The 57,671-nt window shown below is 45.1% G+C and carries 39 protein-coding genes, 1 tRNA gene and 4 pseudogenes (2 of these 44 running past the window's edge); 22 read left to right on the top strand and 22 right to left on the bottom strand.

Features of this window, described 5'->3' with window-relative positions:
• Together DX073_RS01735 and DX073_RS01730 are read left to right on the top strand one after the other, a co-directional pair.
• Positions 1-2,002, top strand: partial view of an autotransporter assembly complex protein TamA gene (locus tag DX073_RS01735; RefSeq protein WP_258556849.1) — the 3' portion only. The gene continues 956 nt to the left of window position 1, outside the view; the window shows 2,002 of its 2,958 coding nt (coding positions 957-2,958); the start codon falls outside the window, past its left edge; it ends in the stop codon at positions 2,000-2,002.
• A 272-nt stretch (positions 2,003-2,274) separates the two neighbouring features.
• A complete protein-coding gene (locus DX073_RS01730) occupies positions 2,275-7,356 on the top strand; it encodes a translocation/assembly module TamB domain-containing protein (RefSeq protein WP_115004959.1) in 5,082 nt (1,693 codons plus the stop codon).
• Between the two features lie 107 nt (positions 7,357-7,463).
• Here the strand turns inward: DX073_RS01730 and hemP are convergent, their stop codons facing one another.
• Complete coding sequence (gene hemP / locus DX073_RS01725) at positions 7,464-7,625, bottom strand: hemin uptake protein HemP (protein WP_227514671.1); 162 nt, start codon at positions 7,623-7,625, stop codon at positions 7,464-7,466.
• A 224-nt stretch (positions 7,626-7,849) separates the two neighbouring features.
• Between hemP and DX073_RS01720 the strand changes: the two genes are divergently transcribed.
• The 7 genes from DX073_RS01720 to DX073_RS01690 all read left to right on the top strand — a co-directional run bounded on the left by DX073_RS01720 (position 7,850) and on the right by DX073_RS01690 (position 11,706).
• A complete protein-coding gene (locus DX073_RS01720; protein ID WP_115004957.1) occupies positions 7,850-8,293 on the top strand; it encodes an NUDIX domain-containing protein in 444 nt (147 codons plus the stop codon).
• A gap of 114 nt (positions 8,294-8,407) precedes the next feature.
• The gene (locus tag DX073_RS01715) at positions 8,408-9,742 is read left to right on the top strand and encodes a glyceraldehyde-3-phosphate dehydrogenase (protein WP_115004955.1); all 1,335 of its coding nucleotides are present in this window, start codon (positions 8,408-8,410) and stop codon (positions 9,740-9,742) included.
• Positions 9,743-9,874: 132 nt separating this feature from the next.
• Positions 9,875-10,171: an SH3 domain-containing protein gene (locus DX073_RS01710; protein WP_115004953.1), complete on the top strand. Its 297-nt coding sequence runs from the start codon at positions 9,875-9,877 to the stop codon at positions 10,169-10,171.
• A gap of 90 nt (positions 10,172-10,261) precedes the next feature.
• Positions 10,262-10,337, top strand: a tRNA-Gly gene (locus DX073_RS01705).
• 140 nt (positions 10,338-10,477) lie between these two features.
• Positions 10,478-10,645, top strand: coding sequence for an IS630 transposase-related protein (locus DX073_RS14885; protein WP_115004951.1), 168 nt, complete (start codon positions 10,478-10,480; stop codon positions 10,643-10,645).
• Positions 10,642-11,016 (top strand): transposase, encoded by a 375-nt coding sequence (locus DX073_RS14450; protein WP_115004949.1) that lies wholly within the window; start codon positions 10,642-10,644, stop codon positions 11,014-11,016. The genes DX073_RS14885 and DX073_RS14450 overlap by 4 nt, the downstream gene beginning before the upstream one ends.
• 246 nt (positions 11,017-11,262) lie before the next feature.
• Positions 11,263-11,706, top strand: coding sequence for a hypothetical protein (locus tag DX073_RS01690; RefSeq protein ID WP_147279667.1), 444 nt, complete (start codon positions 11,263-11,265; stop codon positions 11,704-11,706).
• Between the two features lie 652 nt (positions 11,707-12,358).
• On the opposite strand, the gene DX073_RS01680 is transcribed toward DX073_RS01690, so the two are convergent.
• Entirely contained in the window at positions 12,359-13,942 is a 1,584-nt protein-coding gene (locus DX073_RS01680; protein ID WP_115004943.1) for a Fic family protein, read from the bottom strand.
• Between the two features lie 210 nt (positions 13,943-14,152).
• On the opposite strand from DX073_RS01680, the pseudogene DX073_RS15135 reads away from it, so the two are divergent.
• Positions 14,153-14,490: pseudogene (locus tag DX073_RS15135) on the top strand (transposase-like zinc-binding domain-containing protein); the annotation flags it as partial.
• Between the two features lie 2 nt (positions 14,491-14,492).
• Here the strand turns inward: DX073_RS15135 and aroC are convergent.
• A complete protein-coding gene (gene aroC / locus DX073_RS01670) occupies positions 14,493-15,581 on the bottom strand; it encodes a chorismate synthase (protein WP_115004939.1) in 1,089 nt (362 codons plus the stop codon).
• Between the two features lie 337 nt (positions 15,582-15,918).
• On the bottom strand, positions 15,919-16,749 hold the full coding sequence (locus DX073_RS01665) for a glycosyltransferase family 25 protein (protein WP_115004937.1): 831 nt from the start codon (positions 16,747-16,749) through the stop codon (positions 15,919-15,921).
• Between the two features lie 76 nt (positions 16,750-16,825).
• Here DX073_RS01665 and DX073_RS01660 point away from each other — a divergent pair, with 76 nt between their 5' ends.
• Positions 16,826-17,824 carry a glycosyltransferase family 4 protein gene (locus DX073_RS01660; protein WP_115004935.1) on the top strand — a complete coding sequence of 333 codons (999 nt, stop codon included), beginning with the start codon at positions 16,826-16,828 and terminating at the stop codon, positions 17,822-17,824.
• A gap of 2 nt (positions 17,825-17,826) precedes the next feature.
• Entirely contained in the window at positions 17,827-18,807 is a 981-nt protein-coding gene (locus tag DX073_RS01655; protein ID WP_115004933.1) for a glycosyltransferase family 4 protein, read from the top strand.
• Here DX073_RS01655 and DX073_RS01650 read toward each other — a convergent pair.
• From DX073_RS01650 to aspS, 5 genes are read right to left on the bottom strand one after another with little or no spacing between them, the layout of a single operon-like run.
• Positions 18,804-19,562 (bottom strand): glycosyltransferase family 25 protein, encoded by a 759-nt coding sequence (locus tag DX073_RS01650; protein ID WP_228144483.1) that lies wholly within the window; start codon positions 19,560-19,562, stop codon positions 18,804-18,806. The two genes, DX073_RS01655 and DX073_RS01650, sit on opposite strands and share 4 nt — an antisense overlap.
• The gene (locus tag DX073_RS01645) at positions 19,559-21,151 is read right to left on the bottom strand and encodes a glycosyltransferase family 2 protein (protein WP_115004930.1); all 1,593 of its coding nucleotides are present in this window, start codon (positions 21,149-21,151) and stop codon (positions 19,559-19,561) included. The genes DX073_RS01650 and DX073_RS01645 overlap by 4 nt, the downstream gene beginning before the upstream one ends.
• Complete coding sequence (locus DX073_RS01640; RefSeq protein WP_115004928.1) at positions 21,148-21,894, bottom strand: glycosyltransferase; 747 nt, start codon at positions 21,892-21,894, stop codon at positions 21,148-21,150. The genes DX073_RS01645 and DX073_RS01640 overlap by 4 nt, the downstream gene beginning before the upstream one ends.
• Positions 21,891-22,808, bottom strand: a complete 918-nt coding sequence (locus DX073_RS01635; RefSeq protein ID WP_115004926.1) for a lysophospholipid acyltransferase family protein — start codon at positions 22,806-22,808, stop codon at positions 21,891-21,893. The genes DX073_RS01640 and DX073_RS01635 overlap by 4 nt, the downstream gene beginning before the upstream one ends.
• 17 nt (positions 22,809-22,825) lie before the next feature.
• Entirely contained in the window at positions 22,826-24,625 is a 1,800-nt protein-coding gene (gene aspS / locus DX073_RS01630; RefSeq protein ID WP_115004924.1) for an aspartate--tRNA ligase, read from the bottom strand.
• A 281-nt stretch (positions 24,626-24,906) separates the two neighbouring features.
• Between aspS and DX073_RS01620 the strand changes: the two genes are divergently transcribed.
• The 5 genes from DX073_RS01620 to DX073_RS01600 all read left to right on the top strand — a co-directional run bounded on the left by DX073_RS01620 (position 24,907) and on the right by DX073_RS01600 (position 30,990).
• The gene (locus DX073_RS01620; protein WP_115004920.1) at positions 24,907-26,769 is read left to right on the top strand and encodes a potassium/proton antiporter; all 1,863 of its coding nucleotides are present in this window, start codon (positions 24,907-24,909) and stop codon (positions 26,767-26,769) included.
• Between the two features lie 63 nt (positions 26,770-26,832).
• Positions 26,833-27,810 carry a protease SohB gene (sohB, locus tag DX073_RS01615; RefSeq protein ID WP_115004918.1) on the top strand — a complete coding sequence of 326 codons (978 nt, stop codon included), beginning with the start codon at positions 26,833-26,835 and terminating at the stop codon, positions 27,808-27,810.
• A gap of 239 nt (positions 27,811-28,049) precedes the next feature.
• A complete protein-coding gene (locus DX073_RS01610) occupies positions 28,050-28,916 on the top strand; it encodes an SDR family oxidoreductase (protein ID WP_115004916.1) in 867 nt (288 codons plus the stop codon).
• 19 nt (positions 28,917-28,935) lie between these two features.
• A complete protein-coding gene (tpx, locus tag DX073_RS01605) occupies positions 28,936-29,439 on the top strand; it encodes a thiol peroxidase (RefSeq protein WP_115004914.1) in 504 nt (167 codons plus the stop codon).
• 255 nt (positions 29,440-29,694) lie between these two features.
• Entirely contained in the window at positions 29,695-30,990 is a 1,296-nt protein-coding gene (locus tag DX073_RS01600) for a transglycosylase SLT domain-containing protein (RefSeq protein ID WP_115004912.1), read from the top strand.
• 76 nt (positions 30,991-31,066) lie between these two features.
• Here DX073_RS01600 and DX073_RS01595 read toward each other — a convergent pair whose 3' ends face one another.
• The 5 genes and pseudogenes from DX073_RS01595 to DX073_RS14650 all read right to left on the bottom strand — a co-directional run bounded on the left by DX073_RS01595 (position 31,067) and on the right by DX073_RS14650 (position 37,214).
• Positions 31,067-31,621, bottom strand: a complete 555-nt coding sequence (locus DX073_RS01595) for a GDYXXLXY domain-containing protein (RefSeq protein WP_115004910.1) — start codon at positions 31,619-31,621, stop codon at positions 31,067-31,069.
• Positions 31,622-31,663: 42 nt separating this feature from the next.
• A complete protein-coding gene (locus tag DX073_RS01590; RefSeq protein WP_147279666.1) occupies positions 31,664-33,460 on the bottom strand; it encodes a DUF2157 domain-containing protein in 1,797 nt (598 codons plus the stop codon).
• Positions 33,461-33,574: 114 nt separating this feature from the next.
• Positions 33,575-35,137: pseudogene (locus DX073_RS01585) on the bottom strand (phosphoenolpyruvate carboxykinase (GTP)); the annotation flags it as partial.
• Positions 35,138-35,250: 113 nt separating this feature from the next.
• Positions 35,251-35,553: pseudogene (locus tag DX073_RS01580) on the bottom strand (phosphoenolpyruvate carboxykinase (GTP)); the annotation flags it as partial.
• Positions 35,554-35,744: 191 nt separating this feature from the next.
• Positions 35,745-37,214 (bottom strand): annotated as a pseudogene (locus DX073_RS14650) (SLC13 family permease).
• A 534-nt stretch (positions 37,215-37,748) separates the two neighbouring features.
• On the opposite strand from DX073_RS14650, the gene xseB reads away from it, so the two are divergent.
• Together xseB and DX073_RS01560 are read left to right on the top strand one after the other, a co-directional pair.
• Complete coding sequence (xseB, locus tag DX073_RS01565) at positions 37,749-37,976, top strand: exodeoxyribonuclease VII small subunit (protein WP_078274228.1); 228 nt, start codon at positions 37,749-37,751, stop codon at positions 37,974-37,976.
• A 16-nt stretch (positions 37,977-37,992) separates the two neighbouring features.
• The gene (locus DX073_RS01560; RefSeq protein WP_115004901.1) at positions 37,993-38,670 is read left to right on the top strand and encodes a TerD family protein; all 678 of its coding nucleotides are present in this window, start codon (positions 37,993-37,995) and stop codon (positions 38,668-38,670) included.
• 484 nt (positions 38,671-39,154) lie between these two features.
• Here the strand turns inward: DX073_RS01560 and DX073_RS01555 are convergent, their stop codons facing one another.
• From DX073_RS01555 to DX073_RS14195, 7 genes are all read right to left on the bottom strand, one after another.
• Positions 39,155-39,802, bottom strand: a complete 648-nt coding sequence (locus tag DX073_RS01555) for an ATP-binding cassette domain-containing protein (RefSeq protein WP_115004899.1) — start codon at positions 39,800-39,802, stop codon at positions 39,155-39,157.
• Between the two features lie 2 nt (positions 39,803-39,804).
• Complete coding sequence (gene modB / locus DX073_RS01550) at positions 39,805-40,491, bottom strand: molybdate ABC transporter permease subunit (RefSeq protein WP_115006309.1); 687 nt, start codon at positions 40,489-40,491, stop codon at positions 39,805-39,807.
• An 89-nt stretch (positions 40,492-40,580) separates the two neighbouring features.
• Positions 40,581-41,330, bottom strand: a complete 750-nt coding sequence (gene modA / locus DX073_RS01545) for a molybdate ABC transporter substrate-binding protein (protein ID WP_258556848.1) — start codon at positions 41,328-41,330, stop codon at positions 40,581-40,583.
• Positions 41,331-41,448: 118 nt separating this feature from the next.
• Positions 41,449-41,928, bottom strand: coding sequence for a TrmH family RNA methyltransferase (locus DX073_RS14645; protein ID WP_258556847.1), 480 nt, complete (start codon positions 41,926-41,928; stop codon positions 41,449-41,451).
• Positions 41,868-42,248 carry an RNA methyltransferase gene (locus DX073_RS14640; RefSeq protein WP_258556846.1) on the bottom strand — a complete coding sequence of 127 codons (381 nt, stop codon included), beginning with the start codon at positions 42,246-42,248 and terminating at the stop codon, positions 41,868-41,870. The genes DX073_RS14645 and DX073_RS14640 overlap by 61 nt, the downstream gene beginning before the upstream one ends.
• Before the next feature lie 22 nt (positions 42,249-42,270).
• Positions 42,271-46,065 carry a DNA polymerase III subunit alpha gene (gene dnaE / locus DX073_RS01535; protein ID WP_115004897.1) on the bottom strand — a complete coding sequence of 1,265 codons (3,795 nt, stop codon included), beginning with the start codon at positions 46,063-46,065 and terminating at the stop codon, positions 42,271-42,273.
• 295 nt (positions 46,066-46,360) lie between these two features.
• A complete protein-coding gene (locus DX073_RS14195; protein ID WP_181814345.1) occupies positions 46,361-46,525 on the bottom strand; it encodes a hypothetical protein in 165 nt (54 codons plus the stop codon).
• 261 nt (positions 46,526-46,786) lie between these two features.
• Here DX073_RS14195 and DX073_RS01530 point away from each other — a divergent pair, with 261 nt between their 5' ends.
• From DX073_RS01530 to recD, 3 genes are all read left to right on the top strand, one after another.
• Positions 46,787-51,055, top strand: coding sequence for an exodeoxyribonuclease V subunit gamma (locus DX073_RS01530; protein ID WP_181814344.1), 4,269 nt, complete (start codon positions 46,787-46,789; stop codon positions 51,053-51,055).
• A gap of 12 nt (positions 51,056-51,067) precedes the next feature.
• Positions 51,068-54,949 (top strand): UvrD-helicase domain-containing protein, encoded by a 3,882-nt coding sequence (locus DX073_RS01525; RefSeq protein WP_115004893.1) that lies wholly within the window; start codon positions 51,068-51,070, stop codon positions 54,947-54,949.
• 117 nt (positions 54,950-55,066) lie between these two features.
• Complete coding sequence (gene recD, locus DX073_RS01520) at positions 55,067-57,181, top strand: exodeoxyribonuclease V subunit alpha (RefSeq protein WP_115004891.1); 2,115 nt, start codon at positions 55,067-55,069, stop codon at positions 57,179-57,181.
• A 133-nt stretch (positions 57,182-57,314) separates the two neighbouring features.
• Here the strand turns inward: recD and DX073_RS01515 are convergent, their stop codons facing one another.
• Positions 57,315-57,671 carry the 3' portion of a hypothetical protein gene (locus DX073_RS01515; protein ID WP_115004889.1) on the bottom strand. It continues 9 nt past the right edge of the window, so only the last 357 of its 366 coding nucleotides appear in the window; its start codon lies beyond the right edge, outside the window; it ends in the stop codon at positions 57,315-57,317.

The following is a 57,671-nucleotide window of genomic DNA, read 5'->3' as shown; positions in this document are numbered from 1 at the left end:
GGTGGGCTATTATGATTTGAGTTTTAGCATAGAGCGGGCAGGGGCAGGCGAGATAAATCTGGTCATGCATGATTTGGGCGAGCCTGTCGTCGTGGATAATGCGGTGCTGGATGTGCGTGGCTTGGGGGCGGATGACCCTGCTTATGTCCAAGCCCAAGACAACGCTCCACTCAAACAAGGCGATGTCTTTCATCATGGCAACTATGAAGCCAATAAGGCGGTCATCGATGAAGTCAGTGGCGAGCATGGTTATTTTGATGGCAGATGGCTTAGCAATTCAGTGGATGTGATACTGCCTGACAATGTGGCGGACGTGAACTTGGTCTATGACACAGGCGAGCAATACCGCTTTGATGATGTGGTGTTCTTTACCGTGGATAAGGACACAGGTCAGCTGACGACCGACCCTGACAAACTACCTGTCAAGCCCGAAGTGCTACGCAAGCTGGTCACCTTTGAGATGGGTGATGCCTATAATCGCACCGCCACACGCAATCTAAGCAATAACTTACTTGCCACGGGTTATTTTAATGCGGTCAATACCGAGATAGTCCTGCCCAGTCAGACCCCAGAGGTGGGAATTGATTTTGAAAATACCACTGCCCGAGCCGAGACGGATGATGGCAGTCAGACGGTGGATTTGGGCGATGGCGTGACGGCAACCATTGACCCGATTGACTTTACCACAAGTGAGATTATCAGCGACAAACTGGCGTTGGTCAAACAAAAAGCCGAGCAACTCTATAACGCCCCTGACGACCGCCTACTTGTCACCGACAGCAGTAAGCAGTCACGCAGTATCCTAGGGCGTATCTCGGATGCGGTCAGTAGCGTGGCTAAGATGATACTGCCCGATGAATCCAGCGATGTCCTGCCAGAGCTACCCGAAGGCGTAGAGTCGCCTGTATTGGCAGGGCGAAAAGGTGGGCAGGATGTCTATGAAGACAAAAAAGTGCCACTATATATCTTTGTGATGTCAGACAAACCCCGAGATGCCCAAATCGGTGTGGGTTGGGGGTCGGATAGTGGGGCAAGACTCATTACCAAGATTGAGCATAATCTCTTAAACCGAGATGGCATGCAAGCAGGGGCGGACGTGCGAGTCTCACAAAACAAAAAGGGCGTGGAGATGTACATCACCCGTCCCATGAGTCATCCTTTAAACGATAAAGTCAAAGCGTCACTGGGTTATGATGAAGAGAAAATCGACCAAGGTGTGGGGCATTTTGACTTATCAAGTAAGACTTTGGAGACGGGGCTAAGCCGTAATATCATCAAGGAAAATGGCTGGAATCGCACCTATTCGCTACGATATCGCCTAGATGAGCTTGAAACCAACGCTCCAAGAGAGACGTGGCAGGATTTGCCGGTGCAGTTTGAAGGTGGCAAGCCCACCCAAGAAGCCCTGCTACTGGGCTATGCCATGAATAAGATGGTGGCGGACAATCTGGCAAATCCCATGCGGGGCTATCGTCAGTACTATTCGTTAGAGCTGGGCAAAGAAGGACTGCTCGCCGATACCGACATGGCGATACTGCGAGCAGGGCTTAGCGGTGTGTATAGCTTTGGTGATAACAGCTACGGCACAGACCGTCAGCACCAACTCATCGGCAGTCTCAACCTAGGCTATCTGTGGGCGGATGATTTTAATGCCGTGCCGTACAAACTCCGCTTTTTTGCAGGGGGCGACCAAAGCATTCGTGGCTATAACTATGAAAGCCTGTCACCTTTGTCTGATAAAGGCTATCTGACGGGCGGTCAAGCCCTAGCCGTGGCAAGTGGCGAGTATAACTACGAAATCTTAGAAGGCTTGCGACTGGGCGTATTTGCCGATGTGGGTAATGCTTATGATAAGGACTTTAAAAATGACACCAAAGTCGGGGCAGGTGTGGGCGTGCGTTATGCGTCCCCTGTGGGGCAAGTGCGACTGGACGTAGCAACAGGCGTGGGCGAAAAAGACAAATCGGTGAAATTGCACTTTTTTATCGGGGCACCTTTTTAAGAGAATATAAATCATAAGCCCGTTCAAAATTGTGAGTGGATGATGTCTTTGGATGGATTTGTAAGGGAAAATTGCAATTTGCCCTATATAAAGCTGTAAAGCATTGATTTTTAAGTGAGTAATTTTTTATCTTATGTTCAAATTTGGCATATATTCTTATTTGTCATGATGATTGATTTTACATTGATTTGACATTGAAAAATTGCTCAAATTATGGTTTAATGCACCATTTTTTATGATAATTTTTTATTGCCTAACGACCGCTGTTTGCCATGACTGACCACAAGCCCACCGACCCTAAAAATGCCACGCCTGATGATAAGGCAGGGGCGGATTTGTCCCATCAGTCAGGCACAGACCCATCACACACACCGCCAAAACCCAAATGGCAGGTGTATCTCATTCGGCTGTTTGTCGCCATCATTATCGTGCTGGTGCTGATTTTTGCATTGCTGTTTTATGCCATTAGCACCGAGACCGGCACCAAATTTGTTTTAGAAAAAATCGCAACCGAGACTGGCACCAAGCTGTCCTATGGCAAAGGCAGTTTGCGTGGGGGCGTGTGGGTGAATGATGTCATCATCGCCCAAGGCGAAGACATGGAGATAAAGGTCAATCAAGCCTATGTCAAATTGGGCTGGCGAGCGGTCTTTGCCCGTCAAGTACATTTGGCAGAAGCAAGCATTGATAAGCTTGACATCATCAATCACAAACCGCCCACAGGCGAGCCGTTTGACTATGCGACCATTGATTTGCCTGTCAGCCTACGCCTACAAAACACGACCGCAAGCACGGTCAGCTACACCCAAAAAGACAGCACAGGCGGTTATAAAGACGCCATTTATCTGTATGACATCGCCTTGGTAGATGGCAAATGGGCAGGGACGGATGTGCATATCAAAGGCGGGAGCCTTGATTTTAACCATGACGTGAGCGTGAGTAATGTCAATGGCGAGATTCTTCTGACAGGCGACTATCCGCTCTCTGCCACGGCGGATGTTAAGGTGTCCGCTTTGGATAAAGCGTATTTTGACATGCTACACGCCACCGCCAAAGGCACGCTCAAACGCACGCACGGCAAGGTTACCAGTAAATATAACAAACACGATGTTCATGGCGAGTTCGTCGCCCAAGGGCTAGATGACGGCTCGCCATTTAGTGCCAAACTGTACATCAATCATGCCGTTCTGCCCTATGCCGAAGAGCAGAACATCACGATAAAAGATGGGATAATTACCGCTGATGGCGTGGTTGAACGCATTGAGTTACGCATGAATGCCGACTTGACAGGCAGAGACATACCAGCCGGTCGGTATTATGGTCGGGGCGTGGTGCGTGATGGTGGCATGGACATCGAGACATTAACGGCAGACACCCCAAGCGGACAGCTCCATGCCGATGGCAACATGGCGTGGTCAGATGAGTTCATGATGGATGTGACGGTGCGTGGCGATGGTGTGCGAGTGCGTGAGTTCATGCCTGTTGAATACACCGATTATCAGGCGTATCTGCCGACGGTGCTAGATGGGGCTTTAGGTTTTCAATATTTTTATCTGGACAAGGCGACCAATGAGACTCGCTTGGCATTTGACCTAGCCCAAAAAGATGGCGAGCGAGTACAGGCGACGCTCGCCCAAAGCCAAGACAGTCCTAACGCTCCGTGGCGGATTCATGCCGATTGGCAAAACTTGGTGCGGGCAGGCGTGCCAAACATCGATAACATCAATAGTCCACACGGCACGGCAAGCATTCGTCTAGAAGAGGGGCGAACCTACATCGAGGGCAAGGCGAACATCAAGGCGTTATCGGTTGCCCCTGTGGGGGATTATGACATTCGTGCCAATATCGAAAAGGGCGAGCGGATTCATCTGACCGACTTTCATTATCAAGGCGAGCTTGGGGACTTGACGGGGGTGGGGCGGATTGACCTTGCCACGACCAGCACGCCGTTGGCTTGGCAGTTTGATTTGGCGACCGATGGCTTTATGCCTAATGCGTATTTTGACACCCCTGATAAGACCCCATTTTCACTCATCAAAGGCACCATCCTAGCCACAGGACGAATGCGTGAAGATAGGCAAAATACCAAGGCAAGGGCGAATACCACAAGCTCGCCAAAAGAGCCAAATCATACAAGACAGTCGCATGAGATTAACATCATTCGCTCGGACTTGACAGCGACCCTTGCCGATGACAGTACCATGACCCTGTCAGGCGAGGGCAAGGCGTTGGTGCAAATAGCAGGTTCGGACGTTAGTCATTTTACCGCTGACTTTAAAGGTAAATTCGGTCAGAGCCTACTGCCTAAGATTGGCACGGGCGATATTTTGCTTGGGGTTCATGGCGACCTAGATAAGATGAACATCAGCACCCTAGATTATCGTACGTCCAAGGGCAGGCTGTCAGGGTCGGGGGTGCTGACACTCGCCCAAGGCATTGGTTGGGACATCAAGGCTCGCCTTGATGAGATAGATATGTCTGCCGTGGCGGATAATACGAGCTTGCTTGCTGTCATCACAGGCGACATGAGTAGCACAGGCAGTTATCAAGATGGCAAGCTGGGCAAACTCACTGCCAAATTTGACGGTCAAGTCGCCCATGATGACATGCCAGATGGTCAGCTTGCAGTGGATGTCAGCGGAGAGGATAACCGCTTTGTGGTACATCGCTTGGAGCATACAGGGGAGGCAGGCGAGCTGTCAGCGTCAGGGACGGTGGATGTCGGACAGATGGCGTGGGACTTGACGGCAAAAATGAATGCCTTGAACATCGGTCGCTTTGTGCGTGACATGGACAGCGAGCTGACAGGGGGCTTTACCACGACAGGGCGATGGGGTAGGGACATTCAGCATATCGCCATTGATGGCTTGGCTCTGACAGGTGTCATGCGAGGACAGGATGTGACTGCCACGGGGTCGCTGTCGGGGGAGTTTGATTTGCCTGATGATTTGGGTGGATATATCAGCAGTCTAAAAACCAGTCCTGACAGTTTTGATTTACAAAGCATTACCGATTTTCAGCGTCAGTTAGAACAAAACACCAAACAAACCCGCCAAATCATCCGTAAGTTAAACGCCAATAAAGTCCAAGTTCGCATGGGCGATAACGTCGCAAGCATGCATGGCAATGAGCAAAATCTCACCACAGCACTTAATCTTACCGACCTAAGTCAGCTCATCCCGAGTGCTCGGGGGGCGATAAAAGGCGGTGTGATTTTGGTGGATAATCGCACCGAGCTACCGACCATTTATGTGGATTTAAATGCCAATGACGTGCGTACGGCGGATGTCATCGTCCAAAAGGCGAGCGTGGTGGGTAAGATTGTCAATCTAGGCAACGCCCCCAGCCAGCTATTGGCTGAGGTCTCAGACATCATCGCCATGGGACGAGTGGTAAAGTCGGCACGGCTTGATTTTAAAGGTACGCAGGATAAGCACGAGCTGGCACTGATGACCAAAAATGCTCAGGTGGAGGCACGTGCCAAAGTGGTGGGTGGTTTTAATAGCCAGACCAAGACTTATCAAGGCGTACTGGGTGAGGGACGGATGGAGACTCGCTTTGGGCTGTTGTCACAAAGACAGCCGACAGAGTTTAAGATAGGGCTAGATAAGAGCTTACAAATCGCTCCGCACTGTTGGCAGACCAGTAAAACCCGTGCAGGCGGTACAGGGTCTTTGTGCCTACAAGACACGCTGGTCTATACCCCCAATGAAATCAAAGCGGATTTGGTCGTCCAAGACCTTGATACGTCCGTACTCTCGCCTGCCATGCCCAGTGACATTTTTTGGCATTCTAAGTTAAATGGCAAAGCCAAAATCAGCCACAAAAAAGGCAATGCCAGTCCCCAAATCAATGCCGTGCTATATTCGGATAATGGGCGACTGGGACTGTATGGCGATGATACAGGCTATGTGGAAATGCCCTATGAGCGTATCTCGGTCATCGCCCAAAGTACGCCCACGGGGCTAAAACTACGCACCGATGTGGCAGGGACAATAGGCGAGGGCTATGCTGATGTGCTGATGAATCCATTCACCGATGACAAGCCCATCTCGGGAGCGGTGGTGATTAATGACATTGATTTGGCGGTGGTGCGTCCATTTTTGCCAAGTCTAAAAACCTTATCGGGCAATATTACACTCCAAGGTGGTGTGGGCGGTACGCTGTCTCGCCCCTTGTTTTATGGTAATGCTGAGCTGACAGGTGGGCATTTGGCGGTCATGGATGTCCCTTTGGATTTGACAAACATCAACCTATCAGCCCAAGTGTCAGGCACGCAAGCGACACTGGTAGGTGATTTTTTTGGTGGGCAGGGGCAGGGCGTACTGACAGGGCAGGTGGATTGGCAACAGGAACTCCAAGCCAAGGTAAACATCTCTGCCGATGATTTGACCGTTAGTTCGCCCCCCATGGTCGTGGCACAGGTTAGTCCCGTCCTTGAAGTGGTGGTCAAGCCCTTATCTCGCTATGTGGATATCAAAGGCGTGGTGGTCATACCATCAGCGACCATTCGCCCACCCGAAGCACAGGGTGATGTCGTGGTTCAGTCGCCTGATGTGTCGGTGCTTGACCGTCGTCTGTCGGGTAATGTTGCACAGGTGCTGGCAGTGTCTGCTCCGTGGGATATTAATGCCGATATCGGATTGGATTTGGGTGATGATGTGACATTCCGTGGTTTTGGTGCCAGATTGCCACTGGCAGGGGCGTTGCACCTGACCCAGAGCGGACAGGGCAAAACCCAAGCTCGGGGCGTGATACAGGTGTCTGAACGCACCAAGATTGACGGCATTGGACAAAATCTTGAGCTTAACTACGCCCAAATCCGTTTTAATGGCGACATGCTAAACCCACGCTTATCCATTGAAGCCGAAAAAGAAATTGAAGGACAAACAGTGGGCGTGCGTATTAAAGGTACAGCAAATGCCCCAGATATTAGCGTGTTCAATAACGCAGGGCTATCCGAACAACAAGCGATGAACGCCATCATTACAGGGCGACTGTCGCCATCGGCAGACAGTCAAATCTCTGAACAAGGTTTTCGCTCACAGGTCACCAATAACCTAGCGGCCGCAGGGCTGAGTCTTGGCTTATCAGGCACACGTGGACTTACCAACCAAATCGGCAGTGCATTAGGCTTTGAGAGCTTGACGGTGGACGCATCGGGCAATTCAAGCGATACGCATGTTAATGTCACAGGCTACATCACGCCTGACTTATATATCCGCTATGGCGTGGGCGTGTTCAATGCTGAGACCGAGCTGTCCATGCGATATCAGCTGACTCGTCGTGTCTATGTGCAGGCGACATCTGCCGCTGAGAACATGGTTGATGTGATTTATCGTTGGAAGTTTTAGGTTGGATTATAGGTAAATTTGTCCTTATCCATTTGCCAAAAACCAAAAAGCACACCACAGATTAGGGGCGTGCTTTTTGGTTTGGAGTTTATGAAGATTTTTATAAATTATTTTGTTAAAATCAAGCGGTTATTGCGTGTCAAACGTAAGCGATATTCTTCGCCCTGATGTTCAATCCGCACTTCCTTGGTGAGAGCGAACAGGTTCTGTGAATGTAGGGTGGGCAAGCGAGTGGATTCACGGTTGCTAAAATAACGAGCGATAGTCATGGTCATGACAAGTTTCCTTATGTTTGGACGGGTTGCGGATATTTTTCCGAGCCGTCTAGCTGATAATAACTATTGGCTTAAAATGATAATTTTATCTAAACACTAAATTTTTACAAACAGTAAAAATTATCATTTGTAGATATCATACCAAATTTTTCTAAGATTGCAAATACAAATTGCAAAATTTGGTAAAATTGACCATTTTTCTGATAAAAGGTATAAATATGACTACCAAAGGCGAAAAAGACTCCAAAATCACCCCTGTGGCGGTAGCGGTATTACGATACCATGATGAGTTTTTATTGGCAATTCGTCAGGCTCATCAACATCAAGGCGGTAAATTGGAATTTGTTGGCGGTAAGATTGAGCCAAATGAGACGCTCCAAACCGCCCTAATCCGTGAAGTGAGTGAAGAGTTGGGACTGGATATCTCTGCCAATACCATGCACGAGCTTGGACAGATTTGTCATGATTATGGCGATAAAGTGGTTGGACTGTATGTGTATGAAATCATTCTAACTGATAGCCAGTATCTTGATTTTAAAGACAAAAAATTTGGCTTGGATAATCAAGCTTTGTTGTGGCTTGATAAAACGGCTTTACTGCAAAGTGGTGAAAGGTTTCCGCAAGCGAATCAGCAAATTTTGGTGTGGTTAGATAATAAATAATAAAAATAACCCTATTTTTAAAACAAATAATCCTTGTCAAAACACCCAAATTCCTTTAAAATTTGGGTGTTTTGTTATATTATCCATTCCATTCATTCATAAAAAGGTATTACCATGAGCATTTATCAAGACCACCTAACCAAACGCCAAACCCAAGAAACCCAAGCGACTGAACTGCTTGTCGCTCTTGCCAAACTTGCTAGCCAAAATGTAAACATTCTGTTTTTTGGTGAACGTGTGGCGTTGTCGGTATCGGACATTCTAGCCAAGCACGCCAAAGCAGGACTTGATGTGGCGGACACCCTTGCCCTTGCCAAAGAGATTACAGTAGCCAACACCACCGTTGATTTGGGTCAAGCGGTCAAAGCAGGTAAAAAAGCCAGCGATTTTGCAAACGGTACAGAAGTGCCTGCCACTGATGTGGTACTCTATGGCTTTGGGCGTATCGGGCGTATTTTGGCACGCCTACTCATGAGCCGTCCTGCTTCTGATAAGGGCTTGCAATTAAAAGCCATCGTGGTACGCCCCGCAGGAGACGGCGACCTTGATAAGCGTGGCTCACTATTGGAGCGTGATAGCGTGCATGGTTGGTTTGACGGCTCGGTGGAGATTGACAACGCCAATAGCGGTATCATCGTGAACGGTCGCTTTATCAAATTCATCTACGCATCTGACCCCAGCGAGATTGACTACACCGCTCACGGCATCGATAACGCCATCGTGATTGACAATACAGGCAAGTGGAAAGACGAAGCAGGGCTTGGCAAACATCTAGCAAGCAAAGGCGTAAAAAAAGTGCTACTCACCGCCCCTGCCAAAGGCGACATCAAAAACGTGGTCTATGGCGTAAACCATGACACCATCGGGGGCGACACCATCGTATCGGCAGCGTCTTGCACCACCAACGCCATCACGCCAACGCTCAAAGTGCTACACGACACTTACGGCATCGTAAACGGACATATGGAAACCGTCCACGCCTTTACCAATGACCAGAACCTTGTGGACAACCACCACAAATCCGACCGCCGTGGTCGTGCCGCTCCACTAAACATGGTAATGACTTCAACGGGAGCTGCGTCTGCTGTTTCCAAAGCCATTCCTGAGCTAAAAGGCAAACTCACAGGCAACGCCATTCGTGTGCCAACGCCAAACGTTTCTCTTGCGATTTTAAACCTTAACTTTGAAAAAGCAGTCGGTTCTGCTGATGAACTAAACGCCTTTATTAAAGAAAAATCACAAAGTGAGCAGTGGCAAGAGCAAATTGACTACTCAGACAGCCCAGAAGCAGTTTCTACTGACTTTGTCGGCTCTGAAAAAGTGGCGATTTTTGATGCCAAAGCCACCATCGCAAGCGACAACCGTGCAACCTTGTATGTGTGGTATGACAACGAAATGGGATACAGCACGCAGGTTATCCGTGTGGCGGAAGTTATGGCAGGTAATTAATCGGTTGTTTATTTGCTAAATTAGTTGTTAATGACAGGGTATTTGTGTTATGCTAATAAATACCCTGTTTTGTTATACACCCACAAGATTGATAAACGTCTTTTTGAGTGTTGTTATTTTTTGAGCATTGTTATGAAAATCAAATCTCTACTAGCCCCCACTCTAACTGCCATTGGGCTTAGTATGGCACTTGCCATGCCAGCCACTGCATCTGCCCAAACTTGCAAAGTTACCGACCCAACAGGCACCCCACTAAACGCCCGTGCCACGCCCAATGGTAAAGTTGTCGGACAAGTCAAAAACGGCACCACCGTCTATGTCTCAGAGTATGATTATGATGACAAAGGACGTCCGTGGGCATTGGTGTTTAACGCCAAAACCGACCGATACATCGGTTGGGTGTTTCGTGAGTTTATCAGTTGTTACTAATTTGGGTGTCTTTTAAAAAATTTCTAAAAAAATGCTTGACGTATGACAAGAACCTTGTATAATACGCACCCATACAGCGAATGCTGACACGCGGGAATAGCTCAGTTGGTAGAGCACAACCTTGCCAAGGTTGGGGTCGCGAGTTCGAATCTCGTTTCCCGCTCCAAATTTTAAAAAGTCCAAATCATACGATTTGGACTTTTTTGTTGTTTGAAATCAAGGGCTTGATGTTTTATAACCAACAAACCTTGAAACAACACCAATCATCCCCACATCTCCATCACCATTCACTAATCACTACTTCAAATGGCTTATTCACTAGAAATCAGACAAAAAGCCTTGGCTTATTATGACAAATGCAAGAACATTGACCTTGTTATGGAAGCTTTTGGTGTATCAAGACACACCGTGTTTCGTTGGAGACGACAACTTAAAGAAACAGGCAATTTGTCTTGTAAAAAACCAAAAACTTGATTGCTCCACTCATCTACAACAATACAATGACAAGTGCTTTGTTTGAAACGTGGTTTGAACAAATGCTACTGCCTTGTCTTAACAATCACACCAAACAAACAGGCAAGCCTTGTATCATCATCTTAGACAATGCAAGATTTCACAGAATGAAACACTTGCAAGAGCTTATCAATAACACAACATACAAACACATCATCTTACCATTACCACCTTACTCATCCAAGCTAAACCCAATAGAGCAAACTTGGGCAACGATTAAAAGATGGCTTAGAAGTCATTTGTCAGAGCTTGATACAATCGAAGAAGGTTTGAAGTGTTATTTTGGGGTTTGGTGGGTACACAAAACAAATTTATTTCGTCAAAAATACTAGATAAACGCAATATTGATCCAAAAAAACTCTATTTTTTTGCATAATGTTCGTAATGGTATTGATTTGGATTTAGAAAAGCTAGGAATGCTGGAACAAAAAATAAAACACATCAAGCAATCCCTACCCCATCAGAATATCAATCACGATAAAACTGCTGAATCTCCTATTCAATAAAGCTGTCGCATTTTTATTATTTATGGGTATTTTGATAATCCTGATAATATTGATTATAATCAAATATCAGATATGACAGATATAGAATTTTATCAATTAATGGATGTCGGTTATCATTTTATCAGCCCTTTTTGTAGTAACGATAAATCAGATGACGGCTTAAAATGGATAAATCCAGATGATTTTATGGCAGACGTTAAACTGCCAAAATCTCTGCTTATCTGTAAGTGTTATGGATTATACAACCAAGCAAAACTATTTTTAGACAAGATTGCCGACTCAAAACAATATGCAAAAAATACCTATGACAAAATTCATCAAGTTCAAGCTGAATATGATAAGAATTTTGCCCATATTGTACTGCACGAAAATAAAGAGTTAGCGTGCCAACCTATCTTTGAAAAATTTTACAAGCAAAACAGGCAATTACACCTAGACAGTAAAGCCAAGAAACTGTATATGGCATACACCGATGCCATCAATGCCTTTTATTTTTTTGGTGGAAAATATGCTTAAATATCGCCTAATATTTGAGCAAAGCATCCATCACAATATCATCAGTTCCAATCGCATCAATTTGATATTATCTCAAATCAATAATGCTCTAAAAAAATGCCTTATTATTTAATTCTTCCTTAGAAGAAATCACAAATCTGACAAAGCAGGGCATTTCGGTAAATTTTGAGTTACTACCAGTCAGTGTTTTAAATAATAATACTGATATTTTAGAGTATCTAAAAGATATTCTAATATCATTAAACCATCTTATTAACAATCACACACCAAAATTTATTGCTAATTTCTTTTGCTTTTTATTAAATTTGGTAGAGAATTACCTCCTGTCTTTTTGGTGTCTTTATCTGCCTATCTGCTACGATTTGCAAAGCTCATCAAATCATCATTACCTACTGCCTAGACCGACTGGTAAAATGAATAAATTTTCAAAAATCTATTGACAATCATCAGTATATCGGTTAGTATACGATCAGTACTTTGATAAGTGGATTGAATTGTAATTTTGGATACCTTACTTAGTTTAAGGTCACTCCCAACTCCATAGATGAGTTTAAGCAAGCCCAGCCTTTTCAATTGCCCAAACCTCATTGTACTCTTACTGTTGACAGACACTGCATTTTGACCTAAACCATCAGGTGCGGTGTTTTTATTTTTAAACACCAAGCATTCCATTAACCACCCCGACCAACCGCTCCCACAGCTCATCATCGCCCAAAAGTTCGTATTCTTTGACCAATTTATTACTTCTAATGCCTTTATTATCAATGATACTTCTGATGATACGGTCGGCATCTTGGTTGCTCATATCGATGACTTCTTTAATCGCTTGGCGTGTCTTATCATAGGCTCTAAGATAAGCGGATTCTTCTGCCATATCTACACTAATGACCTGTCTTATAAGCTCTGATAAATACAATACGTGGGCAGTCAAGTCCATATACCGCCACAGACTTTGTGTGTTTTTGTCCGTCTGTACCACAAGATTACTTTTGATGCCATCTGGATAAGTGGTTGGATGGCTGGTAAAGTGGTAATTATCGTCTAAACTTTGCATTAAGGGCTTGGAGATGGTGTCCAAGATGGCATCATAGGCACGCTTGGTGGCAGGACTGTCAATGATGGCTTTGGAAATGGGTAAAATCACAGGGTCATCAGTCTGCCCATCTCGCCTTAATACATCATTCATCAAAAAACGATGAATGCGTCCGTTGCCGTCTGCTAAGGGGTGTATATAGACAAAACCAAAGGCAATGACCGCGCTTCTCATCAAGGCAGATTGCCCCTTTGTACTTTCAAAAAATGCGTTAAGCCCTTCTAGCTTTGATGGCACTTCTTGGCAGGGTGGAGCGATATAATGCACAATCTCTTTGGCGTGGCGATAATTGCTCTCGCCCACAAATACAGGCGACTGTCTTAGCCCAAAATGTTTAATACTAAGGCTTTTGCCAATAATTTCCTGTTGAAGTGCAGCCAGCCTCTCACCTGACAAAACAATTTCGCCTTGTCCGATTTGTTCTGCCATCACTCTGGCAAATCGCTCAATGCGACTTTCTTGACCACCCTCTCCCTCAATGGTAAAGCTGGCACGACTTTCACGCAAAGTAATCCATACCGAAGCACGCACCAATAAGTCCTCGCCAAACTCCTGTCTAAGCTGTGCCAAATGCTCCTTAATATCAAAGGCGGTGGCGGATAATAACATTGGTGTTTTTATCACCATCGGAGCAAAGTCCTTGGTACCTGCGATATTATTGTTCACTCGCCAGCGACTGTCTTTAATGGGGATATTTGCCACCACCACTTTATCGCCATCTAAGACATCGACATAGCCACCGCCAATGTCAGATGGTATCTCTAAACGTTCATCTATCAGCCATTCATACAAAAAAGCCACTCTTCTGGCGTAGCGACCTGTTGGCTCGGCATTGACCCATTCTTGGATTAGTCTGCCATCCATCTTATCAAACAGTCTTGTCAAAAATTCTAGGCTGGGTATTTCATTTTTTAGATAAAAGGTAAGATGAGCTGCCACATCATCACCCAAACGGGTGCGAGCAGGGTAAATTTCTTGGGTATAATGCCCCTCTGTAAGCGTGCGACGGCTTTTGCCAATTTGACTCATCACATAAGGTCTTGTCCATAAAGGTATGTCAAACCGATGCGACAGCCACAGCACACCCAGCATATCTTGTGGGTCTGTGGTTTGGGTGATGATTTGTGGGTGTATTGAAGTCATTAATAATTACTTAGCTATCATTTTGACGATTTGTGGCAAATTTTAGCACAAAATGTTTTTGTATGATACAAAATGATAATATTTTGGGATATTTTGTGCATTTTGATAATATGGACTGATAAGTCGCTTGAATTTTGGGCACTCGTCCAAAAAGTATGCTGTAACAAAAACTAAAAAGACAACTTGAACAAAAGTTGGTAATTTACAGTTATGAAGACACAAATTACCATTACTTGCCCAAGTTGCCTATCGGTTAGTATAAAGAAAAATGGCATAAAAAGCTAGGCAAACAAAACTATTTTTGTAAACACTGCCACAGACAGTTTGTTCATCATTTACAGCTTACTTACAAAGGTTGTCAAGCTCACATAGATGGCAAAATACGCTTAATGTTAGCTCGCGGTTGTGGTATTGCTGACATTGTGATACTTGAACAAGTGAGTAAGGGTAAAAAAGTGCTTAGCGTGCTTGCAAACAACAACCACCAAATCAAACCAAGACAAAAGCATTACAATACCTTAGAGATAGATGAGTTTTGGACTACTATCAATTACTCAATCGGCTTTAATGGCTGAACCACATCAGAATTTTGCCCCCGATGGCGTAAATAGTGGTCAAGCAGGACAATGGCAAGCATCGCCTCGGCAATCGGTGTGGCTCGCACGCCCACACAAGGGTCATGGCGACCTTTGGTAATCACGTCTGTCGCCTCACCATCTAGGTTAATCGTCTTGCCTGCAGTGGTGATGCTGGCGGTGGGTTTTAGGGCAATGGCTACACGAATGGTCTGCCCGCTACTAATCCCACCCAAAATCCCACCTGCGTGATTGGCACAAAAGCCGTCAGGGGTCAGCTCGTCTCGGCTTTCATGCCCAAACTGCTCGGCAACCGCAAAGCCATCGCCAATCTCCACGCCTTTGACAGCATTGATAGACATCATCGCATGGGCAATGTCCGCATCTAGGCGGTCAAAAATCGGCTCGCCCAAACCCACAGGGACATTTTCAGCAAAAATCTCTAATTTCGCCCCACAGCTTGTACCTTGTTCACGCAAAGACGTAACCAAGGCTTCAAAGCGTGGTATAGCGTCAATATCCCCACAAAAAAATGGGTTTTGGTTTACAATATCCCAATCTAGTTTGTCTGTCTTTTCGGTGCCGATTTGGGTAACGTGTCCACGAATGATAACGCCCAAGCGTTCTTTTAGGTATTTTTTGGCAATCGCTCCTGCTGCCACACGCATGGCAGTCTCACGAGCAGACGAACGCCCACCGCCACGATAATCTCGAAAGCCATACTTCATCGTATAGGTATAATCGGCATGATTGGGGCGAAAAGTCGTGGCGATATTGCCATAATCTTTGGATTTTTGGTCGGTGTTGCGAATGAGTAGCCCAATCGGTGTGCCTGTGGTACGCCCCTCAAACACCCCAGAGATAATCTCCACCACGTCATCTTCTTTACGCTGAGTGGCGAATTTGGAAGTGCCGGGTTTACGGCGGTCAAGCTCAGCTTGCAAATCCGCCTCGCACAGTGCCAAATTGGGCGGTACACCGTCCACAATCGCCATAAGCCCCACGCCATGCGACTCGCCACAGGTGGTTACGGTAAAAAGTTGTCCTATTGTGTTGCCTGACATGGGTTGCTCTCTTTGATTGTTTTATGTTTGGATGAAGTATAATTAATTAGGGCGTGTCTACCATTGACAACATTTTAGATAAAATAATGGTAAAATTTAACAATTTTATCAATTTTTGCATGAAAAATAGCTATCCAACCACTTAATTTAAAAAGTTAAGTAAAATTCTTAAAATTTACCCAGTTAAGTGGTCGGATTGTTTTTCATCGTCAAAAACTTGTCTGATAGAATAACTATCAGCCTATGTTTTTCATGCAAAAACGGTTGGTTTGTTTCTAAAATATGCCTATATTGTAAATGGTGTTATAAAGGTTTAGCACGCCCTATATCAAGTGTATTAATCAAGTGTCAAGTAAACAGTTTTTTTCTTTCTATCTATATAGGTGATAATTTTTTTTATCCACCTATAAAATTGTAAGAATGGTCTTTTTATCTCTCTCCAAATTTTTTTATACAAATTTTGATTGATTTTTTCACGCTTAATTCTAAGTACGTTTTCAAATCTATTTCGACGATCTTGTTCTAATTGACTTGAAATAACAGTTTGATTGGTCTGTCTGTCACTTTGTATGCATAGACAGGGGTTTAATTGATATGAGTGATACTTACCATGTTTTATGTAATGTTCAAATACAATGTGATCGACAGCAATAATGCCGTTATATTTAGTATAATCTTTATGAAAGTCCACAAGATTGATAGCGGCATCTTTGGATAATATATATCCTGCACATCCAAGATGAATATCAATAAGAGGGATTAAAAACCTGTCTTTTGTAGAAATCTTAGTACCTTTTGACAAAATGATTTTGTCAAACAACTCTATTTTGATAATGTGGCAATCTTTGGGAATCCAGTCGATACTGTTTAGGAATGACTGACTTGAATTGGCTAAGTATACATCATCCTCAAAGATTCCAATATATTCCAAATCATCATCAATGGCTTTTTGCCATAAACTAATATGACTAAATAAGCATGCCAACTCTCCTTTGGTTAGATTGGCATTGGTGATATCTAGCCCAAATTTAGCCGCTAACTCATCAATTTGGTCTGGTGTAACAGCATCAAAAAATTCAAAATTAATCTCTTTTTGTCCAAATTCTTGTATAATATGCAGACGTCTTTCTTGTGCATTGGCAAGACTGATGACATAATTTTTGAGCATGATGATTGGCGAATGAAAAAATTTATGGTATATTGCCTAAATTTCGTCATTTTGTCAAGCTACGATTGGGAGCTACATGAAAATATTACACGTTTTATTGACTCGCATGCCCATTCCGCCCTTAAAATATGGCGGGACGGAGCGGGTATTATGGGCATTATATCAAGGACAAAAAGAGCTTGGGCATGACGTTAAATTTTTAACCAAATACGACAATAAACACCCTGACGCTATTTTATATAATCCCAATCAATCCTTAGAAAGCCAAATAGAAGGCTGGGCGGATATTATTCATTTTCATTTTTTGTATCGGGGCGAATTAAAAACACCATTTGTTTGTACCACACACAATCAACAAATCACGCCTGCCACTTTTCCAAAAAACACCATTTTTTTGGGCGAATTACATGCCAAACGTAGTGGCGGAAGTGCATATGTTTATAATGGATTGCATTGGGCGGATTATGGCAAGCCTAATTTAAATAAACCAAAATCCAAATATGTGCATTTTTTGGCAAATGCCAAATACAAAGACAAAAATTTAAAAGACAGTATCGCCATCGCTCGCCATGCCAATACACCACTTCATGCCATCGGTAGCAAACGCTATTCATTAAAGTACAAAAAGGGCAAGTATGAACCATACTTTTATTGGGGGAGTGATTTGACTTTTTATGGAATGCTAGGTGGTGAACAAAAAAATCAAGTGATAAAAAACTCATCGGCATTATTATTTCCTGTGTTAAATTATGAAGCCTTTGGGCTTGCCATGATTGAAAGTTTGTATTTGGGTTGTCCTGTGATTGGTAGTCATTGCGGTTCTGTGCCAGAATTGATTATCTCTGATGTGGGTATTAGCACCCAAAGCAAAAACGAAATGATAAATGCCATAAAAAATATCGAAGTCTTTAATCGCAAAACCTGCCATGAATACGCCCAAGAGACATTTAACCATCTTGTCATGAGTAAAAAATATTTGCAATATTATGACATGGTACTAAATGGTCAAAACTTGCATGATAAAGAACCGAGTGTGAATGAATATTTACCCACTGACTTTTATTTGACGGACTGATGATGAAAATATTGCACGTTTTATTGACTTGTTTACCCATTCCGCCCAATGATTATGGCGGTACAGAGAGAGTATTGTGGGCATTATATCAAGGACAAAAAGAGCTTGGGCATGATGTTAGGTTTTTAACCAAATACGACAATAAAAATCCCGATGGTTTGATATATGACGAAAATAAATCATTGGAGAGTCAAATAGAAGGCTGGGCGGATATTATTCATTTTCATTTTCCCTATGATGGCGAGATAAATACGCCATTTGTATGTACCGAACATAGCAATAGCGATGTTGAAAAAGAATTTAATATTAATACCATTTATTTATCGTCCAAACACGCCGAGAATTACAATGCCAGTTGTTATGTGCATAATGGGCTGTATTGGGCGGATTATGGCGAGCCAAATTTGGACAATCCACAAAATTATGTACATTATTTGGCAAAGGCAACATGGCGAATCAAAAACGTACAAGGAGCGATAAAAATCGCCCAAAATGCCAATATGCCCATGCATATTTTGGGTGGTAAGCGTTTTAATCTAAAACGTAACCCGTATTTTTATTTGTCATCGGATTTGACTTTTCATGGTATGGTGGGTGGCAAGGCGAAAAATGACCTTGTGAGAAATTCAAAAGGGCTGATTTTTCCTGTGTTGTGGCATGAACCGTTTGGTCTTGCCATGATTGAAAGTTTGTATTTGGGTTGCCCTGTATTTGCCACGCCATTTGGAGCAATGCCTGATATCGTCAGCGATGACGTGGGAGTGTTGTCGGACAGTTATGCGGTGCTGACCGAAGCGGTCAAAGACGTTGATAAATTTGACAGACGGGCGTGTCATGAGCGAGCCAAAACGCATTTTAGTCATTTGTCCATGTCAAAGGCGTATGTGGAGTGCTATGAAAGGGTGTTGGCAGGCGAGAATTTAAACGCACAACGTCCAAAATCCAAGGCGAATATCAAAGGGCGGTTGGCGATGGTGGATTAGCAAAAAGGCACTTTCATATAAAAAAACCGTTTGCCAAAACTTCTATATAAGCGTTTGAAAAATTTATGAATTTTTGTGCTTAGGGTGTCATTTGGTTGATAGATAAAGGTGTTATTTTTGCGTTCTTGCTCTAACTGACTGACAAGATGTGTATCAGAATCAGGTTGCTTGCATAGGGCAGGGTTTAGTTGATAAACCGTGCCTTGTGTTAAAAATGCCCCAAATAACACATGGTCAATCGCATAGCGTTCTTGTTCATCTAACTGGCGGATAAAGTCAAGGAGTTTGGTCGCTCCTAAACGGTGTAAAACATAGCCACAAGCCCCAACGTGGGTGCTTTTTAGGGGGTGTAATGTTCTGCCTTGATGATAAATGGCGGGTTTGCTCAAATGTACCAACTCATGCCATGTTTCTAGTTTGATAATATCAAAAGGGAAGCTCAACCAGTCATCTTTTAAGAAGGCAATGGCATTTTCGCCCAAATACACGTCATCTTCAAAAATGGCGACATACTCCAAGTCATCATCTATCATTTTTTGCCATAAACAGACATGGCTTAAAAAACACGCTTTCTCGCCCAATGATAAGCGTTGATTATTTACCAAAGGAATGTTTAATTGTGTGGAAATATGCTCTATGTCGTTTGGTGTAACTGCATCAAAAAATTCAAAATGAATGTTCTGTTTGCCAAATTCTGTCTTGATATGCTCTCGGCGGTCGGTAGCGGTACTTAGGCTGATGACGTAGTTTTTCATGATTTGTCCTTGTTCATCTGCCACAGCATGATGTATTTATCCAGCGTATAACCTAAAGATGCTACCGCCAAGATATAGCCATACGCTCCGCCCATAAAGTCGGCACGGATAATATACTCACGCACAAATGAAAACCACGAGCGAGCAAGCAGTCCTGCCATGCTTACGGTTTTGCCTTTGGTGTGCTTTTCTTTTGCCCAATCGTGGCTATATCGGATGTTTTTTACCAAAAAATGGTGTAAATTATCGTTGGTGATGTGCGGCAAATGGCCCTTTAATACCACACTTGGCACGTCTTTTTGGTCAAGCGATTCATGCACTTCCAAATCTGAATATTTAAAATGCGTACGAGCATAGAGCCGAGCGAGCTTGTCGGTGTACCATGAGCGTGGCTGAACTTCCACGCCGCAAAAGGTATTGACCCGAGCAATGGCAAACACCTTATCCGTCTGCACAGGCTGTCTTAATACATCGGCGATAGACTGCCTTAGGTCTTGGTCAAGACGCTCATCAGCGTCCAATACCAGCACATAATCGCTCGTGGCATAAGACTGAGCAAGCTGGCGTTGTTTGCCAAAGCCTTGCCAGTCGGTATTGACGTACCATTTTGCCCCAAAAGATTCGGCAATCTTGCGGGTATCATCGGTGCTACCGCTATCTAAGACAATAATCTCATCTACCAAGTCATGCACCGTATCAAGGCACGCTTTTAGGTGCTTGGATTCGTTTTTGCAAATCATGACAAGCGACAGCGTGCTTTTTTTGTCGGTCAAATCAATGGGCGTGAGATTTTTGGCAAATTCTACCGATTTTAAAAACGCTTGTTCGGCTTGGTTGTGGGTCAAATCGTACAAAATGGCGTATTTATTAAAGGTATATTGGGTAAACATGAGCGAGTAAATCAGCCCATATCTGCCCTGCAAAAATCGCCCGTCCACAAAATATTGCTTAAAAAACGCCCAAAATGGGTTTAAAATCACCTTGCTAAATTTGCCTTTTTTGCCCTGCCTGTGTCTATCGTCCGCCCATGCTTTGGCGTATTCTAGGCGTTTGGTGAGCCAAAATAGGGGCGTGTCTGCCGTATGATGTCGCATAAAGCCATCAAGCGTGGCAGTAGTCGCTCCATTTAGCACGACCGATTCGTGTACTAAGTTGTTGTCATAGTTGTATTTTTTGGGATATAGTCGCCAATGAGCCTTGACCGCCCACAGTCTGTTGTCAATCTCATGCCCAAAAATACAATCTATGCGTTTGATGCCATATACTGTATCGCTTGGTGGATTTTTGATGACTGTCAAAATACTCTGTTTTAGCTCATCGGTAATCTCTTCGTCAGCATCTAGTGCTAATATCCACTCACCTGTGGCATAAGACTGGGCGATTTGTCGCTGCCTGCCAAAGCCTTGCCAATCGGTATTGACAAACCATTTTGCCCCATATTGTTCGGCAATTTCACGGCTGTTGTCGGTGCTACCGCTATCTAAAATGATAATCTCGTCCGCCAAGCCGTCTAAGGCAGGCAAGCTGATTGCCAAATTTTTGGCTTCATTTTTGACAATCATGACGACCGATAGGGGGTATTGATTCATCGCCAAGCATCCTTAATCCACTCACTTGGCAAAACGTGGCGATACCATTTACCGCCCCCGCCTGTGATGGCATCTGGTGGGTTAATCTCGCCATGAAAGATAACGATTTTTGCCCCGATTGGTTTTTTGGGTGGGACAAAATACGCCATGGGGATTTTTTGTAGGCAATGATATTTAAAACTCACACACCATGAACTGTCCCAATATTCCAAATGATGATGTTCACGCAGATAATTGGACAAAAACGCCTGTTCGTGGCGAACCTCCGAGCGGATTTTTTCAAAATTTTGTTCAAAATAACTAAGTAAGTTTGGATAAGTATTTTGCCCCACTTTAAAGCGATATACCGAGCTGTTGCCGACCATTCGCCACGGCTTTTTCCAATCACGGATAATCATTACGCTGTCGTCATGTTCCGCTTGGTGGGTAAAAAAGCAGTCAATATTATCCACGATGACAATGTCAATATCCAAAAACAACGCCGTGCCTTTTAAATCATACAATTCTGGCTTAAAGGTCGTAAGCTTTTTCCAGCCACGTTCGGGCAGATTGGCAGGCAGATTTAATTCGGGAATGGGATAGCATTTGACATTGTCATCAATGCCCGTGGGGTCGTCCGTCAAGCACACCATTTGAAAATCAAGGGTCAAATGGCGTTTTACCATATTATACAGGCGATTGACGTACTCGGCTCCGTATTTGGTTCCCCATTTCATGCAAATCACATAGCGGTTGTCGGTCATGGATTTTCCTTGTTTTTGTCTATTTTATAAGATTTTATTTGGGCGTGCAAATCATCAAAAGGCAACAGATAGGGATTTTCGCCAAAAGGCGTGGTCTTAAATCGCCGATAACCCCACATATAATGAGCAAAATGCTTATTTATCATCATCTCCATACTATTATTTAGGGCGGTGGTGGCGATGATATCGTTTTTTTTGTACAAATTGGGGTCGGTCAAATCATAACAGAATATCTCAAATCCGTCCTTGCCCTTGATGCACGCCAAGCCAACCAACGCACAGCCTGTTTTTTGAGCAAGCTTGGTGGTAAGCGTGCCTGTCATGGTGGGAATGCCAAAAAACGGGGCAATCTCTCCGCCATTTTTATCAGGGACATGGTCGGGCAAAATCACAGTAAATCCGCCTGATTTTAGTGTTTTAAAAATCGCCTTAACGCCTGTGCTGTCGGTGGGGACAAGCGTGGCGGAAAGTCGTTCACGACCGCTTAGGATAAATCGGTCAAGGCTAGGGTTGCCAGACGGCTTGTACATAATCGTCAAATCGCCAAAACCGCACAGCCATGCATTCATCATCTCCCAAGTGCCGATGTGTGGCACCACCAAAATCAGCCCCTTAGGATTGGCAAACCCACGCTCCAAAATTTCACGATTATGCACCGTTTTGATTTGGGCGATAGACCACTTTGGGGGCATTGCCCAGCTTTTGGCACTGTCTAGGGTGCTGGCAAGCTGATTTTGCAAGGCAATAAAGGCAAGCCTGTCTCGCTCGTCCTTATCCATAAAAGGGTGGACTAGCATGAGATTGGTGCAAATACTGCGATAAATACTGGCATTTGACCATTTGGCAAGATAAGATGCAAAACGAGCCAATGCCTCCAATAAGGACATTGGCACGAATTTGATAAGATTAAGCATAAATCACAAGTCTATGATTATTCAGCTTTTTCTTTTTCACGCACACGAATGCCAAGCTCACGCAGTTGCTTGTTATCCACGCCAGCAGGAGCTTCGGTAAGCGGACATTCTGCCGTTTTGGTTTTTGGGAAGGCAATAACGTCCCGAATAGAGCTTGCCCCTGTCATCAGCATAACCAGACGGTCAAGACCAAACGCCAATCCGCCATGCGGTGGCGCACCGTATTTTAGGGCGTTTAATAGGAAGCTAAATTTCTCTTCGGCTTCGGCTTCATCAATGCCTAATGCTTCAAAGACTGCCTTTTGCATATCTAGGGTATTGATACGCAGTGAGCCACCACCAATTTCAGTACCGTTTAGCACCATGTCATAAGCAATAGATAGGGCGGTCTCTGGGCTGTTTTTCATCTCTTCTACCGTGCCTTTTGGGCGGGTAAATGGGTGGTGAACTGATGTCCACTTGCCGTCATCGGTCTCTTCAAACATCGGGAAATCTACAACCCATAGCGGAGCCCACTCACAGGTCAAAAGATTTAAATCATGACCGATTTTGACACGCAACGCACCCATGGCATCATTAACTACTTTGGCTTTGTCGGCACCAAAGAAAATGATGTCGCCATTTTCGGCACCTGTACGGCGGATAAGTTCGACAAGCACGTCATCAGTCATATTTTTGATGATGGGCGATTGTAATCCGCTTTCTTTATCCACGCCGTTGTTGATGTTGGACACATCATTTACCTTGATGTAGGCTAGACCTTTTGCCCCATAAATGCCGACAAATTTGGTGTAGTCGTCAATCTGCTTACGACTAATCTCAGAGCCTTTTGGAATGCGTAGAGCAACCACACGACCTTTGGGGTCTTGGGCGGGAGCGGAGAATACTTTAAACTCCACGTTTTGCATGATGTCCGCCACGTCCACGAGCTTCAATGGAATACGCAAATCAGGCTTGTCGGAGGCATAATCACGCATGGCTTCTGAGTACGGCATACGCTGGAATTTGTCAAATTTTACGCCCAACAGTTCATCAAATAGCTTGACAGTCATGCCTTCCATTAAGTCCATGATGTCGTTGTCATCAAGGAACGATGTCTCAATGTCAATTTGGGTAAATTCAGGCTGGCGGTCGGCACGCAAATCTTCATCACGGAAGCACTTGGCGATTTGATAATAACGGTCAATACCACCCACCATAAGAAGCTGTTTGAATAGCTGTGGCGACTGTGGCAGAGCATAAAACTCACCATTAGACACACGGCTTGGCACAAGGTAATCCCTTGCCCCTTCTGGGGTGGCACGAGTTAGGATGGGCGTTTCAACGTCCAAAAAGCCATGCTCGTCTAGGTAGTTGCGGATAAGGCTCGTTACCTTTGAGCGAAAACGCAAGCGGTCAAGCATTTCAGGACGGCGAATGTCAAGGAAGCGGTATTTTAGGCGTAGCTCTTCTGAGACGTTGCTAAAATCATCGTTTAGTGGGAATGGTGGCGTTTCGCTCGTGGCAAGGGTTTCAATCTCTTTGGCAAGAAGTTCGATTTGACCGCTTTTCATGTTGGGGTTTTGGGTGCCTTCGTATCTGGCACGCACACGCCCTGTGATTTTTAGGATAAATTCAGAACGTGCCTTATCAGCGGTGGCAAAGGCTTCTGGCGTGTCGGGGTCGATGACGACTTGCAACAGTCCGTCTCGGTCTCTCATGTCCAAGAAAATCACGCCCCCGTGGTCGCGACGGCGGTGTACCCAGCCGACAACGGTAATGGTTTGGTCAATGTAGCTTTCGGTAACACTACCGCAATATTCTGTGCGAATTGCCATAAATTTGCCTTTTTTAAAGTTGCTTTAAATTTTAAAGTAAAATGGTTCAAACCTGCTATTATGCCTTTAAAATGCAATTTGGGCAAGTTTTTTTGTAAAAATTTGTCAAAAGGACATGACGGGGCAAGTTGCTCTTTTGGGTATTTTTGGAGCTGGCTTTTGGACAAAAATTGGCACGTTTGGGGCGATTTTGTGTTACAATTAGTCTTTTTGACTGACCCTTTGGCGATTGACCGCTGTCAAGTTTTGCCCGCAAATTACCCAACCCAAAAAGGAGCGTGATGGACACCCTAAATATTTTGTACCTTGTCTCGGCGGTGCTGATTTTTGTAAGTATTATGACAAGCCAGTTATCGGCTCGTTTGGGCGTGCCTTTGTTGCTGTTCTTTTTGGGCGTGGGTGTGTTGGCAGGCGAAGAAGGGATTTTGGGGATTGAGTTTGAACAGTATGCTCTTGCCAATTTTATCGGACAAGCTGCCCTTGCGTGCATTTTGCTTGATGGGGGGCTTAGAACGTCCCTTAATTCGTTTCGGGTGGGGCTAAAACCTGCCGTTACCCTTGCTACTTGGGGCGTTGTGGCGACTGTTTTGACGCTTGGGGTGTTTATTGCCTATCTTTTGGGGGTGGACTGGCGACTTGGGCTGTTGATTGCCGCCATTGTGGGCAGTACCGATGCGGCAGCCGTTTTTAGCTTGCTTAGAAATGGTGGAGTTAAGCTCAACGACCGTGTGCAAGCAACGCTTGAACTTGAATCGGGGGCAAACGACCCCTTGGCAATTTTGCTTGTTACGGTCATGATTGCCCTAAACCTTGACCCCGAAAGCCAAACAATCTGGACGATTTTGTCGCTACTTGCCACCCAAATTGGCGTGGGGCTGGTCATGGGCGTGGTGTCGGGTTTTGTGCTGTCAAAACTGCTCCCCAAGGTGCATTTGGCGGACGGTATGTATGCCATTTTGATTATGTCAGCAGGCATGGCGGTATTTGGGGCAACCAACCTGCTAGGCGGTTCGGGATTTTTGGCGGTGTATTTGACAGGCGTGGCGATTGGTAATACCAAAGTGCGTGCCACCGAACACGTCCTTCGGGTCATGGACAGTTTTGCGTGGCTATCGCAGGCGGTGCTGTTTGTGGTGCTGGGGCTACTGGTTACGCCATCTAGTCTTTTGCAAGTGTGGCATTATTCTTTGATTGTGTTTTTGTTTTTGTTGTTTGTCGCTCGCCCGTTTGCGGTCATGACAAGCCTTTTGCCTTTTGGGTTTAATTGGCGTGAAATTGGTTTTATCTCATGGGTGGGACTGCGTGGGGCGGTGCCGATTACCCTTGCTATTATCCCGATTATGATGGCAGTTCCCCAAGCCAATTTGGCATTTAATATCGCCTTTGGGCTTGTGATTTTGTCGCTACTTGCCCAAGGGGCGACCATTCCCTTTATGTCCCGAGCCTTTGGGGTGTGGGTGCCAACCGATAGCGAGCCAAAGGCGGAGCATGAGATTTGGGTGGGCGACCATGCCAATATTACGCTTTATGAATTTGAAGTGGGTAAGGGGGCGTTTGCCGTGGGGCGACACCCTGTCAATATCTCAAGCCGTTTTAATGCCAAGGATGTCAATTTGTTTGCGGTGGTACGAAATGAGCATTTGCTTGTTGTCAATGACGACACAGCATTGCGGGCGGGCGATGTTGTGTGGTATGCCATGAGTGGGGATAATGCCAGCTCTGTGGCAAAGATTTTTAACAATTCTGCCACCCAATACCAAAAAACAAGCGAATTTTATGGCGATTGGCTGCTGTCTCCCCACATCAAGATTGCCGATTTGCCGTTTTTTAGCGGTGGGCAATCCTTACTCAAAACCAACCGATCCAGTACGTCCAAATCTACCAAAAAAATGCCCTTTGATTTTTTTGAAGTATTTACCCCACCCAAATCAACGCTTGGTGGGATTGATGATGAGTTGATTGAGATATTTGATAAGCACAAAAATGAGACCATCGAAGAGTATATGCTAAGTCATTTCCATGCCGAACCTGTCAGTGGCGATAAGGTGCGACTCAATGACCATTGGAGTCTTATTGTGCGTGATGTGGACAATCGGGGCAGACTGCGTGGCGTGGGGCTAAAAAATACGGTCAAAAAGGAATAAGGGGCTTTTAAAACGCCAAACAAACCCCATTATTTTTTAAAATTTATCAATAAAGGTAAAACCATGCTATTTCATTCATCAAAAAAACCCACCGAATTGTCCATTATTCATCTTAATAAACTCCAAGACAAACGCCAAGAGCAACTAAAAGACGCTCTAAAAAACAGCCAAAAAGAAGACAAAAAATGCGGTCTGCTTGGCAAATTGTGCAAAAAAGCCAAAGATAAGGCAAAAGACAAAAAAGACAAGGCAGACGATAAAAATCATGACAAAAGCGTGTTTGTCCTAGATTTTGACGGCGACATCAAAGCGTCTGCGGTGGCTCATCTGCGTGAAGAGATTAGCGTGATTATCAGCTCGGCAAAAGCGGGTGATGAAGTGGTGGTACGCTTAGAAAGCGGTGGCGGACAGGTGAATGCTTATGGTTTGGCAAGTTCACAGCTCGCTCGCCTAAAACAGGCAGGGCTTATTCTCACTGTCTGCGTGGATAAAATCTCGGCAAGCGGTGGCTATATGATGGCGTGTGTGGCGGACAAGATTGTCGCCAGTGATTTTGCGGTCATTGGCTCGGTGGGGGTGGTGAGTCAATTGCCTAATTTTCATAAATTGCTCAAAAAGCATGATGTGGATTTTGAGCAGTTTACCGCAGGCGAGTACAAGCGTACCGTTACCATGTTTGGCGAAAATGACGATGAAGACCGCGCCAAGCACCAAGCGGACATTGACCGCATTCATGAATTGTTTAAAACCTTTGTCAAAACGCACCGCCCAAGCCTAGATGTGGAGAAGATTGCCACGGGCGAAATTTGGTTTGGGCAGGACGCTTTGGATTTGGGGCTGATTGATGAGATTGGCACGTCTGATGGTTATGTATTAGAGCTGATGAAAGAGCATGATGTATTCGTGCTACATACCCGCACCAAGCCGACTTTGGCAGAAAAATTGGGGCTGTCTGAGCAGGTGGGCGTAAAGATGGGCGATATGGTTGGACAAATGATGTCATCAGTGGGCGAACAGCTTGCCAAATATCAACGTCCTTAAATGAATAGTAGGGGCGAATCACATTCGCCCAAGTGTTTGTGTATCATCACAGGGCAAATTGCAATTTGCCCCTATAATTTCGCCTTAAACGAATTAATATCGCCACAAGTGATTGAATGTACACATCATTTTACTTAAAATTTTGATAAAAATGGTGTAAAATAAGCCATTCAACTTTTTAAAAGCGGACAATGGTTGTTCGCTTTTTTATTGATTTTAACGTGTGATTTGGGTTATTTATGAAAAAACTAGAAGAAGCCTTTGCCAAAGCCGATAAATTCGGACGAGTCATCGCCAATAAATTTAGCAAAATCAAAGATTTAAATGATATTCGTGGTATCGGTCAAGGCAAAACCGTGCTGATTACAGGGGCAAGCTCGGGGCTTGGGGCGATGATGGCAAAGAAATTTGCCTTTTTGGGGTATGATTTGGCGATTTGTGCCAGACGACTTGATCGCTTGGAGGCTCTAAAAGCTGAACTTGAAAAAGAATTTGGCATAAAGGTTTATGTGCGTACGCTTGATGTTACGGTATATGATGATGTGTTTACCGTGTTTGAAGCCTTTGCCAAAGACATAGAAAATGACGGCGGCACACTTGACAAAATCATCGTGAACGCAGGCGTGGGCGACAGCCGCGTGATTGGGCATGGGCGATTTGCGATAAATCGTGCGACCGCCGAAACCAACTTCATCTCTGCTCTTGCCCAGTGCGAATCCGCCATGCAGATTTTCCGCCGTCAAAACAGCGGTCATTTGGTCGTCATATCCAGTATGTCTGCAGTGCGTGGATTACCAAGGCATTTGACCACTTACGCTGCTGCCAAAGCAGGACTTGCGGCTCTTGCTGAGGGGATACGAGCCGATACCATTAGCGAAAAATTGCCGATTACGGTATCCACCATCTACCCCGGTTATGTGCGTACCGACCTAAATATCGGAGCAAAATACCTGCCCTTTGAAGTCGAAGAAGACGAAGGGGCGGACGTGATTGTCAAAGCCATTGAAGCCAAAGTCGATGAAGCCTACGTTCCTGCGTGGCCTTGGTTGCCGATTGGGCTGGGTATGAAGTATTTGCCGTTAAGATTGATTACGAAGTTTTTGTAATGTAAAAATAGGAGTATGTATGAACAGTCAAATTACCTTAGGTGGCAATGCCGTTGATGTGGCAGGCGAGTTTGCCAAAGTGGGCGAGATGGTCGCTGATTTTGTCTTGGTGGGTAATGATTTGGCGGATGTTAAATTGTCCGATTTTGCAGGCAAACGCAAGATTTTAAACATTTTCCCAAGCATTGACACAGGCATTTGTGCCACGTCCGTGCGTGTGTTTAACCAAAAGGCAGGCGAGCTTGATAATACCGTGGTGCTTTGTATTTCGGCAGATTTGCCCTTTGCCCAAGCCCGTTTTTGTGGAGCAGAAGGGCTTGACAATGTCAAAACTTTGTCCGCTTTTAGAAATGATGACATCGCCAAAACTCTTGGCGTTGCCATGACATCAGGAGCATTGGCAGGGCTAACCGCTCGTGCGGTCATTGTGCTAGATACCGATAATAAAGTATTGCATAGCGAGCTTGTGCCAGAGATTAAGAGTGAGCCTGATTATGATAAGGCGTTGGCATCTTTGGCTTGATTTATTTGGTTTGCTCAAAAAATAGTCCAAATATGGGCTATTTTTAATGTTTTAAAATTTTATTTAACACAATGCAAGCTATAACCAAATAAAAAACGCCCCAAATCGGAGCGTTTTTTGTACTAAAATTAGAAGTGCTTGAAAACCCATCATGGATGGCACGGATATCTAACACGGCAATCGCACCACATATTTTTACATTGTGTTATTCATGGTGTAAATCGTGCGGTGTTTACGGTAAGATAGGAGAATATTATGCAAATCATTCGCACCAATAATCACCGATTTTATTATTCATTTTATGCCAATAACCCAGCAGTATTAGACAATAACACCAATCCAAATTTTAAAGCAACAACATTTAAGCCATTTATCATCCAAAAATCTGCCCTGTGCTTGTCGGAGCTTAACGAACAAACCAAACAAGGTCTTTTTGGCAAATTTGCCCAGCGACTAAATACCCCAAACAAATCCGCGGCAACCCTTGCCAAATGGGTGCTATGTCTTGGTACAGCGTCACTACTTTCTTTGCCTGTCAAGGGCTTTTTAACCCCAAGCATGGATTCTACGCCATCATCTGCCATGTCTGCATTGGATGGTGTGATACAAAAGGGTGAGATTGTCATCGCCACGACTAAAGGCGACAGCACAGTGTTCAACCATGGTGACATTCAGCATGGTTTTGGTTATGACATTGCTGACCGCTATGCCGATAAACTGGGTGTCAGTCTAAATCTTAAAGTCTATGATACTGAGCAAGAGGCTCTAAATGCCTTCAAAGCAGGCGATGTTGATGGACTGCTTGGTGGGAGTCAGGCGGACGTGGCAGGCGTGCAATTGGCGTGCAATGATGACATGGCACAGACACTGTCAGGCTATGGGCTAAATGGCACAACATCGCTCATGTTCCGTGCCACAGATGGTAGCCTAAATGAACACGCCAAGAGTTTCTTGTGTAGCCCCGATGAGTTATCATTGACAGCGTCGACAGCACGTTTTTATGACCAAACTTTGCTGACCAATGCTTATAGTGACATGCACTTTAAAAAAGCCCTAAAACAACGTCTGCCATTATACAAAACAGCGTTTAAAAATGGAGCAAAAGCTCATAACCATGACTGGCAAGTGTTGGCGGTCATCAGTTATCAAGAGTCGCACCTTGACCCTAATGCCATCTCACGCACGGGCGTTGAAGGGCTGATGATGCTAACCCAAGATACTGCCAAAGCGATGGGTGTGAAAAATCGTACCGACGCTGTCCAAAGTATCCAAGGCGGTGCCAAATACCTAGAAGTGCTAGAAAAGCTCTATACAGATGTGCCAGATTCGGAGCGTCTGTGGTTCGTGTTGGCGTCTTATAACATGGGGCCTAACGCTGTCAAACGCATTCAGAGTGAGCTAAACGCTAAGGGGCGAGATGGTAACAGTTGGGCGGAAGTGTATGGCTATTTGGCTCGCAATGCCAGTAAGAATGGGCGATATGTGCAGTGCATGCACTATGTGACCAACATTCGCACCTATCTTGAAACCATCAAAACCATGCAAGTATAAGCTATATCACGATACAAAAACCTGTCATTAATATGGCAGGTTTTTTGTGTTTAATGACTAAGTTTGATGACCAAGATTAATGGGCTATCTCGCACCCTAACGAATTGAGCTTATCATCTACCAAATCCACCAAAATCGGATTGCCTTTGTCGTCTGTTTTTTGATGGGCGAATATGGCTTTTTCGTAGCACTTGCCAAGCCCTTCGGCAAACAAAAAACTTGACGATGCCGAATAAAGATTAAAGATATAATTATTGGGGTTATTGATAATAAGTGGGCGTAATTTTAATTGTTCGCTCTTATCAAATTCACTTTTGTCAAATCCGCTTTTTATTACTACATTTTTATCATCAGTCAATACCCAAATTGGCACATGAGTGCGGTCTTGATAATGCTCATAAAAGCGTTCGCCATAGGCATATAAATCATCGGTATTTTTGGTAAAATAAAAATCATAGCCAAGCGTCATATAATCGCCTTGTATCAATGAGCGTGGGTCAGCAGGGGCAAGGCGGATATAAATGTCTTTGCCGTATCTAAGGTGTGTTTCGTGCTTGTAGATAATCGCCCCAAATACCGTTAGGGCGATTAGACAAAAAGCAACGGGCAGGTAATTATTGATATGTTTCATGGTAGTTTAATTTAAATGGATTTTTATTAAATTTGGGGTAATTTATTTATCATAAGTAATAGAGTTTCGTTGCAATTTAGGCAAAGTTAATAACCAAGCCAAAAGTAATATTGCCACGCCAGAGATTGCCATGACCATGCTTTTTGTCAAAAAAGTGGCGGATAAGTGATAATAGCCATACCATAATAGCCCAATAACGCCAATAATATAGATGTAGTTGATGAATTTATCAGGACGGCTAACCCCATAACATACCCCAAGCATGGATATTGCCAAGCCAAATTGCCCAAAGCCTATCAAAACACCTGATAATACAATCAATAATAAAAGCCCGATATGAGTAAGATGATGATTAAAAAATTGATAAATCAATGTGGCAATAAGAGAAAATTGCAAACCATAAATTACCAAAGACGTGGTTTGGGTGGTTGTATCATCATAAAATGTCATGGTATTTGTCAAAAATACCGTGGTAATGACCACACATATCACAAATCCCCAAATGGCACGGTGTGGGAGCGAGGATTGATTTTTTTGGATAAGCAATAAGACAAGTAGCATAAGCCATTCAACGCCCAATACCATATCAGAAATAGAAAGGTAATAAAGAATTGGCGACTCATTGATAACAAACTCTTGAATATAAGCATAAGTCAATCCATACACACCAAGCAGCTGCATGATAATAACGAGCCAATGCACTCTAATAAAGATGGCAATGCTTGCAAATATCAGTTGGGCGATGATAAGGGGAAATGTCATCTCTATTTTATCATCAAGATGATATAAAAAAGCAACTTGACCACAAAGCATAAGAGCATAAGCCAAATGACGAATAAATAAATATGGTAATTTGGTGGGTTCATTGTCTGTATTGCTATTTAGCTTTTTTAGAGTGATAAAAGAGATAATGGTGGTAATTAGTCCAAAAAATAGTGAACCTGTTTCCCAAAAAGTCAAAAAGGACAACGCATAAAATATACCTGCAAGATATGCTCCAATACCAATCGGAATGCTATGAAATTTGCCTTTGGGTAAAATGCTATTTAAATAAATACCAATCCCACAAAACCACAAAAAACTTAATGTGCCAATAGCAAAAAAAGAAAGATTGTGTATATCAAAAATTTCAAACAATGCCCAAGACAAAAGCGATAAACCAAATAACGATGTCATCAAAGCGGTGCTGATTGATTCTTGGTGTTTTTTGAACAGATATATGGCAAATAAAGGCAGGGCAATGATACTTAGTATATAAATAATATGCGTATTATCAAGTTGTAAAAAGACACTAAATAAAGACAATGCCCCAATCATAAAGACAAGTAAATATTTGCCAATGGGATAATAACGATGAGCAAGATATAAATTACCAAGCAATAAGATATTCATGACAAGAAGATAAAAAAGGCTATCGGTACCGATATGGGTTTGTGTAAACAAATAGGCTGTCAAAGGCGAAATAATCGCCCAAATAAAAAACACGCCATAATTATGCCGATACAGATAGGGCAGGGCAAGCACCGACCAAATGCCAAACAGCCAAAAACTGTCCGCCCCTGTCTGATAGGCTTGCCCGATGACAGCAAGCGACAGTCCAATCATGGCAACCACCAACGTGTGCAAGGTTTGGCGAGCCGTGTCATGGCGTATCCATATGCTTGCCACGCTTGATAGCACCATGAGACTCATGGGGATAGCCATACGCACGCTGTGGGGCAGGTAGAACCAGTTGGATGCCACAAAATACACAAGGCTTGCCACAAGTACGCCAATGCCGATAAGGTTTAGCTGTTTGATAAACGTGGGGTGTGTGGGGTTGGGGGCTAGGGTAGTCATGAGACGGTCATCATAATGATAATTGCTATAATGTATCACAAAATTTGGGGGATTGTCAAATAAAAAACGCCCCAAATCGGAGCGTTTTTGTGCCAAAAGATGTCATGTTATTGCTTATGACATGGTTTGTACGCCTTCTAGGATTTTGTCGGCGTGGTCGATGAGTGCTTGTGGCATACGCTCACCGAGTTTATCAAACAGCTCTTTGTGGCTTTGGATTTCTTTGACCCACTCATCTTTGTTTTGACGGGTAACTGTCTCAAAGTCTTCTTTGGTAAAGTCAGAATGCGTCCAGTTTAGGTCTTCGTAAGTCGGCACAAGCCCAATCGGTGTAGCAACGGCATTGGCATTGCCTTCACAGCGGTTGATGATCCATTCTAGCACACGCATATTTTGCCCAAAACCTGGCCATACAAAGTCGCCATTATCATCACGGCGGAACCAGTTAACCTTAAAGATTTTTGGCAGTTGCGTGCCATGCTCTTTGGTTAATTTTTCTAGTTTTTCGCCCATTTCTAGCCAGTTGGTGAAGTAGTCTGCCATGTTGTAGCCAGCAAAGGGGAGCATCGCAAAGGGGTCACGACGGACAACGCCCTGGGCACCGACCGCAGCGGCGGTGGTTTCAGAACCCATGGTGGCGGCTTTGTACACGCCATCAATCCAATCAGGGGATTCGGAGATGAGTGGCACGGTGTCGGCACGGCGACCGCCAAAGATAAAGGCAGAGATTGGCACGCCTTCGGGATTTTCCCAGTTAGGGTCAATCGATGGGCATTGGCTTGCCGATACGGTAAAGCGGGCATTGGGGTGTGAGGCTTTCTCAGTGCCGTCATGCTTTTTGCCTTTCCAGTTGATGAGATTATCAGGCACTTCTTTGGTTTTGCCTTCCCACCATACTTCGCCATCTTCGGTCATGGCAACGTTGGTGTAGATGACATCACGAGACAAAGATGCCATGCAGTTGGAGTTGGTTTTGGTGTTGGTACCGGGGGCAACGCCAAAGAAACCTGCTTCGGGGTTGATGGCGTAGAGTTTGCCGTCTTTTGATGGCTTAATCCAAGCGATGTCATCGCCCACGGTTTCGACTTTCCAGCCTTCATAACCTGCTGGTGGGATAAGCATGGCGAAGTTGGTTTTGCCACAGGCGGATGGAAAGGCAGCTGCCACATAGTGCTTTTTGCCTTCGGGGTTCGTTACGCCTAGGATAAGCATATGCTCGGCAAGCCAGCCTTGCTCGCGACCCATGACAGAGGCAATGCGTAGGGCTAGGCATTTTTTGCCAAGTAGGGCGTTACCGCCATAGCCTGAGCCGTATGACCAGATTTCACGGGTTTCTGGGTAGTGAACGATGTATTTGTCATCGTTGCAAGGCCATGCCACGTCTTTTTCGCCGTCTGCCAAAGGCTTGCCAACTGAGTGTACACATGGCACAAATTCGCCGTCTGTACCTAGCACGTCATAGACTGCCTTGCCCATACGAGCCATTTTACGCATACTTACGACCACATAAGGACTGTCGGTCAGCTCCACGCCAATGTGGGCGATATGACTACCGAGTGGCCCCATGCTAAATGGCACAACGTACATGGTGCGACCTGCCATACAGCCGTCAAATTTATCGTTCAAGATGGCACGCATCTCATTTGGGTCTTTCCAGTTGTTGGTTGCCCCTGCATCAATCTGTTTTTGGTATTGTTAAATAAAGATAGATTTTAAGGTTTTCCGTTCGGACTGAGCTTGTCGAAGTCTAGGAAAACCGTTATGGTTCGACAAGCTCACCACGAACGGCTTTCTAGAAAAGTATACTCAATTAACAATACCTGTTTTTCACTACAAATAAAGGTACGGTCTTCGACACGAGCCACATCAGACGGGTCAGAAAATGCCAAATAAGAATCAGGGTGTTTTTCTTGGTTTAGTTTGACCATCGTGCCATTGTCAATCATGAGATTGATAAGGTGGTCATATTCTTCTTGTGAGCCATCGCACCACTCAATGCGAGCAGGCTTGGTGAGTTTGGCGATGTCGGCAACCCAGTCAATGATGGCTTGATGGCGGACAAAATCAGGGGTGTTTAGGGCGATTGCGGTCATGGGAATCTCGCTTAAAAGTGGGTCTGTGATAGAGTTATTTATCAGCAGAATTAAAAAATTGCGGTATTAAAACATATTTTGTCATAAATTGTAAGTTTTATTTTTTTTTAAAATACATTCATTTTTAAAAAAAATGGACATATCATGATGATACGTCCATTGGGTATTTGAAAAATTAAACTATCAAGGGATTACCTTAGGAAAAAGAACGCCCATAGGGTCACCACCAAGATGGAGATGATGTTTAGGACGAAGCCAACGCTCATCATCTCTTTTTGCTTGATATAGCCTGTCCCCATGACGATGGCGTTTGGTGGGGTGGCAACAGGCAGCATAAAGGCACAAGAGGCACCGATGCCGATGACCATGATTAACGCCTCGGGTGGCAGTCCAAGCTGTACACCAATTGGAGCAAATAATGGCACAAGTAGGGCGGCAGAGGCGGTGTTTGAGGTAAACTCAGTCAAGAAAATAATAAAAGCCGAAATAACCAAAATGACAAGCAAAATTGGTGCGCCCGCCAATGCACCTGCGATTTGCTCGCCAAGCAAGGTAGAGGCACCCGATTCTTTCATGATGTCAGACAGGGCAATACCACCACCAAAGAGCATGAGTACGCCCCAGTCGGTGTTATCAGACACTTGTTTCCAGCTAACCAAACCGCAAGCAAGCACCGCAACTGCTGCTGATAGAGCGATGATGGTGTCGGGGGATTTAAAGGCGAACATCTCGCCAAGCTGTTTGCCAAAAATCCATGATAGGGCGGTAACTACAAAGATGACGATGGTCAAAATGCGTGATACCGTCCACGGAATGACTTCATCGGTCATGACCACGGTTTGTTTGAGATTGGGTTTTAAAAAGATGTACATTGCCCCGAGCAAGGCAGGGAGCATGACAAGCATCATGGGTACGCCAAATTTCATCCATTCAACAAAGCTTAAATCCAGTGCTTTGGCAGCAATCCCATTGGGTGGGGAGCCGATCATTGTCCCTAGACCGCCGATGCTGGCACAGTAAGCGATCCCCAGCAGGACGAATAAAAAGGTAGAGCGGTCTTTTTCTTTGTCAATCTGCCCCAAAAGCCCCAATGCCAAGGGCAACATCATGGCGGCGGTGGCGGTATTACTAATCCAGGTATTGTTAATTGAGTATACTTTTCTAGAAAGCCGTTCGTGGTGAGCTTGTCGAACCATAACGGTTTTCCTAGACTTCGACAAGCTCAGTCCGAACGGAAAACCTTAAAATCTATCTTTATTTAACAATACCCTAATCCACATGGATAGCATGGCGGTGGCAAAGAAGATATAAAACACCGCCAAGCCCAGCTTGCCCCCTGCCAGTTTGACCAAACCAAAAGCGATTTTACGGTCAAGTTTTTGTACGTGTAACGTGGCGGCAAGGGCAAAACCGCCGAAGAATACAAAGATGATAGGGTCGGCAAAACTTGCCAAGGCTTTTTTGGTGTCAAACTCAGGCACGCCAACCAATACCGCAAGAATCGGCACTAAGATGGCGGTGGCGGTGACGTGGATGGCTTCGGTCAGCCATAAAGTGCCGATAAAGATAAGTATCGCTAAGCCTTTATTGACGTCAGTGCCAAACGGCATGACGTGATATAATATGATGGAGACGATGGCGGCGACGGCAAAAATAATCATGCCTTTGATGGCGTCTTTGGTAATGACACCCGATGGCGTTTCTTGATTGTCGCCAGCTGTAAAATCAGTATCTAAGGTCAGCTCTGGAACGTGTTCATTGGAGCTTGGTTTGTTTGGGTCAGTCATGATTTTCCTTTTTCATAAAATACAATATCATTATTTGAAAAATCAATCATTGAAAATATCAAGCAATGAATATCATGCATAAAAATACCAAAATCAACTCGGTGTGTTGTCCATATAAATGCTTTGATTCATTCAAAGCAAGCGACCGAGCTGACATTGGCAGTAGTGACCGATGATGTGAATCACACATACATACAAATTCTATTGTATAATAACAGAATTGTAACTATTTGAAAATAGTTTGTTGATTTGTTTTTAAAAAACAGTGCACCCAACTTGCCTGCTTGACAAATGTATTTTGTAACAAAAATACTTACAATAAAGGCAGAGAGCTTGATAAAATCCACTTGCTTGATAAGAAATGATTGGGTAAAATGGGATTTTTATTTAAAATTAACTGAGAGTAATATGTCCCAGAAGAGCAGTGATACCGCATCTTTGACAACTTTTAAAGAAGCCTACGAAATTTTAAAGCATAATGCTGACTCATTAGAACAAAGTCAGGTGTTAGACATTGACAACCTAGTGAGCGTGGTAGAGCAATCCATTGATGCTTATAAAGTCTGTCAAGAACGCATTAATGCTGTAGAACTGGCATTAAAACATGCCTTTGATGAGACTGCCTTAAAAAACTAACCCATTGACCAAATTTATGACTGATTTTAACCAACACAAAGATATGGGCAATTTGTCCTTAAAAACCTTTTTTGAATCCAAGACTCTGACTGAGCTTGGTGTGTATGGACAGGCTTTGACGGTGTCCGTCAATTATGAAGCCTGCCGATTTGAAAAAACAGGGCTGCTTGCCTTTGTCAGAAAATTGCCTGTATTAAAGGGGCTAACTCCATTTCGCTCGCCCACGCTTGACATGGACATAGACCTATCCTGTGTGGTGCTAGATGGCTCACATCAAGTGCTAGATAAGATTTGGTATGCCAAGGTGCGGGGACTTGATGAGAGTGTGCGTCACGTTGGGTCACTGGCGGGAGCAAATAATTTTGAAGAAACGCTCATGCCCCAAGAGTTGATTCACGTCAAACTAAGCGACTTGCCCAAGATGGCACAAAAGCTCGTGTTTGTCATGTCAAGTTATCATAAACATCCGCTTTGTCATGCCAAAAAAGGCATTACAAAAATCAGCGATGACGACAGCATCATTCATACCTATGAGTTGGCAACAATCACCGCAGGCGAGCATGGCGTAGTGGCGTGGGTGATGGAGCGTGATGGTGATGATTTTAGGATATCTGCCCCACAAAAGGGTCTTGGTAGCTCATTTGACCCTGCTAAGCTAAATGATGAGCTGGATAAGCTGGCAGGTGGCTTTTAACGGAGTTTTGCAAAAACCCAATCACAATCAAAAGATGCTACAATAAACCAAACCGCCACCAACCAAATCATTCAACAGGACAAAAGCCTATCCAAGTGACATCATACGAGAACAATTTAAATACATACGTCCATTACTAGGGTGTGCCTACCATTGATACACCCAACCAACTTGATATTTGCCACGCCCCTACATCCAAACATCATCATGTTTGTGGTAATTGTAAAGTTTTTCGATGTAACATTTTTATAAAATACGATAAAATTTAAAGCTTTTATCAATTTTTGCATGAAAAATAGCTATCTGACCACTTAAGTTTAATAAAGTTGAGTTAAAATCTTAAAATTTATCCAGTTAAGTGGTCGGATTGTCTTTCATAATAAAACTTGTCTGATAGAAAACTCACAACCTTAAGTTTTTTCCTTGAAAAACGTGCGATTCCCCTGCTTTTTAAACAGGTGTTTTTCATGGCAAATACCAAAGTTTAACACGCCCTACTCACCCGATACACACTCGATGTCAAAAATTCAATCTCTTGTATGTCATGACTGACGTACAGCATGGGAATGTTCATCGCTTTGATGTCTTGAAAAAACGGCAGAATTTCTTGTTTGTGTTCGCTATCTAGAGCGGACAGCGGTTCATCCATGAGTAGTAGATTGGGAGAGTATAGCAACGCTCGCCCGAGTGCCACTCGCTGTTTTTCCCCGCCTGAGAGTTTGGCAGGCAGACGCTTGGTTAGATGTCCCAGTTTTAATAGACTGATGATGTCATCAGGATGGAAACGACGGGCGGACTTATCACGGTGCCGATAGCCGAACAGTAGGTTATCCATCACGCTCTTGTGGGGGAGTAGTTGCCCATCTTGGAATACCAATCCGACCAGTCGGTCTTGTATGGGTAAATTGATGTTGGCTTGTTTGTCGAACCATGTCACGCCATTGACTCTGATGTGTCCTGATGTGGGCGTGATAATCCCTGCAAAGGCATGTAGGATGCTGGTCTTGCCCGTACCGCTCGCCCCAAACAGACCGACGATGTTATCATCAAAACAAAACTTTGGCGATAGGGTGATTTTACCCAGTTTTAGAGTGACATCACAATCAAAGGTGGATTTGTCATGCGTATTCATTGCTACACCTTTTGTTTTTGCTGACGATGATACCACTGCGAGAAAAACAACGCCACAAATGCCACGCCGACCGAGAACGCCATCAGTCGCATGATGGCAATATCGCTGTCAGCCTGTTGTAGTAAGCTGTACATGGCAAGGGGCAGGGTGCGTGTCTCGCCTGCGACGTTGCCCACGAACGTGATGGTCGCCCCAAACTCGCCCAAACTGCGACAAAATCCCAAAATCGCCCCAACGACGATGCCGCTTACCGACAAAGGCAGGGTCACTTTAAAAAACGTACCAATCCTGCCAGCCCCCAGACTTTTGGCGACCCATTCTAGGCGTGTATCAACCATCTCAAAGGCAAGGCGTGACGACTGCACCATCAAAGGAAAACCCATCACCGCACTGGCAAGCACCGCCCCTTTCCAATTAAAGGCAAATTCTAGTCCCAAACTGCTCAAATGCTTGCCAATCACGCCTTGATTACCAAATAGAACAAGCAGTACATAACCTGGGACGACAGGTGGTAGGACAAGGGGGAGATACACCAAGGTCTCAACAAGTGATTTGCCCCAAAACTGTGAGCGTGCCAAAAAATAACCCATCATGATGGCAGGGATGAGATTGATGAGTAGGCAGGATAGGGCGATTTTAACCGATAAGCTGATGACTTCAAGCTCGTCGGGGCTGAGTGAAAATAGCATGGCAAAGGATGATGGCAATGATGGCGACATTATAAAGCAAAATGGGCAATTTGGCCAATGTCCATTTGTAAGTGGTGTTCAATTATGATTTATTTTAACGGGGTAAATCCATGCTTTTTAAAAACTGCTTTGGCATCGTCAGATTGTAAAAACTGATAAAATCGCTTGGCATTGCTGTTATTAGGGCGGACAAGTCCCGCAGGATAAATGATGGGCGTGTGACTGTTAGTGGGAAAAGTCGCCACGGTCTTTACCGCTTGGGTGCTGATGGCGTCAGTGGCATACACGATACCAAGTGGACACTCGCCACGGGCGACGAAATTTAAGGCGACACGTACGTCTTCGGTTTCGACCAGTCTTGGTTTGATACTCTGCCACCACGTCATGTGCGTGAGTGCTTCTTTGGCGTATTTGCCAACGGGGACACTGGCGGTATTGCCTGTGCAGAGCTTGCCTGTAAAACTGCCAGCGATATTAAAATTTTGGCTCATTGTGACTTTGATGGGGTTTTTGGCAGGGCTAATTATTACCAAGCGATTGCCCAGCAAATGCGTGGTGTTGGTAGGGCTGATGAGATTTTTTCTATTAAGATAAGTCATCCATGCTACGTCTGCTGAGATAAATACGTCCGCCTTGCCACCTTGTTCTATCTGCTTGGCGAGCGTGCCTGATGATGCATAAGAAGCCTTTACTTTGGTGCGGTATTTTGTCTCGTACATCGCATTAAGCTCGCCCATGACATCGGTCAGGCTGGCTGCTGCATAGACGGTTACGTCAGCATGGGCGACAGGCAGGTTTAGCATGAGTGTGGACAATAGGGGCAGAGTCAAAGATTTCATAAAGGACACCAAAACAACCATTAAAAATTGACATAAGTTAAGAAAAAGCAAGATGACATGATTGTATAACAAAATCACACCCTAGCCCATTGCCCAAAAGTGGTAAGTTAGCCAATATTTAGCCAATCTTTTTATCAATCTTTGCCAATAATGCTCGCAGTAGGGCGTATTCTTTTTGGTCAAGTTGCAGGCGAGAAGATAGGCGTGATAAGCGTTTGGGCAGGTCTTTTAGTTCATCATCTCGGGCGAGATTGAGCTTGATGAGTAGGCTTGTGATGGCGTCATCAAGCCCCATCTTTTGGGCGTGGGTGATGGCAGGCTCATCCCATTCGGTGCGATGATGGATGTTAAGATGGTGTTTGAGATTGTGCTGATTATAATGGGTGTCATCTTTGGTTTTGTCGCTGTTTTGCTCATCAAAATAAGCATAAAGAGTGCTTATGATGACTTGCACGGCACTTGCCACATTAAGCACAGGATAGGCAGGGTTGGCAGGGATTTGTACGTGATAATCCGCCAGTGCCAGCTCGTCATTGGTCAGTCCTCTGTCTTCACGCCCAAAGACCAAGGCGATGGTTGCTTTGGGGTTTTTAGCCAAAAAATCATGACACAGCACCGCACACTTGTTTGGTGTGATGACAGGCTTGGGTAGATGGCGAGTGCGTCCGATGCCATGACAGTCAAGGCATGTGGCGATAGGGCGGTTTCGATGGTGTCAGCGATGATGGCGTTGTCTAGGACGGACGTGCCACCGGCGGCATTGGCGTGACTGGTCTCATCAATGGGTAGGCGGGGGGCGACCACGGTCAAATGGGACAGTCCCATGGTGTGCATGGCACGAGCTGCCGAGCCGATATTGGCAGGCAGGGTTGTATTAACCATGATGGTGTGAATGCGGTTTAGGGGGGTGTTTGGCATGTCAATTCAACTAAATCAGGGCTTATTTCACCACCAAATCCGACCCAAAGGTATGTCTTAGGCGATTTAGGTTGTTATCAGATGGATACAGGCGAAAACGGTCATTCGTCAACACTTTACAAATACTGCATTCATCGTACAGATATAGCGACACAGGCAGACAGCCGTCGGGGGTGTCGCCATTTGCGTCAATGATGGCTCCCCCGTCTTCGGTCGTTGTCTGGGACTTGATGAATCCGGCAATCTCATCGGGGTTGGGCGGAACATTCTCTTTTAGCAGACTGGTCAGTACTGACAGTCGCTCGGTATCGTGGCTGTGCAGTTTGACGTGCAGACTGTCCAACGATTTTAGGCGAGACTCAATGATGTTCTTACCCCCTTGTAGGCGAGCGAACACCCGTCCGTCATTTTCGCTGACACTAATGCGAGCGATGAGAATCACGCCGTTTAGGTTGTTTAGCTGCTCCCAGTCTTTTTTGTCAATCTTTGCCAATGTCTGCATGTTTAGGCGTTTGGGGTTGAAGTTTTTGTCTTCTTTGGCAAGATGGGCGTATTTTTGGCTTAGGACGGCATTTAGGCTGATGTTGCTTTCAAGCAGGGGTGAGATACGTTGGTATTTGTCCATATAACAGCTAAGCTCCAAGCGACAACTGCCGTCATCTAAGGTGATGGCGACACGGTTGCCAAAGTTTGCCACGTCTATCACCAGTCCTGCGACCAAGGCAAATTTGCCATAGCCCGTCTCAGATACTTCGCTTAGGTTTTTGACGTTGGTATAACGGGGCAACTCATCACGATAAGCGTCCATGGGATGACCTGTCAGATACAGTCCCAACGTGTCTTTCTCGCCACGCAGGCGAGTTTGGTCGCCCCAGATGATGTCAGGCAAGGGCGGAGCAACAGACAGCCCTTCATCCACTTCGGCAAATAAGTCAAATGTACCTGCTTCGCTGTTTAGTCGGTTTTGGTGAGCCACTTCCATGGCTTGAGGGAGTTGCTCCCAAAGTCCGCCACGGATTTGGTAGGATAAGTTTTTGCCATGAATGTCAAGCAGTTCGGGACGTAGCACGCCTGCTAGGTCATCAAAACAGCCGGCATTGATGAGAGCTTCTAAGGCACGTTTGCCGACTTTTTTGGTGTCCACACGGTTACAAAAATCGTATAAATCCTTAAAAGCCCCTTCGCTTCTTGCCTTGACGATGCTGGCGACCGCGTCTTCGCCCACGCCTTTGACCGCTCCTAGTCCATAGATGATGGTTTTGGGGTCACGAGCAACGAAGTGAAATTGGCTTTGATTGACCGATGGCGGCAGCACTTCTAGGTCAAAGTTATCCTTGCAGTCGCTGATTAAAAAGACTACGGTATCGGTGTCATCCATCTCCGATGTCAGTACCGCCGCCATGAACTCAGCAGGGTAGTAATGTTTTAGATAAGCGGTTTGGTAGGCAAGCACGCCATAGGCTGCCGAGTGCGATTTGTTAAAGCCATAGCCTGCAAATTTCTCCACAAGCTCAAAAATCTTAATGGCAAGCTCACCATCCACGCCAAGCCCGATAGCCCCTTCTTCAAATACCGACCGCTGAGCTGCCATCTCTTCGGGCTTTTTCTTGCCCATGGCACGCCTTAGCATGTCCGCTCCGCCTAGGGTGTAGCCTGCTAGGGTCTGGGCGATTTGCATGACCTGCTCTTGATAGACGATGACCCCATAGGTCGACTCTAAGGCAGGTTTTAGCCAGTCGTGCTGATATTGGGGGTCAGGGTAGGCGACTTCTTGTATGCCGTGCTTGCGGTCGATAAAGTCCGACACCATCCCCGTCTCCAAAGGACCGGGGCGGTACAAGGCACACATGGCGATGACGTCTTCGATGTTGGATGGCTTTAACTGTTTTAGGTATTTTTTCATGCCCGAGCTTTCAAGTTGGAACACCGCCGTGGTGTTGCCATTTTGTAGGACGTGCTCATACACCGCTGTGTCATCTAAGGGCAGCTCATCGAGGTCAATGGGGTCTTTGCCTTCTCTGGCAAGGCGTTCATCGATGTTGTTAATGGCGGATTTGATGACGGTCAAGTTTCTAAGTCCCAAAAAGTCAAACTTCACCAGTCCGACTGCTTCTACGTCGTCTTTGTCGTACTGACTGACAAAATGCCCTTCATCATCGGCATAAATGGCACTAAAATCACTGATACGATTCGGGGCGATGAGTACACCCCCTGCGTGCTTACCGACATTACGGGTTATCCCTTCAAGTTTCTGTGCCATCTCCCAAATCTCAACCGCCTGTTCGTGGTCTTGGGTATCGGCATTGGTGAGCAAATCTTTTAATAAAGGCTCTTCTTTAACCGCGTCTTCAAGCGAGATACCGGGGGTTTTGGGGATGAGTTTGGATATTTTGTCGGCAAGACCGTATGATTTGCCCTGTACCCGTGCCACGTCTCGCACCACCGCACGGGCGGCCATCGTACCAAAGGTGATAATTTGTGAGACCGCCATTCGCCCATAAGTATCGGCAACATAAGCGATGACACGGTCTCGCCCTTCGATACAAAAGTCTACATCAAAGTCAGGCATGCTGACACGCTCAGGGTTTAAGAATCTCTCAAAGAGCAAATCATACCGCAAGGGGTCTAAGTCGGTGATGTTTAGGCTATACGCCACCAGCGAGCCTGCCCCCGAACCACGTCCTGGCCCGACAGGCACGCCATTTTCTTTTGCCCAGCGGATAAAGTCCATCACGATGAGAAAGTAGCCCGGGAAACCCATTTTTAAGATGATGTCCACTTCAAATGCAAGGCGTTCATCATAAGGCTTTCGCACATCCGCCCAGCTTTCATCTCGGCTCTCGGGTGGATAGAGCTTGTCTAATCGTCTGTTTAGCCCATCTTCGGATGTTTTGCGGAAAAACTCTTCTTCGGTCATGCCTTCGGGTATGGGAAAGGCGGGCAAAAAGTTTTTGCCAAGGGTGAGCGTGACGTTACAGCGAGAGGCGAGCAGGGCGGTGTTTTCGATGACTTGGGGGATGTCAGCAAACAAAGCACTCATTTCGCTTTGGGTTTTAAAATACTGCAACTCACTATAAATGCGGGGGCGTGTGGTGTCCGCCAGCACGTAGCCACTGGCGATACACACACGAGCTTCGTGAGCGTCAAAGTCAGTACTGGCGGTGTCTTCTTTGCCTTGACTGCGAACGCTGGCATTCATAAAACGCACGTCATTGTGAGCGATGATAGGCACGCCAAATCTCGCTCCTGCCATGATGATGTCACGGTTTAGGTCGTCATCATGGACGTGGGTGCGTTTGACCGCCAGATACAGACGGTCGCCAAAGGCTTGTTGCCATGTGCTTATCGCATTCATTCCCCCACGCAAGGCGGACGTTATCTCTGAGCGGTGCGTGAGTATGGCGATAATCCCTGCGTTTTTGGCAGGGTCGAACAAATCTTGCTTTAACACAATGGGCGTGCTGACTGTTACTTTGCCGTTCTCACCCATGGGTCGGTTAGTGTAGCTGTCTGAGACTAGACGTAGGATGTTTTGGTAGCCGTCGTTGTTCATGGCATAGAGTATGACGCTAAAACTCTCATGCTCGGCGGTCGCACTAAAATCATCGCCTGTGATGACTTCCGTGCCAAGCAAGGGCTTGATACCAGCACCAAGGCAGGCTTTATAAAACTTGACTAGGGCAAAGGTGTTTTTAAAATCGGCAATGCCCAAGGCGGTCTGCCCGTCATCCACGGCACGTTTGACCAGCTCTTTGATTTTGACGATAGAATCAACAATGGCGTATTCGGTACGCACACCCAAATGCACAAATGACATAAATTCGCTCTGTTTTAATTTTTAAATGGGTTTGGGAAAATAATTGGCAAAATAAAAGGTTATTGACTATATAGATGATTTTTAAAATTTAAATGATTTTAAAATTTCATATTTAAAAAAGGGTTGTTTTCATTCATGGTATTTTGGTAAATTTGCTAGGAAAGATATATTTACAAAGATGACTGATTGATTTTAAAAATCAATTTTTAAAAAACTGTCATAAAGCAAACCGCCATTTTTCTGACAAATTTATTTAATTTAATTTAACACACCATCAATTTAAAACACCAACACATCACAACGCCACGGGCATGGGGTTAATCTCTTGGCTGTTTTGATAAAAACCTATGCCCATTGACGCCACAAACAGCAATACAAACACCGCCAAGACACCCAATACGGCTTTTTTAAGATAAGGATGGTATTTGGAGTAGGTGTGTTTGATTTTGGATTTTTTCATTATATAAATCAATGGGTTGGGGGTTTGTTTTGATAAATTTGTCAATGATTGCTAAATGGGCCAGGGCGTGCCTGCTCTTGGTATTTGCCATGAAACATGCAGAGATTATCAAATTTTCATCGCACTTTCAATCAGAATGTTGCCAATGTTCAATACGCTCTATTATACCATGGAAAATTTACCAAAATCACGGTAAAATTAAGGAAATTTTCGGGGTCATCCCAGTCATCATCTTATCATCAATACCGAGCCGATTTGTCCATGTTTCATATCATCCAGTCCAATAACACCGACCGTCTTGTGGGTCATCTGATTGATTTTTATCAAAAAAATAACGCAGAAGATGACCTTGCCCATCTGATTTTTACCCCGTTTACCGTCATCGTGCCGTCCATGGTGTTGGGCGACTGGCTGACCAAGACCGTGGCGAGCCGTGTGGGCATCAGCACGCTGTTTACCGCTCAGTTTTGGGGTAAATACCAGTGGGACATGATGAAAACGGTGTTGGAGCTAGATGCACAGGCACATCCCCATGATGCTCTGTCTGTGCCAGAAGTGGCGGTTTTGTCGGCGTCCATCATGCGTTGGCGAATTTTTGGCTTTGTGATGAGTGAGTTTGAAAAAAATAACCGACTGCTTGATGATACGGCTCATCCACTGTATTTTTTGATAAAACCTTTGTACGATGACGATACAGACACTCTGCCCGAGACTCGGCTGTGGCAGGCGTGCGATGAGTTATCACGCCTATATGTGCGGTATCTGACCCATCGCCCCGAGTGGCTTCATGATTGGGCAAATGGCGTGTCGCTCACCGATACCGTCAAGCAGATGATGAGCGAGAAAGAACGACTGGACAAAGTCTTTGGGGCGATACAGCCGAGCGATGACAATAATAATGATAAATCTGATGACAAATCTGATAAAGCCAATGCCAGCGACATGGCTGAGTGGCTCGTAGAACATTATCTGGATTTGGAGCGACTGCTTGGCTATCTGTGGCAACAGCTTTTTGGCGAGACGTATCGTTATCGCTTGGCATTAGAAGAGCGTTTTTGGCAGGTGCTGTCAGGCAAGCGAGACGGCACGGCTAACAATACCAATCATGCCGACCATACCAGTGGCGAATCATTGTCCATGCGTGCCACACAGGCTTTGCCCAAAGCCCTGTATCTGTTCACCGTGCAACAAATCCCCAAAGTGGAGCTTGATTTTTTAAAACAGCTGTCTTTGTCTTTGGATGTGGTGCTACTGCACTTTAACCCATCGATGATGTTTTGGGCGGACATTGTGGACAGACAATGGCTAAAAACCCAGCAAATCATCCGTCCGCACATGGTCTATCTTAAAGACTACGGGCATGGGCTGCTGTCACGACTGGGCAAAGAGTCCCGAGACACCTTTGCCATGCTTGCCGACTTATCGGGGGGCGACAGCCACGCCACATGGCAGGTGCGTTGGCAGGATGATTTTGATGAGTCTGTGCCCGAGGGTGGCACACTGCCGAACCTACTACAAGGCTTAAAGGCGGACATTCTCATGCTAAACCATGACAAGGACGTCCATGAGCAGGCAGGCGGACAAATCGTGGCAACCTTGCTTGATGATGAGCTATTTGCCCATGATGATATGGCAGATGATAGGCTCATGCAAAAAGTCCGCCCCAAGACACCGCTTGGGCTAGACATCGGGGCGGACATGGGCAGTCTGTCCATACACGCCTGCCACAGCCTAAAACGCCAATTGGAGCTGTCTCGGCTCATGATAGCCAAATACCTCAATGACAACCCCGAGCGACGCCTTGCCGATGTGGTCGTGCTACTGCCTGACATTGTCAGTAGCGAAGACATCATTCGCTCGGTGTTTCCTGACGGATGGGGGGCGGACGGGCTGACTTTGCCCATCAAAATCACAGGCACGCCCGATAAGAGCATTGATGAACTGATAGGGGCTATCATGGGCTTTTATACCCTGCTTGGTGAACCGACCAGTCGGTTTTACGCCGATGAAGTCTATGAATGGCTACTGACCCCTGCGTTATATGAGAGCTTTGGGCTGTCGTTTGATGAGATGAGACGGGGCGTGGAGCTACTAAGGCAGGCAGGGTTTAGACGGGGTTTTGATGAAAGACACTTATCGGCGACGTTGCACGCTGATGACAGCGATTATCGTTATACGTTTAGCCATGCCTTAGATCGTTTGGTGTTGGGGCTATTGACCCCAACCAAAATCCCAAGCCGTGCCTTACATCCCTTTGTGTGGCGTGCAGGGGCGTTTGGTGAAGCAAGCCTACCGCTCATGGGCGTAAGTCTGGGCGACGAGCCTGTGATTCATGCCTTGACCGCCATCCATGCGGGGCTATCTGCCAACCGCCAACAGCTCACCGCCGTGGACAGCGTGGAGCGACTTTTGAACCACATCGAGCATGACGTCATCAACCGCTACTTTGGGCATTGGCATGACAGCGTTGCCATGCGAGCGATTTTTAACACCAAAAACGCCATGATGAGTAGCCTGCGAGCGAACCGCTACTATCATCGCCATCTGACCGTGGGACAGGAGCAGGTCGGCAGTGTAGCAAGTACTGATGAAATTCGCTTGTCGATGAAGTTCGTGTTGGAGAGCTTATCCGAGACGGTCAAGGCACAGGCGATTAGTGCGGAGCCGTCAGAAGTCATTACCTTTGCCCGCTTTGGGGCGGTGCGGAGCATTCCTTTTGGTTTGACGGTCATGCTGGACATGAATTTGGCGTCCTTTCCACGCCAAGACAGGGCGGTGCGACTCGATTTGATGCGTGCTGGGGTGCGACGACTGGGCGACCGCTATAACGAAGATGATGATAATGGGGCGTTTTTGGATGCCTTGCTATGCACCAAAGATGCGTGTGTGATTTTTTATCAAGGGCTAAGCAGTGATGGCAAAACCAAGCTGTTACCTGCGTCTGTCGTGGGAGAGCTGATAGAGTTTTTAAAAACCGAAGCTCAGTGGCGAGCTGACGGCATGGATGATTGGCAAAAAGGTGCAGGGATAGAGACAGGCGGCATGGATGATGACATTACCACGCTCATCAATCAGCTCATGCCTGCCATAGTCGAAGATTATCTCATCACTTACCATAGCCCGACATTCTTTGACAAGGCGGTGTATTATCATGATGACCATCAGATGACCCCTACTGATGACGTGGCAGGACAGCTCAAAGCACACCTAATGGCGAGACTGACCGCCCTAAAACACCGCCAAAAACAAGCCCTGCCCCCGCCACAGCTGTGGCAGGACATCCGCCACACCCTAGACAGCCCAGTTGCCACACCACAGCCATCATCGCTCATCATGGATGATACGGCAGTACAAAAGCTAGCAGACTGGCTTGGGCAGTCCTTGGCTTGCCCAGATGATAAGACACTTGCCTGTCATATCAAGGCGATGTGCGAGCATTATGAGCTGACTTTGCCGACACACATGCAGGCAGGCGAGCTTATCGGTCGCTTTAAAAACCTAAGCAAAACCTACTTACATGACAAAGTCAAGATTGACAAAGAACGCACCCCTGATGAGCAAAACGAGCCGTTGAGCCTAGATTCATTGGCCAATTATCACATGAATGAGCTGTTCATCCGTGGGGCACAGTTTGGGCTGTTTGGCACGCAGACGGGCGATGAGTCATTTCGGCAGGTGCTAGACACCATGAGTAGGGCAAGCGACCATTGCCATAATGACGCCATCTTTGCCATGCAGTCGCTGTATTATGGTGACCGACTGCCAGCAGGGCAGTTACGCTTATCCACGCCTGATGAGTACTTTACCGAGCTCAAAGACGATCTTGTCGAGTTTGGTAATACGCTAGATACGCTCAGACAGGATGAGCGTTATGCCATGACATTAGGTGCGATGGGCGGTCTGCTAAGCACCACTTCTGAGCAAAGTGTCCCGCTCATCTGTGATGACATCCACATTGACATCACCGTCAGTCTGCCGACCGATGACCCATCTGGCACACCTGACCTATCGTGGCGAACCATCCTGCCAAACTCCGCCCGAGCTGAGCATTTATTCCGTTTTTTTGTTCATCATCTGTTATGGCAAATGACGGGCGATGATGATAAATTTAGCCTGTGGCAATACCGCAAGGCAGGTGGGGACACTCATCTGGCAGGGCGGACATTTGCCATCGGGGGCATTGACACACGCACCGCCAAAGCCCATATCCTAAACCTAATCGTATTGGCACAGCTTGCCAAACGTGAGCTGATTGTCATGACGCACCGAGACGCTTTGGCATACATCGCCCACAGTCAGACAGATGATGCAAAAATCACGCCTAAGCTGTTTGAAAAATGGATAGGAAAACCCAGCAATAATGATGATAAGATTTATGAAACCGACAGGCGCCATGAGACATGGCAGTTGGCATTACAAGGGGCTGACCCCTACAAAGCCCTGACGACGTATTTGCCCTTAGCGTTACCACTGTATCAGCTGATGTTTGGCTCGCTGATTGCCATTGACAAATTAAATGAAAAAAAGTGATAAGGATGATAAATGACAAATCTGACCGACATCCCTGCCATTGCCTGCACGCTCAGTAATGGCTATTTGATAGAAGCGTCCGCAGGCACGGGCAAGACATGGACATTGACCGGCATTATTTTACGGTTATTGATAGAGAAAAAATACGCTCCCGAGCGTATTATTGCCACGACCTTCACACGAGCATCCGCCAGCGAAATGCAAGAGCGGATACAGGCTCGTATCAGTAGTTTTTATTGCTATGTCTCTTGGCTAAACGGGCAAAAGGCAACTCATGCCCACTGGTTTTATCACGCCCAAGACACGGACAGCGATACCGTCAGAGACATCAATGAGGCATGGGGGCAGATAGTAGAGCAGGCAGGTGTGGCAGGCATTACCGACCATGATGACCCGATTAATGAGCATTTGATAAAACAGCTCATCACAGACAGCGACCCCAATGCCTTGACACTGGCGATTCGGCGGTGTTCACTCCTGCTTGCGACCTTGGACAAGCTGTTTGTGGGGACACTAGACAGTCTTGCCCAAAAGTGGCTCAAAGAATTTGCCGACCAAATCGGCTATCAGATGAACACCGAGCTTAGCACGAGCAGCAATGAGCTAACCTGTGCTCTCATTCATGACGCCCTACGCCGTGAGCATGTGCGAGTGGCTCAGTTGCCACTGTATGCACTCATTGATAAGGCGGTGTTTAGCGATGTCGGTTCGGCACATCAAGCGGTTACCGTGGCACTTAATTTCTATGACGCTCCCATCGATACCATGGCAAGTGTGGATGACTATTTGGCGATGTTGGATAAACGGTTGATGTCTGTCTTTGAGATTATATCGGTCTTTGAGCCGTTTTATGAGCTTGATTATATGTTGGCATTCGGGTTTATAAATCGTGGAAAAGCTGTCAAAGAATTTGGACGTTTAAAAAATATCATGGAAATGATAAAAGTCCATCATTTAGATTTTGTGAATCATATTAGTGATGAAGATAAAAGTTTTTTGGATAAGTTGGAAGATATTAAAAAAGAAACAAATTTTAAAAAAGGTTTTGAAAATAACAAGCAAGCCTTTCTTGCTTTGCCGTTGGATAAATTATTAATCATCCGTGAAACAGTAACTGCCATCAAGGAAATTGCTGATTATTATAAATCCCATCTATATCAAACCATCGCCAAGGACGTGCGGGTATTATTAAAAAGCATCTTAGAACGTCAGCACAAAAGCACCTTTACTTTTCAAATGGTGCGACTCATCGAAGCCTTAGAGCATAGCCCTGAGCTGGCAAGACACATTCGCCATCATTATCCTGTGGCACTCATTGATGAATCCCAAGACATTAATGGACTGCAAAAACGCTTAATAGAGCTTGTTTATTTGGATTATTTTAAAGAAAGGCGAGACAAAGGCAAATCTAGCACGGGATTTTTATTATTGGTTGGCGACCCCAAGCAGGCGATTTATCGTTTTCGGGGCGGGGACGTTGCCAATTATAACAGCATTAAACATTATGGGCAGACGGATATATTACCGCCTTTATTAAACAGCGAGCTGACACTCACGACCAACCGCCGCTCTAATAGCGAGTTAATCGACAGTTTAAATCACTGGTTTGCCCATCAAGATAACGCCCATAATCCTGCTTATCTGGGCGACGGCATTTATTATCAGTCCATCACCGCCCACAAAGAGCAGAGTTTATTATCATGGCAATATTTAAATAAGCCAGCATTGCCTGATTATTTGGGGCATAAGCCATTAACATTATTGCATTTGCCTTATAAAAAAGATGATGACAATAAAAAGCTGGATAAATACCAATACATCGCTCATCATATTAATAGCTTATTGCAAGGCGGACATACCCTTGATGATAAAAAAATCAAACCCGATGACATTGCGGTATTGGCACGCACCAAAAAAGATTTGGCACAACTAAAAAAACAGTTGGATAAATTGGGTATTCCATCGATTTCGCCCAGTGACATCAATGTTTTTACCACAGAGTCGGCAAAAGATTTATATGCCCTACTCACTGCCATGATAAGCCAAGAGCGAGAGATTTTAGGGCGACTTTTTATTACCCAATTATTTGGTTATGAGTTAAGAGAAGTTACTGATTTATTAAATGATGAACAAATCATCCAGTCCGTTGTTTTTTATTTAAAAGAATGCCATCAGCGATTTTTAAAATATGGCATTGCCAGTGCTTTGACTTATGCTTTATTACACCATCCGTTATCCGATGATAATCTGTGGCAAACATCTGCTAAGGCAGGCGAGCGATATTTGGCGGATTTGTGGCAACTGACCGAACTGATAGGGCGAGAATATACCCATCAGGATAATAATGAGATAAAACTCATGAATTGGCTCGCCGATAAAATGACAGGGCAAGATGATAATGAAGACTATCAGCAGATGATATTGCCAAGCGAGTCGGGCGTGAATCTCATGACCATTCACAAGTCAAAGGGTTTGGAATTTCCCATTGTCTATGTCATGAATTTGGATGACCCTGCTACAAGTAAGAACCACAAAAACATATTTTATGCTTATAGTGATGAGCGATACAATCGCCGTATCTCCCCAATCAAAGATAAAGTGGCTGATAATGAGATAATAAGCGATTATTATAAAATCAAACAAAACCAAGAATTGCTTGATGAGCGTTTGCGAGTGGGTTATGTGGCATTGACCCGAGCGTCAGAGCAGACTTTTGTGGTCGGGCAGGATTTATATAATGCTGGTCAAATAGATGAGCGACCATTGTTTTTATGGTTCGATTGCAAACAGAAAGATATCATATTGCCCGAGCGACTGACAGATAAAGTAGATGTCATTGATTTGGCAAAATCAGAACAGCTGATAACCGATAACTATCAAGGCGATGATGTGGTATTGACCCCGATACATTATCAGCCATGGCAGGTGGTATTTGCCAAGGCGTATTTTTATGGGGCGTCCAAGACCAGTGCCACGGCATTGATGAGTGTGTTTAATAAACCGTCAGTGATGGATGATGATAATGCCATCGATGATGAGATAGCCATCATCCCACAAATGGCGACACTCATGGATGATATTATCCCTTATCCTGAGAATGACATTCGCCCATTGTTTGAAAAAGGCGTGAATGCAGGAACGTTTTTACATCATTTATTGCAATTTATCGACCCCAATGATAAAAATAACATCAGCAGTCGCATTGATGATGAGATTCGTCAATTAAACTTTGCTCATGCTTATCACAGCACTCATGGCGACATATCGCATGAATCAAATGATGAATTAGCTAATGAATTGGTTAATCAGGCTGTATTAAACCATCATCAAGCATTGGTAGAATGGCTGTATGACATTAGCCACACACCATTTTTATCATCAAAGATAAGTTTGAGTGCATTAGCTCCCAATCACCTTGCTAAAGAAATGTCTTTTACCCTAAGATTGACCGAGTCATTTAATATTAATGAGCTAAATGAGATATTTAAAGCACACAGCGACAAAGAGATAATACTCACCGAGCAAAACCCATCTGTTTATTATAAATATCTCAATGGCGAGATGGATTTGGTTTATGAACATCAAGGCAAGTTTTATGTTGTGGATTATAAATCCAACTTTATCGGCGAGAGCTTGTCGCATTATCGCCATGACTCATTAGAATCCGCCATGAACAAAGCAGGCTATTGGCTCCAAGCATGCGTGTATCAAGTGGCATTGCACCGTTTATTAAAATTACGCATAAAAGATTATGTCGGGCGTGAAGAGCAGTATTTGGGAGCGGTGGAATTTGTCTTCTTGCGGGGCGTGGATAAGCATGACCCAACTTTGGGGCATATTGCTTGGCAAGTGCCATTACCACTTATTTATGCGTTGGATAAATTGTTTGGATGAATTGTTTGACTAAATGATTTGATTAAGTTTTTAAATGATTTAATTGCATAATTCGAATAAAACCGATTAACAAACGTTATTTATTTTAAAATAAACCGCTAAGATAAAAGGAAATCCATGAATACCCCTTATCAAAACAACATCGCCCAATATCTCACCAGACGCATGAAGGATAATGCTAACTGGTATCATGAGACAGGACGTATTGATGACTTTGTATTTAATACGGCTGATGAGACGATATTTTGTTTGATTCATTTTGTCATCAGTCAGTTATTGCATGACGGGCATACGGTGTTAGTATTAAATAGGCATGATGATATTAATAATACCCAAAATACCGCCCATGACAAATTAAGCCCGTGGCAGTTGTCAGTATTACATCCTATCATGTCGCTCATTAGCGATAAAGTGGGCGATGAGTTGGATTTTAATGCTATTTTTGGGCGTATTGATGAATTGTCAAATGATAAAACGGCTTTGGTTCATTATATTCATCACACCCAACATGACCTAAAAGAGCGATATTATCAGCACAGTATTATCACCAAAAGCCACAGCCATCAGTCAGATGAGCAGGTGGTGGCACAGCTTGGCGAGCTGATGATTTGTGCGTTGCGTTTTTATTATGTGACGAGTATCACGCTGGGTCGGGATTTTGATGAGTTTATCAAGCGATTATACGCCAACCCTTTTTTTGCTCATGGCGATGATGAAAAGCCAGATAGGGCGGTGGTGTTTTATCATGATGATGATACGCTGTATCTGTGGCTCGGTCGCAGTTATCAAGCGGAGCGTGAGCTGTTGTCCGCCATTCATGAGATTCGCCACAGTCCCATCCACGCCCTAGATTTGCCCATTAACCCATCGCTAAACCCCGAGCAACAGCAAGCCATCAGGCAGGTGGCGAGCGAGCCGTTTAGTATCATCACGGGTGGACCGGGAACGGGCAAGACTTTTACGGTTGCACAGATTGTACTGGCGTTGCACCATGCCCTGTCAGATGTGGGCGGGGAGCTAAGTCTGGCACTGGTCGCCCCCACAGGCAAGGCATCACAGCGGATGGCGGAGTCACTTCAAAATGCACTCTCGGGCAGTCAGACTAACATCACTCTGCCTGAGCCGATGACCATTCATCGCCTGCTTGGCATCGGCATGAGTGGCACGCCCCGCTACCATGCGTCAAACCCACTGCCGTATGAACTGATTATCGTGGATGAAGCGTCCATGCTTGGCACGGAGCTGGCACGCCATCTGCTCTGTGCCGTCAAGCGTGGGGCTAGGATTATCCTACTTGGCGACGCTCATCAGCTCTCGGCGGTTGACGCAGGGGCGGTGCTGGCGGATTTGTGTCGCATACCGAGCTTGATGACGACACGCACGCATTTGGTCGTATCCAACCGTTTTTCCAAGGATTCGGGCATTGGACGTTTGGCACAGCTTATTAATCAACCAGAAAACATCGCCTTTGACAAGCTCATCGCACTCATTCATCAAGAAAACCATCTGTCATGGACGGACATCGCCTTTTTAACAGCACAGCGGTCATTGTTGCGACAGCAGTTTTATAAAAACATCGCTGATGAATATATGGCACCTGATGGATTTTTTGCCTTAACCAAAACATTAAAAAAACAGTTTGCCACATACGGTGATGATGAAAAACAAACACAGCTACAAGCATTAAATGAGCGGTTTAATCAATATCGTATTTTGACTGCATCACATATCGGCAGTTGTGGCGATGAGCTGATTAATGGCTTTATTGAATCATTGCACCGTGATTATTTAAAACTGCCGACGGTAAAATCGCCTTGGTATCATGGTCGCCCTGTGATGATATTAAAAAATCGCTATGATTTAGGATTGTTTAATGGCGATATTGGCATTTGTTTGCAAAGTGGCAAACGAAGTCATGAATTATCGGTGTATTTTGGCGATTCGGTTAAAGGCTTGCCGATTAATATGCTAGACGGCGATATTGCCACAACCGCCTATGCGATGACCGTGCATAAATCACAGGGGTCAGAATTTGAAAAAGTCGCTGTGGTCTTTAATGATGATAACGAGCGTTTATTATCCAAAGAACTCATTTATACCGCCATTACCCGTGCCAAAACCAAAGTGGCAATATACAGCACCGAGCAGGCATTATTAAAAGCGGTCAATACCCCAACAATCCGCCAAACAGGACTATTGGTGCATGATGATATAAAAGGTGGGGTGAATTGAAAATGGGTTTTTAAAAATGCTAAATATAAAATTTAAGTTAAAGTCAAATTTGTTAAATTTAAATGATTGATTTAAAAATAAAAACATTGGGATAAATATTTACCCCAATGTTTTTATAAAAAAGATGAATATTTTATTGACATTGAAATTTAATAAAATATTCATAATCATCATCACGGCTTAGCTCAGGCGAGCCTGTGCCGAGTATCGTGCCGACCACTTTTGCCCCTTGTTCCATGACTCGTCCCATGCGTTCGTCCATCACGCCATTGTAGGTGGTGGTGTCATTGATGACGACAGGGGTTTTGTAACCGCATTGGGCTTTCGCGGACGCTAGGGCGTTGTTTTGGGCGGTGGCTTTGGTTTTGCCCAGTCCTGTGGTTTCAAAGGTGTTATTCGCCCGAGCGATGACAGGGCTAGTCGGCGTGCTTTGGCAAGCGGTCAAGCCCATGGCAATTAGGGTGATGGCACCGACAGAGCGTAGGGTGGT

Source organism: Moraxella lacunata (genome assembly GCF_900453205.1).
GTDB lineage: Bacteria > Pseudomonadota > Gammaproteobacteria > Pseudomonadales > Moraxellaceae > Moraxella > Moraxella lacunata_B.
Note: the sequence above shows the minus strand (reverse complement) of the source record. Positions and strands in the feature narration are given on the sequence as shown.

What these genes read in the sequence shown, in the direction of transcription:
- DX073_RS01730 (WP_115004959.1), top strand. Translation starts at nt 2,275, where the DNA reads ATGACTGACCACAAGCCCACCGACCCTAAAAATGCCACGCCTGATGAT.
- hemP (WP_227514671.1), bottom strand. Translation starts at nt 7,625, where the DNA reads ATGACTATCGCTCGTTATTTTAGCAACCGTGAATCCACTCGCTTGCCC.
- DX073_RS01720 (WP_115004957.1), top strand. Translation starts at nt 7,850, where the DNA reads ATGACTACCAAAGGCGAAAAAGACTCCAAAATCACCCCTGTGGCGGTA.
- DX073_RS01715 (WP_115004955.1), top strand. Translation starts at nt 8,408, where the DNA reads ATGAGCATTTATCAAGACCACCTAACCAAACGCCAAACCCAAGAAACC.
- DX073_RS01710 (WP_115004953.1), top strand. Translation starts at nt 9,875, where the DNA reads ATGAAAATCAAATCTCTACTAGCCCCCACTCTAACTGCCATTGGGCTT.
- DX073_RS14885 (WP_115004951.1), top strand. Translation starts at nt 10,478, where the DNA reads ATGGCTTATTCACTAGAAATCAGACAAAAAGCCTTGGCTTATTATGAC.
- DX073_RS01690 (WP_147279667.1), top strand. Translation starts at nt 11,263, where the DNA reads ATGACAGATATAGAATTTTATCAATTAATGGATGTCGGTTATCATTTT.
- DX073_RS01680 (WP_115004943.1), bottom strand. Translation starts at nt 13,942, where the DNA reads ATGACTTCAATACACCCACAAATCATCACCCAAACCACAGACCCACAA.
- aroC (WP_115004939.1), bottom strand. Translation starts at nt 15,581, where the DNA reads ATGTCAGGCAACACAATAGGACAACTTTTTACCGTAACCACCTGTGGC.
- DX073_RS01665 (WP_115004937.1), bottom strand. Translation starts at nt 16,749, where the DNA reads ATGCTCAAAAATTATGTCATCAGTCTTGCCAATGCACAAGAAAGACGT.
- DX073_RS01660 (WP_115004935.1), top strand. Translation starts at nt 16,826, where the DNA reads ATGAAAATATTACACGTTTTATTGACTCGCATGCCCATTCCGCCCTTA.
- DX073_RS01655 (WP_115004933.1), top strand. Translation starts at nt 17,827, where the DNA reads ATGAAAATATTGCACGTTTTATTGACTTGTTTACCCATTCCGCCCAAT.
- DX073_RS01650 (WP_228144483.1), bottom strand. Translation starts at nt 19,562, where the DNA reads ATGAAAAACTACGTCATCAGCCTAAGTACCGCTACCGACCGCCGAGAG.
- DX073_RS01645 (WP_115004930.1), bottom strand. Translation starts at nt 21,151, where the DNA reads ATGAATCAATACCCCCTATCGGTCGTCATGATTGTCAAAAATGAAGCC.
- DX073_RS01640 (WP_115004928.1), bottom strand. Translation starts at nt 21,894, where the DNA reads ATGACCGACAACCGCTATGTGATTTGCATGAAATGGGGAACCAAATAC.
- DX073_RS01635 (WP_115004926.1), bottom strand. Translation starts at nt 22,808, where the DNA reads ATGCTTAATCTTATCAAATTCGTGCCAATGTCCTTATTGGAGGCATTG.
- aspS (WP_115004924.1), bottom strand. Translation starts at nt 24,625, where the DNA reads ATGGCAATTCGCACAGAATATTGCGGTAGTGTTACCGAAAGCTACATT.
- DX073_RS01620 (WP_115004920.1), top strand. Translation starts at nt 24,907, where the DNA reads ATGGACACCCTAAATATTTTGTACCTTGTCTCGGCGGTGCTGATTTTT.
- sohB (WP_115004918.1), top strand. Translation starts at nt 26,833, where the DNA reads ATGCTATTTCATTCATCAAAAAAACCCACCGAATTGTCCATTATTCAT.
- DX073_RS01610 (WP_115004916.1), top strand. Translation starts at nt 28,050, where the DNA reads ATGAAAAAACTAGAAGAAGCCTTTGCCAAAGCCGATAAATTCGGACGA.
- tpx (WP_115004914.1), top strand. Translation starts at nt 28,936, where the DNA reads ATGAACAGTCAAATTACCTTAGGTGGCAATGCCGTTGATGTGGCAGGC.
- DX073_RS01600 (WP_115004912.1), top strand. Translation starts at nt 29,695, where the DNA reads ATGCAAATCATTCGCACCAATAATCACCGATTTTATTATTCATTTTAT.
- DX073_RS01595 (WP_115004910.1), bottom strand. Translation starts at nt 31,621, where the DNA reads ATGAAACATATCAATAATTACCTGCCCGTTGCTTTTTGTCTAATCGCC.
- DX073_RS01590 (WP_147279666.1), bottom strand. Translation starts at nt 33,460, where the DNA reads ATGACTACCCTAGCCCCCAACCCCACACACCCCACGTTTATCAAACAG.
- xseB (WP_078274228.1), top strand. Translation starts at nt 37,749, where the DNA reads ATGTCCCAGAAGAGCAGTGATACCGCATCTTTGACAACTTTTAAAGAA.
- DX073_RS01560 (WP_115004901.1), top strand. Translation starts at nt 37,993, where the DNA reads ATGACTGATTTTAACCAACACAAAGATATGGGCAATTTGTCCTTAAAA.
- DX073_RS01555 (WP_115004899.1), bottom strand. Translation starts at nt 39,802, where the DNA reads ATGAATACGCATGACAAATCCACCTTTGATTGTGATGTCACTCTAAAA.
- modB (WP_115006309.1), bottom strand. Translation starts at nt 40,491, where the DNA reads ATGCTATTTTCACTCAGCCCCGACGAGCTTGAAGTCATCAGCTTATCG.
- modA (WP_258556848.1), bottom strand. Translation starts at nt 41,330, where the DNA reads ATGAAATCTTTGACTCTGCCCCTATTGTCCACACTCATGCTAAACCTG.
- DX073_RS14640 (WP_258556846.1), bottom strand. Translation starts at nt 42,248, where the DNA reads ATGCCAAACACCCCCCTAAACCGCATTCACACCATCATGGTTAATACA.
- dnaE (WP_115004897.1), bottom strand. Translation starts at nt 46,065, where the DNA reads ATGTCATTTGTGCATTTGGGTGTGCGTACCGAATACGCCATTGTTGAT.
- DX073_RS14195 (WP_181814345.1), bottom strand. Translation starts at nt 46,525, where the DNA reads ATGAAAAAATCCAAAATCAAACACACCTACTCCAAATACCATCCTTAT.
- DX073_RS01530 (WP_181814344.1), top strand. Translation starts at nt 46,787, where the DNA reads ATGTTTCATATCATCCAGTCCAATAACACCGACCGTCTTGTGGGTCAT.
- DX073_RS01525 (WP_115004893.1), top strand. Translation starts at nt 51,068, where the DNA reads ATGACAAATCTGACCGACATCCCTGCCATTGCCTGCACGCTCAGTAAT.
- recD (WP_115004891.1), top strand. Translation starts at nt 55,067, where the DNA reads ATGAATACCCCTTATCAAAACAACATCGCCCAATATCTCACCAGACGC.